Below are 57,671 nucleotides of genomic sequence, written 5' to 3'. Positions count from 1 at the left end.
AGCGCTCCGCCGAGAACGGGGGCCTGATCATGATGCACGCCGAGAACGGCATCGCCATCGACGTCCTCGTGGAACAGGCCCTGGCCCGCGGCGAGACCGACCCCCGCCACCACGGCGAGGTCCGCAAGGCGCTCCTGGAGGCCGAGGCCACCCACCGCGCCATCAAGCTCGCGCAGGTCGCAGGCGCGCCCCTGTACGTCGTGCACGTCTCGGCGGCGGAGGCGGTCGCCGAACTCGCCAGGGCCCGCGACGACGGACTCAACGTCTTCGGCGAGACCTGCCCCCAGTACCTGTTCCTGTCCACCGACAACCTCGCCGAACCCGGCTTCGAGGGCGCCAAGTACGTGTGCAGCACCCCGCTGCGGCCCAAGGAGCACCAGGCCAAGCTCTGGCAGGGCCTGCGCACCAACGACCTCCAGGTGGTCTCCACCGACCACTGCCCCTTCTGCTTCGTCGGCCAGAAGGAGCTGGGCCGCGGCGACTTCTCCAAGATCCCCAACGGGCTGCCGGGCGTCGAGAACCGGATGGACCTGCTCCACCAGGCCGTCGTCGACGGGCACATCTCCCGCCGCCGCTGGATCGAGATCGCCTGCGCCACCCCGGCCCGGATGTTCGGCATGTACCCGAAGAAGGGCACGATCGCCCCCGGCGCCGACGCCGACGTGGTGATCTACGACCCGCACGCCGAGCAGACCGTCTCCGCCGAGACCCACCACATGAACGTCGACTACTCGGCGTACGAGGGCAAGCGCCTCACCGGCCGCGTCGAGACGGTCCTCTCGCGGGGCGAACCGGTCATCACCGAGCGGGAGTACACCGGACACGCCGGTCACGGCGTCTACACCCCGCGCTCCACCTGTCAGTACCTCAACTAGGAGTGGCGCTCATGGACTTCGGACTCGTCCTACAGACCGACCCGCCGGCCTCGAAGGTCGTCGAGCTGATGCGGCGTGCCGAGCGGAACGGCTTCACCTACGGCTGGACCTTCGACTCCGCCGTGCTCTGGCAGGAACCGTTCGTGATCTACAGTCAGATCCTGGCCAACACCGACACGTTGACCGTCGGCCCGATGGTCACCAACCCGGGCACCCGCACCTGGGAGGTCACCGCCTCCACCTTCGCCACCCTCAACGACATGTTCGGCAACCGCACCGTGTGCGGCATCGGCCGCGGCGACTCCGCGATGCGCGTCGCGGGCCGCACCCCCAACACCCTCGCCCGGATCAGCGCCGCCATGAAGGTCATCCGGGCGCTCGGCTCCGGCCAGGAGGCCGACCTCGGCGGCACCGTCGTCCGCTTCCCCTGGATCAAGGAAGACGCGCGACTCCCCGTCTGGATGGCCGCCTACGGCCCCAAGGCGCTGAAGATGACCGGCGAGGAGGCCGACGGCTTCATCCTCCAGCTCGCCGACCTCTACCTCACCGAATACATGGTCAAGGCCGTCAAGGACGCGGCCGTCGCCGCCGGCCGCGACCCCTCCGAGGTGAAGATCTGCGTCGCCGCCCCGGCGTACGTCACCGACGACGACTCGCCCGAGGCGCTCGCCCACGCCCGCGAGCAGTGCCGGTGGTTCGGCGGGATGGTCGGCAACCATGTCGCCGACCTGGTGTCCAAGTACGGCGCCCACTCCGCCGCCGTCCCCGAGGAACTCACCGACTACATCAAGGCACGCGAGGGCTACGACTACTCCCACCACGGGCGCGCCGACAACCCCGACACCGCGTTCGTGCCCGACGAGATCGTCGACCGGTTCTGCCTCATCGGCCCCGTGGAACGGCACATCGAGAAGCTGAACGCCCTGCGCGAGCTGGGCGTCGACCAGTTCGCCGTCTACGACATGCACGACGCGCGCGAGAAGGTCATCGACGCGTACGGCACGACGGTCATCCCCGCCGTCAACGGCTGACCCGCCAGGTCGGCCGCCGACCCGCCCGTTCTACGGCTCACCCGCCCGGGTTCGTCGATTTCCCAGCCCCCCACTCCTGTTCCCCCCTCCCCGCGGACCGCGCGGGGAGGGGACCGCCGGAGACCCGCACGGCCTTTCCGGATCCACCTCTCGCTCGATTGGCCTGCCCATGACCGACACCGCTCCCACGGCGATACCGCCGACCTCCCAAGTCACCCTCGCCGACGGCAGGGTGGAGATCGCCCCTGGTTCGCCGCAGCCCAGCGGCCCCTACGCCAACGAGGACCTGCTGCCGGTCCCGGTGGAGAAGCGCACCTGGACCACGTACAACTTCTCCGCGCTGTGGGTCGGCATGGCCCACAACACGGCGTCCTGGACGCTCGCTTCCGGTCTCATCGCCGTCGGCATGGACTGGAAGCAGGCGGTGTTCACCATCGCGCTGGCCAATGTGATCGTGCTGGTCCCGATGCTCCTCACCGGGCACGCCGGACCCAAGTACGGCATCCCGTTCCCGGTGTTCGCCCGCGCCTCCTTCGGCATCCGCGGCGCCAACCTCCCCGCCGTCGTACGGGCGTTGGTGGCCTGCGGCTGGTTCGGCATCCAGACCTGGATCGGCGGCGAGGCGATCTACTTCCTCGCCGGGAAGCTGATCGGCAACGGCTGGAGCGACGCCGGGAAGATCGGCGGCTACCCCTGGACCATGTGGCTGTCGTTCGCCATCTTCTGGGCGATCCAGGTGGCCATCATCTACCGGGGCATGGAGACGATCCGCCGCTTCGAGAACTGGGCCGCGCCCTTCGTGCTCGTCGGCGCGTTCGTGATGCTGATCTGGATGAGCAACAAGGCCGGCGGCTTCGGCCCGCTGCTCGACCAGCCCTCCCAGCTCGGCTGGGGCGCCGACTTCTGGAAGCTGTTCTGGCCCTCCCTGATGGGCATGATCGGCTTCTGGTCGACCCTGTCGCTGAACATCCCGGACTTCACCCGCTACGGCAAGTCCCAGAGAGCCCAGACCTGGGGACAGGCGCTCGGACTTCCCACCACCATGACGCTCTTCGCGCTGCTGTCCGTCATGGTCACCTCGGGAAGCCAGGCCGTGTACGGCGAGACGATCTGGGACCCGGTCCAGCTCGCCGCAAAGACGGACAACGTCGTCGGTCTGCTCTTCGCCCTGGTCACCGTGCTGGTGGCGACCCTGTCGGTGAACATCGCCGCCAACCTGGTCTCCCCGGCCTTCGACTTCTCCAACATCGCGCCCAGGAAGCTGAGTTTCCGCACCGGCGCGCTCGCCACCTGTGTCCTCGGCGTGCTGATCTTCCCCTGGAAGCTGTACTCCGACCCGCAGGGCTACATCTTCACCTGGCTCGGCCTGGTCGGCGGGCTGCTCGGCACCGTCGCCGGCATCCTGATCGCCGACTACTGGATCCTGCGCCGCGGCAAGCTCGACCTGACCGACCTGTACCGGGTCGGCGGCCGCTACTGGTACGAGGGCGGCTGGAACTGGCGGGCCGTGGTGGCCTTCGTGACCGGCGGTGTCCTCGCCATCGGCGGCGCCACCTTCAAACCGCTCATCGACGGCCGGCCCATCCCGGCCCTGGAACCCCTCGCCGACTACGGCTGGGCGGTCGGCCTCGGCACCTCGATGGCCGTCTATCTGGCCCTGATGCTGCTGCGCGGACGGCAGCGGGAAGGCGCCGACGCCTGACACGCGCGGCGACCGGGCGGCCGGGGGAGTGTGCGCTGCTCCTCCGGTCAGCCGCCCTGCTTCTGGAGCGCGGCGACGGCGTCCTTCGCCGCCTTGATGGCCCCCTTGTTGATCACGTCCGTGGCGGGAGCCTTCTTCGACTCGAAGTCGCTGCCGTTGTACGTCACGATGACCAGCGCGTTGCCCACCCGGGCGAGCACGACACCCTCGCGGGTCTGCTGCTTGTCCTCGGTGGTGAGGTTCACGACCGAGTAGCCCGCGTCGCCGAGCCCCGGCACGGCCCCGCCACCGCTCTTGTCCGACACCCGCGAGGTGTACGACTTCTCGGCCGCGTCGTCCGACTCGGTGATCTCGAAGGAGACGTCGAGCCAGCGGTAGTCGTACTCCTTGAGCGCGTTCCAGGAGCAGGTGCGGCGCACGTCGGTGTCCGTGGACGGGATCTCCTTGCCGGCCTTCTTGGCACCCGGCACCAGCGCGGTGATCGTCTTCGTCGTGACACTGGTGCAGGGGGCGGGCGCGGCCGCGTACGTCTTCTTCGGCGCGGACGCCTCGGACTCGCCCGACGCCGACTGCTCGGACTGGGTCTGCGTCGTGGTGTCCTTGGCCGCCGGGTCTTGCGTGTCGGAGGCCGCGGGGGTGGTCAGCGCCCAGCCCGCGCAGGCCAGCACGGCCACCGGGGACAGACGCGCGGTGAGGGCGAGCGGCAGAGGCAGTGAACGCACGGCGCACTTTCGTGGGGGTCGGTGCGGACGGAAGTCCGCGATGCGGACAAGGACGCCAGTGTCACACGACTCCCTGTGGGGTGGATAGGGAAAACTCGCTCCGTGGTGGCGCGGTGACGAAGGGGTGCGAAGCCGCCCGAGACATCGTCGGGCGATTACTAACAAAAGGGACAAATGGTGCTCGCCGTGGCCCGTGTCGGCGTCGCACGGTGTTCATCCCTTTTCCACCCGGAGTGCACCGGCGAAGAAGGGATTGTCAGTGGGGCGTGCTCTCATGGAGGCATGATCGAAGACATGGAAACCATCGACGAGTTTCTCGCCCGGCACGCCGACGACGTGGAGGAGGCCCTCCGCAAGGCCGCCGCCACCGAGATCCTGCCCCGCTTCCGGCAGCTCGCCGCGCACGAGATCGACCAGAAGAGCGGCCCCCACGACCTGGTGACCGACGCAGACCGCAAGGCCGAGCTGTTCCTCACCGAGGCGCTCGGCGCGTTGCTGCCGGGCTCGGTCGTCGTCGGCGAGGAGGCGGTGCACGCCGACCCGCTGACGTACGAGGCGATACGGGGCGACGCACCCGTGTGGATCATCGACCCGGTCGACGGCACACGGCAGTTCGTGCACGGCGAGGACGGCTTCTGCACGCTGGTCGCGCTGGCCCACCGCGGTGTCCTGCTCGCCTCCTGGACCTACGCCCCGGTGCGCGACCAACTGGCCACGGCCGTCAGGGGCGGCGGCGCCTTCCTCGACGGGGAGCGGCTGTTCGCGGGCCCGCCCGAGGCCGGCCGCGATCTGCGGGTGGCGACCTCCCACCCCGACTACACCGCCGACGAGCAGAAGCGCGCCCTGCTGGCCCTGCGGACGGACGGCGTCGCGCCGCGCCCCTGCGGATCGGCGGGGCTGGAGTATCTGGCCGTCGCCCGCGGCGAGTCGGACGCCACGGCCTTCTCCTGGGAGGCGGCCTGGGACCACGCGGCCGGGCTGCTGCTGGTCGAGGAGGCGGGCGGCGCGCATCTGACGCTCACCGGTGAACCGTTCCGGATCACCGGCGGCAACACCCTGCCGTTCACGGCCGCCCGGGACGCGGCGACCGCCCGGCGGATCGCAAGCCTGCTGTCCGGGGCGTGAGCCGTGGACGCGCGGGCAGGTGACGGTGGACGACCCCGCGCCCGTGGCGCTGTCGTACCCCCGGCATATCCTGGCCCCGGAGGCCACCGGTCTACGGCGGCTTCCGGCTGACGAAGGGGTCGGATGTGCCGTCGATGCTCGATGCGGTCGTGGTGGGAGCGGGGCCCAACGGGCTGACCGCCGCGGTGGAACTGGCCCGGCGCGGTTTCTCGGTGGCGCTCTTCGAGGCCAAGGGGACCGTGGGCGGCGGATCCCGCACCGAGGAGCTGACCCTCCCCGGCTTCCGGCACGACCCCTGCGCCGCCGCGCACCCGCTCGGCATCAACTCGCCCGCGTTCCGCGCCCTGCCCCTGGAGCGGTACGGCCTGGAGTGGCTGCACGCCGAACTCCCCATGGCCCACCCGTTCCTCGACGGCAGCGCGGCCGTGCTCTCCCGGTCGGTCGCCGAGACCGCCGCCTCCTTCGGACCGCGGGACGCGGGCGCGTACCGGCGGCTCGTCGAGCCGTTCCTGCCCAAGTGGGACACGCTGGTACGGGACTTCATGTCCCTGCCGCGCACCGCCCTGCCGCGCGATCCGGTCACCCTCGCCCGGTTCGGGCTCGCCGGACTGCCCCCCTCCACCTGGCTGACCCGCCGGTTCCGCGACGAACCCGCCAAGACACTCTTCGCGGGGCTCGTCGGCCATGTCATGGCCCCCTTGAACGGCCTCGGCACCGGTGCCGTCGGCCTGGTCTTCGCACTCGCCGCCCACGCCCGCGGCTGGCCCGTCGCCCGCGGCGGCTCCCAGGCCGTCTCCGACGCGCTCGCCGCCTACCTCAAGGATCTCGGCGGCGCCGTCCACACCGACTACGAGGTCAAGCGCCTCGACGACCTGCCGCCCGCCCGCGCCTACGTCTTCGACACCTCGCCCACCGCCCTCGCCCGCATCGCGGGACTCGGCAACTACTACGAGGGGTTCCGGTACGGCGCGGCCGCCTTCAAGATCGACTACGCCCTGGACGGGCCCGTCCCGTGGACGGCACCGGAGGCGCGGGTCGCCGGCACCGTGCAGATCGGCGCCGACAGCGCGGAGATCGGGGCCGCGCTGCGCGCCGCGTCCCGCGAGGGCAGGGCGCCCGAGCGGCCCTTCCTGATCACCGTGCAGCCCGGTGTCGTCGACCCCGGCCGCGCCCCGGCCGGACAGCAGGTCTTCTGGGCGTACGGCCATGTGCCCAACGGCTGGACGGGCGACCTCACGGACGTCATCGAACGCCAACTGGAGCGCTTCGCGCCCGGCTTCCGCGACCGCGTCCTGGCCCGCGCGATCGCCGGCCCCGCCGAACTCGCCGCCCGCAACGCCAACTACGTCGGCGGCGACATCGCCACCGGCGCGGCTTCCGGACTCCAGCTCCTGCTGCGCCCCCGGTTGTCCCTCTCCCCGTACTCCACCCCGCACCCGGCGGTCTACCTCTGCTCCTCCGCCACCCCGCCGGGCCCCGGCGTCCACGGCATGTCCGGCCACAACGCGGCGAAGGCCGTCTGGCGGAACCTGCGCGGACGCGACTGACCGCCCTGCTATACACACGCCCATGACCACGATCACGATCAAGCTCGTCCAGGGAGACATCACCGACCAGTCCGTGGACGCCATCGTCAACGCGGCCAACTCCTCGCTGCTCGGCGGCGGCGGTGTCGACGGCGCCATCCACCGCCGGGGCGGCCCCGCGATCCTCGACGACTGCCGCCGTCTGCGCGCCTCCCACTACGGCAAGGGCCTCCCCACCGGCCGCGCGGTCGCGACGACGGCCGGCGCGCTGGACGCCCACTGGGTCATCCACACCGTCGGCCCGGTCTACAGCCCGACGGAGGACCGCTCCGCCCTCCTCGCCTCCTGCTACCGCGAGTCCCTCCGCGTCGCCGACGAACTCGGCGCCCGCACGATCGCCTTCCCCGCCGTCTCGGCCGGCATCTACGGCTGGCCCGTCGCCGACGCGGCCCGCATCGCCCTCCACACGGTCCGCACGACACCGACGAACGTCGAGGAGGCCAGATTCGTCCTCTTCGACCAGCACACGTACGACACCTTCGAAACCCAGCTCCGCTGACCGAACAGCGCCCGGGCGCGCTCAGGCCGCGTGGGGTTGCCAGGCTTCCTGGAAGCGGCGGCGGGCTCGGTAGAGGCGGGAGCGGACGGTGCCCACGGGGAGGGAGAGGGTGGCGGCCATCTCGTCCTCGTTGAGGCCGTAGAAGCGCAGGGTGAGGACCTGGCGGTGAGGGGCGGAGAGGCGGTCCAGGACGTCGTTGATGTGGACCGCGTCCAAGGGGTTCGCCGGGTGGCCGGAGTCCAGTTCCGTGCCCGTGGCCTCCGCCTTCAGGCGTTTGGCCGTGCGGATCGCCTCCCGGACGGTCACGGAGCGGACCCAGCCGTAGAAGGCGGCGGGTTCCCGTAGCGTGCCGAGTCCCCGGTAGATGGCCAGCAGGGCTTCCTGGACGGCGTCCGAGGCGTTGTCGCGGGCGATCGGGAAGCAGACGTGGGCGACGTACGGGGTGATCTCGGTGAGCAGGTCGTTCATGGCCTGGGCGTCGCCGGCCCGCGCCCGGGACAGCAGGTCGGCGACGGGGGTGGGGGGTTCGTGCTCGGTCTTCATCTCGGAGGGTCGCTCCTTGGGAAGGGGAAGCCGGGAGGGAGGGAAGGCCGGGAGGGAGGGAAGGCCGGGAGGGAGGGAAGGCCGGCCCCGTCAGGCCGTGACCGTCTGTTCGGGGTCTCGGGGTGAGCCGGCCTCAGCGGTCAGGTTCAGCAGCGTCGCGCCGACCTCGTCCCGCAGCGCGGCCATGAAGTCCGTGCTGAAGCACGCCGTGTGGTGCGGGAACTCGATGGCGAGGCGGCCGTCGAAGGTGGTCACGCAGGCCATCAGGGGGCTGCGGCCGGCCTGCGGGAAGTAGTGCTCGCGGGCCGGGACGAGCCGTACGTCCGTCACCCGCAGGCCGTCCGGGAGGCGGGGGCCGGACACCGCGCCCATGTTGGTGTTGATCACGGTGCCCATCTGGAGGGCCGGATGGCGCGGGACGTCCGGCATGATCCGCATCTCCCGGAAGTGGTCGCCGCGTTCGATGTGGTCGCCCAACGCGGTGCCCAACTCCCGGGCCAGGTCGTGCGGTGAGCTGTCCGGGCGCACCTCCAGCGTGTGCAGATGCGCGGTGACGGCGGCCACCATGACCTCGGCCGACAGCGGCGGGGTGAGGCGGGAGCGGACGTCCACGGGGGACATGCAGGCCAGGACACGCGGGCCCGTGCCGTCCATGCGCCGGCGCACCGCGAGCAGCAGGGCGGCGCCGATCACGCCGTGCACGGAGAGGCCGGCCGTGCGGGCGGCGGTGCGCAGCCGGAGAGTCTCGTCGGGGTTCAGCCGTAGCCGTGCCACCTCGATGCGGTGGTCCGGTCCGCCTCCGGAAGGGACGTCATAGGGGAGGAGCTGTACCGGGCGGAGCTGCGTGTCCTCGACGCGGCGCTTCAAGTACGCGGCCGTGTCTGCCTCGTCGGCCGGAGGGAGCAGCGTGCTGACCGGGGCCGGCCAGGCCGGCGGGCGGGGCTCGGCATCGTTGTCGGAGCCGGCGGCGAGCCGCTCCCCGTACCGGTCCCAGAGGCGGTTCAGCAGGGTGATGGCGCTGTGTCCGTCGGTGATCACATGGTCCACGGTCAGCACGAACGTGTGCGTGTGCCCGCCCGGTTCGCCGATCAGGACGGCCCGTGCCAGTGGACCGCCCACGGTCAGCGGGGTGTTCAGCTCCTCGGCGTAGGCGTCCTCGCCCGGCGGCCGCGTGGTCAGCCGGGGGCGTTCGGGCTCCGGCAGTGGTTCGAGGGCGTGGCCGCCGCCCTCCACCGGGACGATCCGGGTGCGCAGGGTGGGCTGTTCGGCGGTCACGGCGTCGAACGCCGCCGCCAGCGCCGCCGTGTCGACGGGGCCGTCCAGGGTGCAGGACAGGACCGCCCGGCTCCGCTGGGGGACGTACAGGGTCTCCACCGGACACAGTTCGCGTCGCATGCGTTCAGCCTTTCTTCCCGTCGGATTCACGTCCGACGGATGTGCTTTCCATCCAATGGAAACCAGGGGAAAGGGGAAGGGTGTCCACGCTTTCCACTCAGTGGAAAGGGCATGCTGTCGAATCCCTCGTGAGTGCGGACACTCGACCAAGGTATCCGCCGACAACCTCAAGAACAGCTCAAGTTGACTGATTCACAACCTGGATCAAGCCTTCCTTCGGGGTGTGGAAGCGGTGCCGGGCGGAGCGATTTCGGTCCGACAGCTCAGTCGTTGCAGGTCAGAGGTTTGATTCAGGGGGTGTTCACCGAGAGGCTCGGAAGGATGTCCTAAATCAATTCCCGGGGCCGGGAAACACCGGCGGCGCGTCCGAAAAAACCTCGCGCACGATATCCCGTGCGTCATTCCGCACGTATCGAGGCGCCTTGACGGTCCGACGGCCGGTCGTGCAGAGTGATGCGTCGGCAGATGATCGTTCCCCGACCAGACGATTCCCGCGCCGTCGGGCGCATCCGTTTCCTTACGCCATTCACGGCCACCGTGCCGCTATTTCGGCCACCGTGCCGCCTTTCCGCCACCGAGTTCACCGCGCGCCGCCCCGGCGCGTCGGTCCGGTGCGCGGGCGGCCGGTGGTGCCGCGTACGCCTGTTCCGGCTTCACCCGCCCCCGGCCGCCCGCCGGACGGGCGGGCGGGGCGCGTGAACACCCGCTCGCCAGTTGAGGGTTGGTGCCATGTCAGTCCACGAGCACGAACGTCGACCGCTGTCGGGAGCCCAGGAGGGACTGTGGTTCGCCGGGCGGCTCGCGCAGCACGCCGCCGCGTACAACACCGGTGAGTACGTGGAGATCCACGGGCCGGTCGACCCGGAGCTGTTCGAGACCGCGCTGCGGCGGACCGTGGCGGAGGCCGACACCTTCGCGCTGCGCTTCGCCGACACCCCGGACGGGCCGCGCGCCGAACGGGCCGAGGATCCCGGTGACTGGCCGCTGCACCGTGTCGACGTCAGCGCCGAACCCGACCCCGGGGCCGCCGCCGAGGACTGGATCCGGCGCGATCTCGCCATCCCCTGCGACCTGGTGACCGGGCCGCTGTTCTCGCACGCGCTGATCACCGTCGCCCCCGACCGCCATCTGTGGTTCCTGAGAGCCCATCACATCCTGCTCGACGGCTACAGCTACAAGCTCGTCGCCCGCCGGCTCGCCGACACCTACAGCGCCCTGGCCGCCGGGGAGGAACCGCCGCCGTCCCGCTTCGAGTCGGTCACCCGGCTGCGGGACGAGGAGGAGTCCTACCTCGCCTCCCCGCGCCACACCCGCGACCGCGACCACTGGGCCGCCCGGCTCGCCGGACTGCCCGCCCCCGTACGGCTCACCGAGCACACCGCGCCCCCCACCGCCCCCTTCCTGCGCGCCACATGCGACCTCACCCCCGCCGAGGCCGCCCAACTGGCGCTCACCGCAGGCGCGTCGGAGGTCTCCCGCACGGACCTCGTCGTCGCGGCCGTCGCCGCCTATCTGCACCGCATGACCGGCGCCGACGACCTGGTGCTGGGCCTCGCCACCATGAGCCGGCCGGGCTCGGCCGCGCTGCGCACCCCCGGCACCGCCTCCGACATCCTGCCGCTGCGGATCCGCACCGAACCCCTCGCCCCGGTCGGCGACCTGCTCCGGCACGTGGCCGCCGAACTGCGCGCGTTACGCGCCCACCAGCAGTACCGGGGCGAGTCCGTCCGCCGCGACCTCGGCCTGCTGGGCGCCGGAAACCGGGTGCACGGCCCGGTCGTGAACATCGTGCCCTTCTCCGAGGACCTGGTCTTCGCCGGGCACCCCTCGACCTCCCACCACCTGTCCGGCGGCGCCGTCGAGGACCTCCAGATCTCCGTCCGTCCCGGCGCCGAACCCGGCGGCCTGTGGATCGCCTTCGACGCCAACCCGGCCGTCTACGAACAGGCCGAACTCGACCTGCACCTACGGCGGTTCCTGCACCTCCTGCGCCAACTCACCGCCGCCGACGCCCAGTCGCCGGTGGCCGACCTCACGCTGCTGCTGCCGGGGGAGGAGCCCGCCACCCGGCCCGCACGCTCCTACCCGGTCACCACCACCCTCACCGCCCGCTTCGAGGAACAGGCCGCCCGGACACCCGACGCGCCCGCCCTCACCTACGACGGCGAGACCCTCGGCTACGCCGCGCTCAACGCCGAGGCCAACCGCCTCGCCCGGCTGCTCACCGGCCACGGCGCCGGACCCGGCCGCGTCGTGGCGCTCGCGCTGCCCCGCTCCACCCGTCTGGTCGTCGCCCTGCTCGCCGTCCTGAAGACCGGCGCCGCCTATCTGCCCCTGGACACCGGGCACCCCGCCGAACGGCTGCGCCTGGTCACCGAGGACGTCCCGCCCGCCGTCCTCGTCACCGACACCGGCACCGCCCCCACGCTCCCGCCGGTCCCCGCGCCCACCGTCGTGCTCGGCACCCCGGAGACGGACGACGACCTCGCCGGCCGCCCGGCCGGGAACCTCACCGACGCCGAACGCACCGGCGCCACCGGCCCCGACGACATCGCCTACATCATCCACACCTCGGGCTCCACCGGCCGCCCCAAGGGCGTACCGATCCCGCACGCGCACGTCCTGCGGCTCTTCGCGGCCGCCGCCGAGCACTTCGACTTCGGCGCCGACGACGTGTGGACGCTGTTCCACTCGTACGCCTTCGACTTCTCCGTCTGGGAGATCTGGGGGCCGCTGCTGCACGGCGGACGGCTCGTCGTGGTGCCGTACGACGTCAGCCGCTCGCCGCGCGACTTCCTGCGGCTGCTGCGCGCCGAGCGCGTCACCGTCCTCAACCAGACGCCGTCCGCCTTCGAGCAGTTGATCCGCGCCGACCTCGACGAACCCGGCGACCCCTGCGCCGGTCTGCGGTACGTCGTCTTCGGCGGCGAGGCGCTGCGCCCCGAGCGGCTGCGGCCCTGGACCGAGCGGTACGGGCTCGACGGGCCCGCGCTGGTCAACATGTACGGCATCACGGAGACGACCGTCCATGTCACCCACCACCGGCTCACCCCCGCCGACCTGGACGACCGGCAGCGGAACGGCGTGATCGGCGTGCCGCTCGCCGACCTCTGCGTCCACCTCCTCGACACGGCCGGGAAGCCCGTCCCGCCGGGTGTCACCGGGGAGATGTACGTGTCCGGGGCCGGCGTCGCCCCCGGCTACCTCGACCGGCCCGAGCTGACCGCCGAACGCTTCCTGCCCGACCCGTACGGGCCGCCCGGCGCGCTGATGTACCGCACCGGCGACCTCGCCCGCCGCACCGCCGACGGCCTGCTCCGCTACGCCGGGCGCGCCGACCAGCAGGTGAAGATCCGCGGGTTCCGCGTCGAGCCCGGCGAGATCGAGGCCGTCCTCACCGCCCACCCCGCCGTCGCCGCCGCGGCCGTCGTACCCCGGCCCGCCGAGGACGGGGAGACCCGGCTCGTCGCCTACGCCGTCCCGGACACGGGGGACGGCGCCGAACCGCCCGAACCGGCCGTCCTGCGCGCCCACTTGGTCGAACGGCTGCCCGCCCACATGGTCCCGGCCGCGACCGTCCTGCTCGACGCGCTGCCGCTGACCGCGAACGGCAAGCTCGACGTCCGCGCCCTGCCCGACCCGCAGTTCACCCCGGCACCCGCCGCGCAGCGGCCCAGCACCCCCGAACAGGCCCTCGTCGGCGCCCTGTTCGCCGAGGTGCTGCGGCTGCCCGCCGACTCCGTCGGGGTGGACGACAGCTTCTTCGAACTCGGCGGCCACTCCCTGCTCGCCGTACGCCTGCTGGCCCGGCTGCGGGTCGAGGCGGGCCGCGAGATCCCGCTGGCCGTCCTCTTCGACACCCCCACCCCGGCCGCGCTCGCCGCCCGCCTCGCCGCGGACGCCACGACCGCGCCCCCGCTGCCCGCACTGGAACCGGGCCCGCGCCCCGAGCGCGTACCGCTCTCCTACGCCCAGGAACGCATGTGGGTCCTCGACCGCCTCGACGGCGCCGCCGCGACCTACAACATCCCGCTGGTCGTGCCCCTGCACGACACGCTGGACGACAACGCGCTGCGCGCGGCCCTGGCCGACGTCGTGGACCGGCACGAGAGTCTGCGGACGGTCATCGCCGACGGCGACCGTCCCGACGGGCAGCCGTACCAGCGGATCCTGCCGCCCGGTGCGCTGCGGCCCGAGGTGCGGGTCGTGGACTGTCCGGGCGAGGAGGTCGGGGCGCATGTCGCCGCCGCCGCGCGGCGCCGGTTCGACCTCACCCGTGAAAGCGCCCTGTGGGCAGGGGTGTTCGGCAGCGGTGACACCCGCACCCTGCTGATCGTGCTCCACCACAGCGCCGCCGACGGCTGGTCGCTGCGTCCCTTCGCCGACGATCTGAGCGCCGCCTACGAGGCCCGCCGCGAGGGCCGCGCACCGCACGGCAAACCGCTGCCCGTGCAGTACGCCGACCACGCCCTGTGGCAACGCCGGGTGCTGGACCCCGGCCCCGGGGGACCGGGCCGCGCCGCGCACCTCACCGCGTTCTGGCGGGAAGCCCTGGCCGGGCTGCCCGAGGAGAGCACCCTGCCCGCCGGCCGGCCCCGCCCCGCCACCGCCCGGGGGCACGGCGCGAGCGTCTCCGCCACCGTGGACCCCGCCCTGCACCGGGCGCTGCTGCGGCTGGCCGAGACCGAGGACACCAGCCTCTTCATGGTGCTGCACACCGTCCTCGGCGCCCTGCTCTCCCGCTGGGGCGCCGGCCCCGACGTGGCGATCGGCACCCCGGTCGCCGGACGCTCGGAACCCGCCCTGGACGATGTGATCGGCCTGCTCACCAACACCCTCGTGCTGCGCACCGACACCGCGGGCGACCCGGCCTTCCGGGACCTCCTCGCCCGTACGACCCGCGCCGACCTCGCCGCCCTCGACCACCAGGACCTGCCGTTCGACCTGCTGGTGGACGCGCTCAACCCGCGCCGCCACCCGGCCCGTCACCCCCTCTTCCAGGTGATGCTGGCCCTCCAGAACAACGAACCGGCCGTGCTCCGGCTCGGCGACCGGCGCACCCCGCTGCGGCCCACGGCGACCGGCACCGCCAAGTTCGACCTGTTCGTGGACGTCCTCGAACGGCACGACGCGCACGGCACGCCCGACGGCCTGGACCTGCACGTCGAGTACGCCACCGACCTGTACGCCGCCGACACGGTCACCCGCTTCACCGAGGCGCTGACGGCCGCGCTCACGGCGGTCTGCGCCGACCCCGGCCTGCCCGTCGGCGCCCTCCCGGCCCCGCCGGCCGCCACCGGCAGCAGCCCCGCCCCCATGGACTCGGCGGCCGAACTCGCCGCGGCCGCACGGACCGTGGCGGGCGTCCGGGACGCCGTCGCCCTGCCGCCCGAGGACGCGCCGGGCCCGCCTTCGCTGTACGTCGTGCCCGGCCGGGCGGGCGCCGCTGCCCAGGTCGAGCAACTCCTCGACGACAACTCCGGTGCCACGCCCCGGATCACCGCCGTCAACATCCTGCCGCGCACCCCCGACGGCGGCCTCGACACCGCCGCCCTGCGCGCGCTGCCCGCCGTCGACCGCACCGCCGCCACCGCGTGGGCGGACCTCCTCGCCCGCGTCCCCGGCGTCCACACCGCCGAAGCCGAGGTGGAGGACCTCGCCGAGGACCTGGGCCGCGTCCACACCGGACCGCCCCGCACCGCGACGGCCGCGCCGGGCAACGCCCCCGACACGGACGCCGTACGGCGGGAGCGGGTACCGGCGCTCAGCGAGGGCGGGCCGCTGCCCGAACCGTCCGTGTCCGGCTGGTCCGAGGCGCTCACCCGGGCCGCCGAACGGGCGCACGGCGAGATCGTGCACGTCCGCGCCGACGGCTCCGAGACCCGCCGCGACTACGCCTCCCTCGTCACGGAAGCCTCCCGCGTCCTCGCCGGACTGCGCGCGCACGGCCTGCGCCCCGGCGACAAGGTCGTCCTCCAGTGCTCCGACACCGAGGACTTCGTCGCCGTGCTCTGGGGGTGCGTCCTCGGCGGGTTCGTCGCCGTCCCGCTGACCGTGCCCGCCTCCTACGAGACCTCCTCGGCCGCCCTGACCAAACTGGAGGGCATCTGGCGGATGCTGGACCGGCCGTGGATCGTCGCCTCGCCCGCCGAGGAGCCCGGACTGCGGCAACTCGCCGACCGGGGACCGCTGTCCGGCGTCCGGCTGACCACGGCCGACGCGCTGCGCCGGGCGCCCGAGGACCGCGACTGGCACCCCGCCGCCCCCGACGACCTCCTGCTGATGCTGATGACCTCCGGCAGCACCGGCCTGCCCAAGGCCGTCCGCGTCACCCACCGCGGTGTGCTCACCCGCTCCGCCGCCACCGAGGCGACGAACGGCCTCGGCGCGCACGACGTCAGCCTCAACTGGATCCCGATGGACCATGTGACCGGCGTCGTCATGTTCCATCTGCGGGACGTCTACCTCGGCTGCCGTCAGATCCACGCGCCCACCTCCTGGATCCTGGAGGACCCGACGCGCTGGATGGACCTCGCCGACCGGCACCGGGTCAGCGTCACCTGGGCGCCCAACTTCGCGTTCGGACTGCTCGCCGCGCAGGCGGACCGGTTCGCGGACCGCGCCTGGGACCTGTCGCCGATGCGGCTGGTGATGAACGCCGGTGAGGTCGTCGTCGCCTCCGCCGCCCGCGCCTTCCTGCACACCCTGCGCCCGTTCGGCCTGCCGCAGGACGTCATGCACCCCGGCTGGGGCATGTCCGAGACCTGCTCCGTCGTCACCGACGCCGTCCTGCCCGCCGAACCCCCGGACCACGACGAGGCGTTCGTGAGCTGCGGACTGCCCTACCCCGGGTTCGCCATGCGGGTCGTCGACGACCACGACACCGTGCTCGCCGAGGGCGAGGCCGGGCGCTTCCAGGTCTGCGGCACCTCCGTCACCCCCGGCTACCACGACAACGCCCGTGCCAACGCGGAGGCGTTCACCGACGACGGCTGGTTCGACACCGGCGACCTGGCGTTCCTGCGCGACGGCGAGCTGTACATCACCGGCCGGGTGAAGGACGTCATCATCGTCAACGGCGTCAACCACTACAGCCACGAGATCGAGTCCTGCGTCGAGCAACTCCCGCACGTGGTGCGGAGCTTCACCGCGGCCGTCGCCGTGCGCAGCGACCCCGACGCCACCACCGACGAACTCGCCCTGTTCTTCCACCTCGCCCCCGGCCAGGACGAGGCCGCCGCACTGCGCGAGATCGCCGGCACCGTGACCCGGGAGATCGGCGTCAGCCCCGCCCACCTCCTGCCGGTCGCCCCGGAGGACATCCCCAAGACGGAGATCGGCAAGATCCAGCGCACCAAGCTCCGCAAGGGCTTCGAGGCGGGCGACTTCGACGAGCGGGCCCGCGCCTCCCAGATACTGCTCGGCACCGCCGCCACCCTGCCCGACTGGTTCCTGCGGCCGGTGTGGCAGCGCGCCGGACTGCTGCACCCGCCTGTGCCTTTGGCCGGACGCCACACGCTGGTCCTCGCCGGGAACGGCACCCGGGCCGCCGCGCTGGCCGCGTCCGTCGCCGCCCGGCTGCGCGCCGAGGGCGGACTGTGCACCGTCGTGGCGGACGGTCCCGCGTACGAGCGTCTGGACGCCGCCCGTTACCGGGTGCGCGCCGCCGACGTGGACGACCACGGCAGGCTCCTGGACGCCCTCGCGGCCGACGGGCGAGGCGTGGACGCCGTACTGCACCTGGGCGCGCTGGACACCACCACCACCGTCCTTCCCGAACCGGACGACGATCCCGCACTGTCCCTGTTGGCGCTCACCCGCGCGCTGACGGACCGTCACGATCAGGGCCGGGACACACCGTTGCCCCTGCTCCTCGTGACGAGTGGCGCGCAGGCCGTGCTGCCCGACGACCCGGCACCGGCCTGCGCCCACGCCCCGGCGGTGGGCCTGCTCAAGTCGCTGCGGGAGGAACACCCCTGGCTGCGGGGCGTGCATGTCGACCTTCCGGACGGAGACGCCGGTGATGCGACCGCCTTCCTGCTCGCCGAGGCGGCGGCCCCGCCCGTCGACTCCGAGATCGCCTACCGTGACGGCCATCGCCATGTGCGCCGACTGGCCCCGCTCGCCGACCCCGTGCCACGCACCGCGCCCCCGTCCACCGAGGGGTTCCACCTGGTCAGCGGCGGGCTGGGGGGCGTCGGTGCCGAGGTCGCCGCGCATCTGCTCGGCACCACGCCCGGCACTCGGGTGCTGCTCATCGGCCGCGGGGAGGCGGGCGGCGCTCCGGAAGGGCAGGCCAGGGCCGATCTCCTGAACCGTCTGGGCCGGCTCGGCGAGGTGCGTCACGCCCGCGCCGACGTCACCGACCCCGGCCAGGTCCGGGCCGTCGTACGCGAGGCCGCCGAGGCGTGGGGCGTACCGCTCACCTCGATCCTGCATCTCGCCGGAGCCTTCGCCGAGCGGCCCGCCCGCGACCTGGACGCCGGTACTTGGCGGGCCGCGCTGGACGCCAAGGTGCGCGGCGCCCTGACCCTGCACCGGATCGCCGCCGAACACCCCGTCGAGTCCTTCGTCACCTTCTCCTCCGTCAACGGATGGTTCGGCGGCTCGATGAACTCCGCCTACGCGGCGGCCAACGCCTTCCTCGACGCCCTCGCCGTGCACCGCCGCCGTTCCGGGCTGCCCGCGCAGAGCCTCGCGTGGAGCATGTGGCGCGAGACCGGCATGAGCCGCGGCTACGGCCTCACCTCGCTCACCGAGGCCCGCGGCTACCGGGTGCTCGACACCGCCGCCGCGCTGCGCTCGTTCGACTTCGCCCGCTCCCTGGACGAACCCCATCTGCTGATCGGCGCCGACCGCACCGCCCCCTGGGTCCGCAGCCATGTCGTGGGCCCGGTACGGCAGGTGCGGCGGGCCGTCGCCCGCGTCGGACTGGACGACGGAACCGACCTCGGCGCGCTGTACACCGCCGCGGCCCGGGGCGCCGAACACCTCGCGGGGGCATGGGCGTTGCGCTCGACCGGCACCGCGCGGCCGGCCTCCGACCCGGGCGCCGAGGAGGAACTGCGGCGGCTGGAGGCGCGCTTGGCGGAGATCTGGTGCCGGGTGCTGGACCGCGACCGGGTGGGCCGCGACGACAACTTCTTCGACCTGGGCGGCAATTCGCTGCTCCTGGTCGGAGCCCGGTCGGCGGTCAACGAGGCGTTCGGCTGCGAACTGGGGGTGGTCGACCTCTTCGCCCGCCCGACGGTACGGGACCTGGCGCGGCACTTGTCCGGCATGACGGGCGGGACGGCAGCCCCGGCACCGCAAGAGACCCCGAACCCGAACCCGGCATCCGCCACCCCGTCGACCCCGCTCGACCAGGCCCGTGCCCAGGCGCAACGGCAACGCGCGGCCCGTGGCGCCCGCCGCGCGGACCGCACCGCACGCGAACGAAAGGACCGGCGCGATGGCTGACCCCGTGTCTGACCCCGTGTCTGACTCCATGGCGGACCACTTCACCGGGCAGGACGACGACGCCCCGCCCGCCGTGGCCGTGATCGGCATGGCGGCCCGCTTCCCGGGCGCCGACGACATCGACACGTTCTGGGAGAACCTCGCCGCCGGACGGGACGCCGTACGGCCCGTCACCGACGAGGAGTTCCTCGCGGCGGGCGGCGACCCCCGCGACCTGGACGACCCGAACCTCGTCCGGATGGCGTCCGTCATCGACGGCATCGACCGCTTCGACGCGGAGTTCTTCGGCTACAGCCCCGCCGAGGCGGCGGTGGTCGATCCGCAGCAGCGGCTCCTGCTGGAGACCGCCTACCACGCTCTGGAGGACGCGGGCTGTCTGCGCGCGGCGCGGGACGGCACGACCGGGGTCTACGCGGGCGCGGGCGACAGCCGTTACTACCCCAGCCATCTGCACCCCCGCTACGCCGGGCAGCCCGGCTCGGTGGCGCTGGTCCACGCGGCCACGGCCAACTCCCTGGGCACACTGGCCACTCGGATCTCCTACGAACTGGGCCTGACCGGGCCCAGCCTGTCGCTCCAGACGGCCTGCTCGACCGCGCTGGTCGCCCTGCACACCGCCTGTCAGGACCTGCTCGACCACCGCTGCGACACCGCGCTCGCCGCCGCCGTCTCCCTCAACCCCTCGGCCCTGCTGGGCTATCGGCATGTACCCGGCGGGCCGTTCTCGCCGGACGGGCGCTGCCGTGCCTTCGCGGCGGACGCGGCCGGCACCTCCTCGGGCGACGGCGTCGGCGCGGTCGTCCTCAAGCGGCTTGAGGACGCCCTCGCCGACGGCGACCGCATCCGCGCGGTCGTCCGGGGCTCGGCGGTGAACAACGACGGCCGCCGCAAGGTCGGTTTCACCGCGCCGAGCGCCCCCGGCCAGACGGAGGTGGTCCTCGCCGCCCAGGCCGAGGCCGACGTCGACGCCGGCACCATCGGCCTGGTCGAGGCGCACGGCACCGCCACCCACATCGGCGACCCCATCGAAGTGGCGGCGCTGACCGAGGCGTTCCGGCAGAGTACCGACCGGCGCGGATTCTGCGCCCTGGGGTCGGTGAAGACGAACATCGGACACCTCGGCGCCGCCGCCGGGATCGCCGGATTCGTCAAGGCCGTCCTCGCCCTGGAGCACCGGCGGATCCCGCCCAGCCTCCACTTCGACCGGCCCAACCCGCTCATCGACTTCGCCTCCGGACCGTTCCGGGTGCCGACCACGCTGGAGGAGTGGCCGGCCGCCGATCACCCCCGGCGCGCGGCCATCAGTGCCTTCGGAGTCGGCGGCACCAACGCCCACGTGATCCTGGAGGAGGCCCCGGCCACCACCGAGACGCCGGCCCCGGCCCCGGCCGCGCCCGACGCACGCCGCCACGTCCTCCCCCTCTCCGCCCGCACCGCCGGAGCCCTCCCCGGGCAGGCCGAGGCCCTCGCCCGGCACCTGGAGCGGCATCCGGCGACCCGCCTGGACGACCTCGCCCGCGCCCTGCGCACCGACCGCCCGGCCCTGCGCCACCGTACGGCCGTCACCGCCACCACCGTCGCCGAGGCCGTGACCGCGTTGCGCACGCCCGCGCCGCCCCTGCCGCCGGTGCCGGACGATCCGCCGCGGGTGGCGTTCCTGCTGCCGGGCGGCGGCACCCAGTACGTGGGCATGGGCGCCGGCCTGTACCGCGACCACGCCGTCTACCGGGACACGGTGGACGACTGCGCGCGCATCCTGCGGCCGGTGACCGGCGACGACCTGCGCACCGCGCTGTTCGAGCGGGTCGAGCCGGGCAGCACCGACGCGTTCCTGGCCCTGGTCGTCACCGAGTACGCCGTCGCCCGCACGCTGATCGAGCAGGGGGTGCGCCCCGACGCGTTCATCGGTCACTCCCTCGGCGAGTACACCGCGGCCTGCCTGGCCGGTGTCATGGACCTCGAAGAGATGCTGCCCGTGGTCGCCGAACGCATCCGGCTCATCGCCGCCTGCGGCGGAGCCACCGTCGGTGTCGCGGCCCCGGCCGAGGACCTCGCCCCGCTGCTCGGCCCGGATCTGTCGCTGGCCGCCGTCAACGGCCCCGAAGCCTGTACGGTCGCGGGCCGCACCGAGGCCGTGGAGCGGCTGGAGGCCGAACTCGCCCGCAGGGGCGTGCCGTTCCGGCGGCTGCGGATGCCGGCCGCCGCCCACTCGCACGTCCTCGATCCCGTCCTCGGCACCTTCGCCGACCGACTGCGCACCCTGCGGCTCCGGCCGCCCGCCGTGCCCTACGTCACCAATGTCACCGGCACGTGGATCACCGACGCCCAGGCCACCGACGTCGGCCACTGGGTCGCCCACACCCGGCGCACGGTCCGGTTCGCGGACGGGATCACCGCTCTCTGGGAGCGCGACCGGCCCGTCCTGGTGGAGATCGGGCCCGGCGACGGCATGGTCAAACTGGCCCGCGCCCGTCTCGCGGACGAGGCACCGGTGACCGTGACGACCATGCGGCACGCCAAGGCCGAGGGCCCCGACGGCTTCGTCCTGGCACAGGCGCTGGGCCGGCTGTGGGCGGCGGGGGTGGACGCCGCGCTGCCCGATGTCACGGACGGCGCGCACCGCCGCCGCGTCCGGCTCCCCGGGTACGCCTTCGAGCGGCGCCGGCACTGGATCGACGCCCCCGGCGCCACCGCCCCCGCCCACGACGACGACCCCGCGCCCGCCCCCGAGGCGACCGGCGCCCGTGTCCCCCGCCCCCGGCTGACCACCGAGCACCTGGCGCCGCGCACGGCCGAGGAGCGCGCGGTCACCGACCTGTGGGAGGAGGCGCTCGGCGTCCACGGGATCGGCGTGCACGACAACTTCTTCGACCTCGGCGGCGACTCGATGCGGGCCGTGCTGCTGTCCGGACGGCTCCGCCAGACCGGGGTCCTCGACGTGCCCGCGGCCGCGCTGCTGGCCACCCCGACCGTCGCGGGACTGCTGACCGCCGCCCGGCGGGCACCCGGCCCCGACGCCCTGCGCCCGCTGCTCCCGCTGCGCGCCGAGGGCACCGGGACGCCCCTGTTCTGCCTCCACCCCGGTGCGGGCGTCTCCTGGCGGTACGCCGGACTCCTGCCCCATCTCGGCGCGGACCAGCGCGTGTTCGGCGTCCAGGCGTTCGGCCTCGACGGCACCCGGCCGCCCGCCCCGGACGCCACCGCCATGGTCGCCGGGTACGTGGACCTGGTCCGCGAGGTCCAACCGCAGGGACCGTACCGCCTGTTGGGCTGGTCCTACGGCGGGTTCGTGGCCCATGCGATGGCCTGTGCGCTCCAGGAGCAGGGCCAGGAGGTCGAGTTGCTCGCCCTGCTGGACGCGCCCCAGCCGCACGGCACCGCCCACGACCCCGCGCAGGCCGAGCGGCAGGTGGCGGCACTCCTGGCCCGCGTGGCGGGACTGGACCTCCAGGGCCCCGAGACCCTGGCCGCCGATGTCGACGCCGTGCTGAGCCGGATCCCCGAGGACCCGGCCGACGACCCGACGACGGCCGCCCCCGTGACCCGCGCCGAGGCCGCCGCCATCGCCGCCGTGATGCGCAACAACCTGCGGATCGCACCGCAGTTCACGCCCAAGGTGTTCCACGGCGACGTGCTGTTCTTCAGCGCGACCCAGGACGCCCCCGGCACCGGCGACGACCTCTCGCTCGCGCCCGGCAAGGCCGACAGGTGGCGCCCCTATGTCGACGGCTCGCTGGACGACCACGCCGTTCCCTGCGGCCACTACGAGATGACCGAGCCCGCCCCGATGGCCCTGATCGGCGCGGCGGTCGCCAAGGCGCTCCGCCGCACCGCCGGTTGACCGCCGCCCGCCCCGAACCTCCCACCGCAGCACCGGACCGACGCTCAGGAGACTGCCCGTGACCAAGGACCTGTACGAACTCGGCGACGCCCCCGAACTCGGTACGGCACCCCGGCGGATGTACGCCTCGCTCATCCGCCAGGAGCGCTACGGCGAGCCGATCGGCGCCTTCCGCACCGAGGTGGTGGACGTGCCGCCGCTGCTGCCCGGTCAGGTCCTGATCAAGGTGATGGCGGCCGGCGTCAACTACAACAACGTGTGGGCGGCGCTGGGTTCACCGCTCGACGTGATCGGCGCGCGGCAGAAGCAGGGCGCCACGGAGGACTTCCACATCGGCGGCTCCGACCTGTCCGGCATCGTCTGGGCCGTCGGGGAGGGCGCGCGCGGTGTGCGTCTCGGGGACGAGGTGACCGTCCTCGCCTGTCGCTGGGACGAGTCGGCCGAGGACATCCGGCTCGGCGCCGACCCGGTGACCTCCTCCTCGCTGCGGGTGTGGGGCTACGAGGAGAACTACGGCTCCTTCGCCCAGTTCGCGGTCGTGGACGACTACATGGTGCATCCCAAGCCCGCCCGGCTGAACTGGGCGGAGGCCGCCTGCTTCATGGCGACGGCGGCCACCGCGCACCGGCAGTTGTTCGGCTGGCAGCCGCACACCGTACGGCCCGGCGACCCCGTGCTCATCTGGGGCGGCGCCGGCGGTCTGGGCAGCATCGCCATCCAGCTCGTGAAGCACGCGGGCGGCATCCCCGTCGCGGTCGTCTCCAGCGAGGAGCGCGGCGAGTTCTGCATGCGGCTCGGCGCCAAGGGGTGGATCGACCGGCGGGAGTTCGACCACTGGGGCCGGCTGCCGCACACCGACGACGAGGCCGCGATGAGCGCCTGGCTGTCCGGCGCCCGCGCCTTCGGCCGCCGCTACTGGGAGGTGCTCGGCGAGCGGCGGGCGCCGCGCATCGTGCTGGAGCACTCCGGCGCCGACACCATCCCCACCTCGATCTACATGGCCGACAACGCGGGCATGGTCGTCATCTGCGGCGGCACCACCGGCTACAACGGCGATGTCGACCTGCGGTTCCTGTGGATGCGGCAGAAGCGGCTCCAGGGTTCGCACGTCGCCAGCCGGCGCGAGGCACGTGAGGTGACCCGGCTGATCGACCAGGGCGCGATCGACCCGTGCCTGTCACGGACGTTCGCCTTCGAGGAGATCGGCCTCGCCCACCAGCTCCTGCACGAGAACCGGCACCCGGCGGGCAACATGGCCGTCCTGGTCAACGCGGAGGCGTGAACGACGTCGGCGTGGCCGTGTGAACGACGGGAGGGGCCGGCGACACCCGGTCGCCGGCCCCTCCCGATCTCCATCCGATCCCGTTCGCGGGACTCAGTTCCCGTCCCGCAGCAGCTTCTTGATGATCTTCCCGGCGGGATTGCGCGGCACCTGCTCGATGAACTCCACGCTCCGGGGCCGCTTGTAGGGCGCGAGGTTCTCCCCGAGATGGGCGAGCAGCGTACGCGCCTCGGTGCCCTCCTCGGCCACCACGTACGCGAGCGGCACCTCCCCGAAGTCCTCGTCCGGGATGCCGACGACCGCCGCGTCCCGGACCGCCGGATGGGTCAGCAGGGCCCGTTCGATCTCCGACGGGTAGACGTTCTGCCCGGCCCGGATGATCAGGTCCTTGCTGCGGTCGACCAGATGGATCCGCCCCGCCTCGTCCACGAACCCGAGGTCCCCGGTGCGCACCCAGCCGTCGACGGTCACCTCCTCGGTGGCCGCCGGGTCGTTCCAGTACCCGCGCATCAGCCCCGGGCCGCGCACCACGATCTCGCCGACCTCGCCCCGGCCGACCTCCCGGCCGTCCTTGCCGAGGGAGCGCGCGGACATGCCCGGGATCACCCGGCCGCACGGGATCCGGGCGCCCGCGTCCCCGGGCGCCGGATGCTCCTCCGGGCCCAGGGTGACGAACGGGCCGCCGACCTCCGTCATGCCGTAGACCTGCCGGAAGCCGCAGCCGAGCCGGTCCACGGCGTCGGCGTACACGTCGAGCGGCATCGGCGCCGCGCCGTAGAGGACCTCGCGCAGCGAGGACAGGTCCGTGTTGTGCGACGCCTTGGCCTGGAGCAGGAAGCGCAGCATCTGCGGCACCAGCCAGATGTGCGTGGCCCGGTGCCGTTCGACGGCGGCCAGCGCCCGCTGCGGGGTGAAGCCGGGCATCAGCACCACCGTGGCCCCGGCCGCGAGATAGGTCAGGGAGACGACCATGCTGCCGTGGTACAGCGGGCAGCAGTTGACGAGCACCATGTCGTCGGAGGGCCGGGCGACGGCCAGCCAGCCGAGCGCGATGGCCCGGAACGACGCCTCGTCCACGGTGACGCCCTTGGCCTGACCGGTGGTCGCCGAGGTGTGCAGCACGGCGACCGGATCCGTGTCCGGGATCACCGGCAGCGCGGTGTCCGCCGCGACCGTGCCGAGCGCGGCGAAGACCGGCTTGTCGAGCGCCACCCGGATCCTTACGCAGGCGGGCAGTTCGGTGTGCCGGTCGAGGAGCGCCGACTCGCCGAGCACCGCGACCGCGCCGACCCGCTCGATGATCCCGGCCACCTCCGGCACCGCGAGGCTGTGGTTGAGCGGCACGAACACCGCGCCGAGCCGCGCCAGCGCGAAGTAGCTCTCCAGCACCTCGATCCGGTCCAGGGAGAGCACCGCGACCCGGTCACCGCGTTCGATGCCCAGCTCGCCGAAACCCCGGGCGAGTTCGGCGGTACGGGCGTCGAACTCGGCCCAGGTGAGCGAGCGGTGTTCGTCCACGAGGGCCAACCGGTCCGGAAAGCACTGCCGGTTGCGCTCCAGGAGCTGGGTCAGCCACATCACGCGCCGCCCGACACACCGCCGGCGGCGCGCTCGGAGACGAACCGCTCGTAGTCGCCGATCGTCCGGAGCTTCTCCATGTCCTCGGCGGTGATCTCCACCCCCGTGCGCTGTTCGACCAGCAGCACCAGCCGCACCAGGTCACCGGAGTCGATCCCGCTGCCCGCCAGGTCGACGTCGTCGCCGATGGTCTCCGCGTACTCGACCGTGCCGGTGAGTTCGACCAGCAACTCCCTGATGGAGCTCATGACTTCCCCTTCGATTCGGCTTGTTCCGCGCGTCCTGCTCGGCCGTGCGTGTCATCAGGGGAAGAGGAGCCGCCCGCGCCCCGCACTCCCCGGCACCCCGGGTGACATGTGTCACGCGGACTTGCCAGGGGCGGCCGGGATAGCGGGACCGGTCCACCGCCTCTTCTATCGGTGAGAGCCCCCGGGGGAGGTCCGCAGGAGCACGGACCGTCCGCCCCGGGGACGGCCCGAGGCGAAGGAGTGACGGTGGACACGGCCGAGACGATCATGGACTCCGAAGCGGCGCTCACCGCGCGCTTCGAGGCGCTCCTGGAGGCCGGCGAGACCGTCGAGCCGCGCGACTGGATGCCCGACGGCTACCGCCGCATGCTGCTGCGGCAGATCGCCCAGCACGCCCACTCCGAGATCATCGGCATGCAGCCGGAGGGCTCCTGGCTCACCCGGGCCCCCTCCCTGCACCGCAAGTCCGTACTCCTCGCCAAGGTCCAGGACGAGGCCGGCCACGGCCTCTACCTCTACGCCGCCGCCGAGACCCTCGGCGCCGACCGCGCCGACCTGCTCGACGCCCTGCACCAGGGCCGCCAGCGCTACGCCGCCACCTTCAACCACCCGGCGCTGACCTGGGCCGACACCGGCGCCATCGCCTGGCTCACGGACGGCGCCGCCGTCGTCAACCAGGCGCCGCTGACCCGGACGTCGTACGGCCCCTACGCGCGGGCGATGCGCCGGGTCTGCCAGGAGGAGGCGTTCCACGTCCGGCAGGGCTACGACCTGATGAAGGCCCTGTGCGAGGGCACCCCCGCCCAGCGGGAGATGGCCCAGGACGCCGTGGACCGCTGGTGGCTGCCCGCCGTGGCGCTGATGTTCGGGCCGCCCGACACGCTCGCCGGCGGCGCCGACGCCCGCACGGCCGCGCTCGGCGCCCAGGTGTCCCGGCAGGCCATCGCCTGGGGCATCAAACGGCACACCAACGACGAACTCCGCCAGCGTTTCGTCGACCACTGCGTGCCCCAGGCGCATGGCCTCGGACTGACCCTCCCCGACCCCGGCATCCGCTGGAACGAGGAGCGCGGCCACTACGACTTCGGGCCCGTCGACTGGGACACCTACCGCGGCGCCCTCGCCGACGACTCCCACACCGCCCGCCGGCGCGTCGCGCACCGGGTCGCCGCGCACGAGGACGGCGCCTGGGTGCGCGAGGCCGCCGCCGCGTACGCGGCCCGCGCCGGGGAGACGGCGGAGGCCGCGCTGTGAGCGGCGGCAGGGAGCGGGAGACGGAGAGGGAAGGCGTGGCACCGTCCTGGGAGGTGTTCCTGCGGCCCCGCCGCGGCCTCTCCCACCAGCACGTGGGCGCGGTCCGGGCGGGCGACGCCGACATGGCCCTGGAACACGCCCGCGACCTGTACACCCGGCGCGGCGACCCGCTGTCCCTGTGGGTGGTGCGCTCCGCCGACGTGCACGCCGCGTCCCCCGCCGAACGCGACCCCTTCTTCAGCAACGCCCGCCACAAGCCGTACCGCTACCCAGAGCACTTCGCGCCGATGACCGGGGGAGACGACAAGGACGATGACGGTCACGATGCCGACGACTGAGACCCGCGAGGACCACGACCTCGCCCTCCTCGCCCTCCGCCTCGGCGACGACGCCCTCGTCCTCGGCCAGCGCCTGTGCGGGTGGATCACCCGGGCGCCGACGATCGAGGAAGACCTCGCCCTGTCCAACATCGCCCTCGACCTGATCGGCCACGCCCGCGCCCTGCTCACCCTGAGCGGCACCCTGGACGGCACCGGCCGCACCGAGGACGACCTCGCCTACGACCGCCCCGACCGGGAGTTCCGCAACACGCTCCTCACCGCGCTCCCCAACGGCGACTTCGCGATGACCGTCGCCCGCCAACTCGCCTACAGCCACTACGCCGTGCTCTTCTACGAGGCGCTCTCCGACAGCACCGAACCGGGGCTCGCGGCCTGTGCCGCCCGGGCCGCCAAGGAGGTCGGCTACCACCGGCGGCACGCCGACGGCTGGACCGTACGCCTGGGCCTCGGCACCGCCGAGAGCGCCCGGCGGATGCGGGCCGGACTGGACGCCGTGTGGCCGTACACCGCCGAGCTGTTCGACGAGGACGACCTGACGCTACGGCTGTCCGCCGCCGGGTCCGCCGTGTCGCCCCGGACGCTGCACCCGGTGTGGCGCGAGCGGGTGGGCGCGGTGATCGAGCGCGCCGGACTGACCGTGCCCGCCCCGCGCTGGGAGGCGCGCGGCGGCCGACAGGGGTTGCACGGGGAGGAGTTCGGACCACTGATAACGGAACTCCAGTCGGTGCGAAGGCAGTTCCCGGGAGGCACCTGGTGACCGGCCGACGACCGCTCGCCGTGGACGAGGTGCGTGCCCGGATCGACGCCGTCCCCGATCCCGAGCTGCCCTTCGTCACCCTCGGCCAACTCGGTGTCGTCCACGCCGTGTCCATGGCGCCGGACGGCCGGATGGAGGTCGAGTTCACGCCCACCTTCCTCGGCTGTCCCGCCCTGTCCGAGATCGCCGCCGCCCTCGCGGAGACGCTCGCGGAGTGCGGGCACCCGGACGGCAGGGTCCGCCAGGTGCTGACCCCGGCGTGGAGCACGGACCGCATCACCTCCGACGGGCGGCGCGCGCTCGCCCAGCACGGCATCGCCCCGCCCGGCCCGACCTCCGCCCCGGCATCCGTCCGCATTGGTCTCGGCGCGCCCTGCCCGAACTGCGGCAGCCGGGCCACCCGCCCGCACTCGCCGTTCGGGCCGACCCGCTGTCAGTCGGTCCTGGTGTGCGCGTCCTGCCGCGAGACGTTCCCGTACCTGGCCACGGTGTGAGGCGCCCCTCCATGAACACGACCACCACCCTGGACACCGAGCCGCGCCGCACCGGCTGGTACCCGCTCACCGTCATCCGCAAGGAGCCGCTGACCGAGGACGCCGTGGCCGTCACCCTGGACGTGCCCCCGGACCTCGCCGCCACCTTCGCGGCCGTCCCGGGCCGGCATGTCGTCGTACGGCACCGTCGGCCCGGCCGGGAACTGCGCCGCGCCTACTCGGTGTGCCCGCCGCCCGGCGCACCCGGTGCCCTGCGCCTGGTGATCCAGCGCGCCACCCCCGACGGCTTCGGCACCCACGCCCGCACCGCCCTCGCCGTCGGCGACACCCTCGAACTCACGCCGCCCACCGGGACGTTCGGGCTCCCGCGGATCCCCGGCGCCCACCATGTGCTGATCGCCGGCGGCAGCGGCATCACCCCGCTGGCCGCCATGGCCGCGGGCGCCCTGCGCGACGACCCCGGGTGCCGGGTCTCCCTGGTGCACGCCGCCCGTACGGCGGGCACGGCCCTGCTGGCGGACGAACTCGCCGAGCTGAAGGACGCGTTCGTCGACCGCTTCACCGCGCTGTACGTCCTCTCGCGCGAGCGCCGGGAGAGCGATCTGTTCTCCGGGCGGATCGACGCGGACCGGCTGCGCCGGCTGCTCACCCTGCTCGACGCCCGACCCGGCCGCACCACCACGTTCAGCCTGTGCGGGCCGTGGGGCCTGGTCGAGACCGCGCGCACCACCCTCACCGACTGGGGCGCACCCGCGGGGACCGTCCGCCGGGAACTCTTCTCCGCCGACGGCGCGCCCGGCGACCTCCCCGGCCCCGCCGACGACCACGGCCCCGCCGCGCCCACCCCCGGAACCTCCCGGATCCGCGCGGTGATCGGCGGACGGACCACCGCCGTGACGATGGCCCCCGGCGACCGTGTGGTGCTGGACCCCGTGCTCCGGGCCCGCCCCGAGGTGCCGTACGCCTGCCGGGACGGCGTCTGCGGAGGCTGCCGTGCCCTCGTCGTCTCCGGCGAGGTGACGCTCGGCCGTCAGCACGCCCTCGACCCGCGGGACCTCGCGGCCGGCTACACCCTGGCCTGCCGCGCCCGCCCCGCCACCGCCGACCTCACGCTCGACTTCGACGCCTGACACCCGACAGCTAAGGACACGCACTTGACCACCACCACGGGACGACACCAGGACAGGACCGCCCTGGTCACCGGAGGCAGCCGCGGGATCGGCCGGGCCGTGGCCGGGCGCCTGGCCCGCGAGGGCGCGCTCGTCGCCGTGCACTACGGGCACGACCACGGCGCCGCCGAGCGCACGGTGAAGGAGATCGAGGCGGCCGGCGGCCGCGCCTTCCCGGTCCACACCGAACTGGGCGTCCCCGGCGACGCCGCCGCCCTGTGGGACGCCTTCGACCGCGCCCTGGCCGCGCGCGGCGAGGAGCCCGGGGTGGACATCGTCGTCAACAACGCGGGCATCACCCTGCCCAAGCCCATCGAGCACGTCACCGAGGAGGAGTACGACCGCGTCTTCGCCGTCAACACCAAGGCGCCGTACTTCATCCTCCAGCGGGCCCTGGGCCGGCTCCGGGACGGCGGCCGGATCATCACCGTCTCCTCCGGCGCCACCCGGATCGCCTACCCGGCGATCGCCACCTACTCGATGACCAAGGCCGCCCTCGACAGCCTCACCCTCTCCCTCGCCCTCCAGCTCGGCCCCCGGGGGATCACGGTGAACACGGTCGCGCCCGGCTTCACCGACACCGAGATCAACCCCACCCTCCAGAACCCGCAGATCCGTCAGGCGCTGGCGTCGGCCTCCGTCTTCGGCCGGCTCGGCACGCCCGCGGACATCGCCGACGTGGTGTCCTTCGTCGCGAGCGACGAGGCCCGCTGGGTGACCGGCCAGTGGATCGACGCCACCGGAGGCGTCCACCTCGGCCTCTGACCCGCCGGCCGGTCACCCCCCGCCCTCACCCTCTTCCGAGCGGAAGCCCCAAGGAGCCATCGATGAACGACGGCACGTCCGCGCTCGCGGACCTGTCACCGGACGACCCGCTGGTCCAGCCGTTCTCCGGCGCGAGCCCCTACGACGACTATGTGCACGCCTCGGTCCTCAACTCCCTCCAGCAGCCGCTGACCGAGGCCGCCGACGAGATGGGCTTCCTGGTCACCACCCAGGTGATGGAACTCTGGTTCACCCTGATCGTCCACGAATGGCGCACCGCCCGGGACGCGTTCGCCAAGGACGACCTGGACGCCGCCACCGACGCCCTGGTGCGCAGCCGCCGCGCGGTCGGCGCCCTGGTGGACTCCTGGCAGCCCATCGCCGCCCTGACGCCCGCTCAGTTCAACGGCTTCCGGGCCGCGTTCGGCCAGGCGTCCGGCTTCCAGTCCGCGATGTACCGGCACATGGAGTTCCTGCTCGGCGAGAAGTCCGCCGCCCTGGTCCGCGCCCACCGCGGCGACCCGACGGTCCACGAGGCACTGCGCGAGGCCCACCGCGAACCCTCCCTCTACGACGAGGTGTTGGGCTATCTGCACCGCCAGGGCCTGCCCGTGCCCGAGCACGTCCGGGAGCGGGACGTCGCACAGCCCTACGCCTCCGACCCCGGCGTCGTCGCCGTCTGGCGGCAGGTGTACACCGGCCCGCAGCACCACCCGCTGCTCGCCCTCGGCGAACTCCTCACCGACATCGCCGAACGCGTCACCCGCTGGCGCTTCGACCACGTCATGGTGGTGCGCCGCGCGATGGGCACCAAGACCGGCAGCGCGGGCTCCTCCGGCGTCGACTTCCTGCGGGCACGCGCCGACCGCCTCGTCTTCCCCGAACTGTGGGCGGTGCGCGGTGACATCTAGGGAGATCTCGGCGTTCGCCGCCGAGGAGGAGACCCGGGTCCTGTCGCTGCGGCCGGTCCTGGCCCCCGTCCACGGCCGCTACGGCGACCATCCGCACCAGACCTACGACGCCTGGCCCGCCGAGGACCCCGCCGCGCCGCTGGTGATCCTGCTGCACGGCGGCTACTGGCGCTACGACCGGATGCACCTCACCCCGTTCGCCGCCTACCTGGGCCGGCAGGGCTTCTCCGTGCTGCTCCCCGGCTTCCGCAGATCGGGCGGCGCGGGCGGCTACCCCGAGACCTTCGACGACATCGCCCGGATCGTCGACACCCTCCCCGAGGGACGGCCGTACGTGCTGGCCGGGCACTGCTCGGGCGGTCATCTCGCGCTGTGGTGCGCCGCCCGCGCCCTGCTGCCGGCCGGGTCGCCCTGGCACAGCACACGCCTGCCCCCGGCGGTCCTCGCCCTGGCCCCGCTGACCGACCTGGACGCCACCCGCCGGGACCGGCTCAGCAACGACGCCGCGCTGCAACTCCTCGGCGGAGCTGAGGAGTTCGAGGCGCGGATGGCGTCCGTCGACCCGCTGACCCTGCTCAAGGGCGCCGGTACGACCGGCGTCCGTACGGTGCTGCTGCACGGCGAGGTGGACGAGGAGGTCCCGCTCACCCAGTTCACCGACTACGCGGCCGTGCACCGGGACCTGGAGACCGTCGTCCTGCCCGGCACCGGGCACTACACGCTGATCGAGCCGGGCGCCCCGGCCGCGCTCGCCGTCGCCGACACCCTGCGCCGGCTGTCCGCGCCCTGGACCGAGAGCGCCGCACCCCGGCCCGCACCGGAGGAGTCCCCGCACCCATGACCAGCGCGCCGCCGACACATCACCACGAACTCGCCCTCATGGCAAAGGAGTTGGACGCCAGCGCCCCGCTCGCCGGCATGCGGGACCGGTTCCTGCTCCCCGAGAACGTCGTCTACCTGGACGGCAATTCGCTCGGCCCGCTGCCCGCCGCCGTCCCGCCCGTCCTCGACGACGTCCTGCGCCGCCAGTGGGGCACCGACCTCATCGCCTCCTGGAACACCCACGGCTGGTGGGACGCGCCGCTGCGGGTCGGCGACACGGTGGGCCGGATCGTCGGCGCCGCCCCCGGGCAGACCCTCGTCGGCGACTCGACGAGCGTGCAGCTCTACAACGCCCTGGGCGCGGCAGCCGCGTTGCGCCCCGGACGGCCCCTGCTGGTCACCGACCCCGGTCACTTTCCCACCGACCGGTACATCACCGACTCGGTGGCCGCCCGGCAGGGCCTTCAGGCGCGCCGGGTGCGGCCCGCCGACCTGGGGGAGCTGCTCGCCGCCGAGGGCGACCGGGTCGCCGTGGTCGGCTACTCGCCCGTCGACTACCGCACCGGCGAACTGCACGACATGGCCGCCCTCACCCGGGCCGCGCACGACGCCGGGGCGCTCGTCCTGTGGGACCTGTGCCACGCGGCCGGCGCGATGCCGGTGCAACTCGACGCGCTGGGCGTGGACTTCGCCGTCGGCTGCGGCTACAAGTTCCTCAACGGCGGCCCCGGCGCCCCCGCCTTCCTCTACGTCGCCGCACGCCACCACGAGCACTGGAGTCCCGCCCTGACCGGCTGGACCGGGCACGCCGACCCGTTCGGACTGCACGACACCTACACCCCGGCCCCCGGGATCGCGCGGGGCCGCGTCGGCACGCCCCCGATGCTCTCCCTGCTCTGCCTGGAGGCCGCGCTCACCGTCTTCGACGGACTCGACCTGGACCAGGTGCGCGCCAGGAGCCTGTCCCTGACCGGCTTCCTGCTGCACTGCGCCGGCACCCTGCTGGACGGTCTCGGCTTCGAGCCGGTCACCCCGGCCGAGCCCGAACGCCGGGGCAGCCAGGTGTCGTTGCGTCATCCGCACGCCTACGGTCTGGTGCGGGCGCTCGCCGCCCGGGGGATCGTCGGCGACATGCGCGCCCCCGATCTGCTGCGCTTCGGCGTCAACGCGCTCCATCTCTCGCACACGGACCTGCTGCACGCGTTGACCTCCCTGCGGGAGATCGTGACGACGGGCGCCTACGACCCGGCGCCCGAGCGGAACGCCGTGACCTGAGCCGGGCCGGTCGGACCGGGTGGACCGGGTGGACCGGGTGGACCGGGTGGACCGGGTGGACCGGGCGGCACGGCGCCAACCGTGCCGCCCGGCAGACCCGTTCAGCCCTCGATACGGTGCGTCGTCCAGAACGACGTCAGGTCAGTCGTCGTGGCGGCCTGCGCGGCCGCCTTGAACTCGGCCGTGGTCGAGACGCCGTACCAGTGCGAAGTGGCGTAGTCCTTCAGCAGCTTGGCCATCGCGGTGTCGCCGATCAGCCGCCGCAGATCGTGCAGCGCGCACTTGCCGTAGCCGTAGACGACGGTGGAGTAGCGGGAGGAGTGCGTGTCCCAGTAGGCCATCGAGTTGGTGATCTTCTCGGCGGAGGACGCCCAGGACACGCTGTTCCAGCAGTTGGCGCCGGTCTTGCCGAGCGCCAGGTCGGTGGCGTAGTCGGTGAACGACTCGTCCAGCCAGGGGCTCGTGTACTCGTCGTCGCCGACGATGCCGTACCACCACTGGTGGCCGATCTCATGGGTGAGCGCGGTGGTGCTGACCAGGTCGAGGACGAACCCGGGGTACTCCATGCCGCCGAACCAGAAGTTGTTGTCGATGACGGCGTCCAGCTCGCCGTACGGGTAGGCGCCGAAGCGGGAGGCGTGGGCGTCGACGGCGGTGCGGGCGGTGGTCAGCATCGACTGGGCGCTGGCCGCGCTGATCCCGGTGACGGAGTAGACGTTGACCGGGGTTCCGGCGGCCGAGGTGCCGGAGATCCTGCTGAACGGCCCGGCCGCCCAGGCGAAGTCGCGCACCTGCGTGGCGGTCGCGGTGGTGACCGTGCGGCCGCTCGACCCCGGTGTGTCGACGGAGGTGCCGGTGGCCGGGACCAGCAGGGTGCTCGGATGGTCGAGGGTGACCCGGTAGTCGGCGGCCAGCGAGTAGAAGGACTCGCCGTTGTTGGTGTACGGGTCCAGATGCCAGCCCGCGCCGTCCTTCACCGCCAGCACGGGCAGCGCGTTGCCGATGAAGCTGAAGGCCCCGTCGTGGCCGAACCGGTCGGCGCCGCTGGGCACGGAGATGCCGAGGTCGAAGCCGATCGTGGCGCTCTGCCCCTGCGCGAGGGGCGTGGCCAGGGTGATCGGCAGCGCCGTGCAGGAGACCGAGAGCGCGCCCGCCGTGCCGCCGGTGACGCCCGTGACCGTGATCGGGGGCGCGGAGCAGGTGCCGTGGTAGTTGTCCCACAGCCGCAGATAGACCTCGCCGAGCGGGGTCGCGGAGGCGTTGGTGAAGGTCGCGCTCTGATGCCCGGTCCACACCGTGCCGGTGCTGTCGCTGCTCAGGGAGACGGTGTACGACGGTGCGATCGGCGTCCGGGTGCCGTCCGCGGGCGGGGTCGTGGTGTCCTCGGTGTCCAGGGCGATGTCGTCCAGGACGAAGTTGGTGCGGAGGCTGGAGTCCTCGGTGCCGGTGAGGGCGAGCGTGACGGTCTGACCGGCGAACGCCGACACGTCGAAGGACTTCCGCGTGTACCCGGTGTTCTTGTCGAGGTTGGAGTACGTCGCGAGGGTCGTCGAGCCGATCTTCGCCGTCAGCTTGTCGTACGCCGTGGAACTCGTCGTCTCGGCGGTGTCGACGTGCAGCCAGAAGGAGAGGGTGGCGCGGGCGCATCCCGAGGGCACGGTCACGCTCTGGGTGAGCGTGTCGGTGTGGGTGGAGCCGGTGCCGCCCAGCCAGGCGTATCCGGTGCCGCCGTGGGCGCTCTGCCCGGCGCGGGTGGTGATCAGGGACGACGAGGACGCGGTCCAGGAGGCGGCGCCGCTCTCGAAGCCGCCGTTGGCGACGGACTGGGTGGGCGTGCAGACGGCCTGCGGAGCGGCGGCCGCCTCGGACGGCGGGGCGGGGAGGGACAGGGCGGCCGTGGCGGCGAGCGTGAGCAGGGTCGCGGCGAGGGCCCTGCGGGGCGTGGGTCTCACGTGGCTCCTTTCCGGCGGCCGGGATGCCGGCCGCGCGGTGACTGTCCTGACGGTGGAGCGACGGCTGTCGGAAGCCTGACAGCTTTGACGAGGTCATGCCATCCAGGGATGGCAAAGGACTCACACCCGCCCACCTGCCGCTGTGCGGGGCGCTTAACCCCCGACGGCCGGTCCGGGAGACACCTGCGTAATGCACACTTCGTACGGTCACAGTGGCTCTCATCAGGCCGATCACCGAAACGAAGTCACACGAACGAAGTCGGACGAACGAAGTCGGACGAACGACGTCAGAACGAAGGGGAGTCGCCCGTGGCCCAGGTGCGCACGGTCTGCTCGTACTGCGGTGTCGGCTGCGGCATGCTCCTCGACATCGGCAGCGGACCCGACGGACGCCGTACGGTCCTGAAGGCGTCCGGGGACAAGGCGCACCCCGCGAACCGCGGCCGGCTCTGCACCAAGGGCGCCACCACCGCCGACATGCTCGCCGCGCCCGGCCGCCTCACCACCGCCCTCGTGCGCGCGGACCGGGGCGAGGAACCGGAGCCCGCCCCGCTGGACGCGGCCGTCGCCGAGACGGCCCGGCGGCTGCGGGCGATCGTGGACGAGCACGGCCCCGACGCCGTCGCCCTCTACGTCTCGGGCCAGATGAGCCTGGAGGCGCAGTACCTGGCGAACAAGCTGACCAAGGGCTATCTGCGCACCAACCAGATCGAGTCGAACTCCCGGCTGTGCATGGCCAGCGCGGGCACCGGCTACAAGCTGTCGCTCGGCGCCGACGGACCGCCCGGCTCGTACGAGGACCTCGACCGGGCCGACGTCTTCCTCGTCATCGGCTCCAACATGGCCGACTGCCACCCGATCCTCTTCCTGCGGATGATGGACCGGGTCAAGGCGGGCGCGAAGCTCATCGTCGTCGACCCGCGCCGCACCGCCACCGCCGCCAAGGCCGATCTGTTCCTCCAGCTCGCGCCCGGCACCGACCTCGCCCTCCTGAACGGCCTGCTGCACCTGCTGCACGAGAACGGCCACACCGGCCCCGGCTTCATCGCCGCGTACACCGAGGGCTGGGAGGCGATGCCCGACCTGCTCGCCGACCACCCGCCCGCCACCGTCGCCGCGATCACCGGCGTCCCCGAGGCCGACCTGCGCGAGGCCGCCCGGCTGATCGGCGAGGCGGGGGAGTGGACGAGCTGCTGGACCATGGGCCTCAACCAGTCCACCCACGGCACCTGGAACACCAACGCCCTGATCAACCTGCACCTCGCCACGGGCAAGATCTGCCGCCCCGGCAGCGGCCCCTTCTCCCTCACCGGCCAGCCCAACGCCATGGGCGGCCGCGAGATGGGCTATATGGGCCCCGGCCTGCCCGGCCAGCGCTCGGTGCTGGCCGACGCCGACCGCGCCCTCACCGAGGAGATCTGGGGACTCGAACCCGGCACCATCCGCGCCGACGGTGTCGGCAAGGGCACCGTCGAGATGTTCCGGAAGATGGCCGACGGCGAGATCAGGGCGTGCTGGATCATCTGCACCAACCCGGTCGCCTCCGTCGCCAACCGCAGGACCGTCATCGAGGGACTGGAGGCCGCCGAGTTCGTCGTCGCCCAGGACGTCTTCGCCGACACCGAGACCAACGCCTACGCCGACGTCGTCCTGCCCGCCGCCCTGTGGACCGAGACCGAGGGCGTCCTGATCAACAGCGAGCGCAACCTCACCCTGGCCCGCCCCGCCGTCGACCCGCCCGGCGAGGCCACCGCCGACTGGCGTCTGATCGCCGCCGTCGCCCGCGCGATGGGCTTCGAGGACGGCTTCTCCTACGACAGCGCGGAGCAGATCTTCGAGGAGATCAAGCGGTTCCACAATCCGCAGACCGGCTACGACCTGCGCGGAGTCAGCTACGAACGGCTCCGTGAGACCCCCGTCCAGTGGCCCGCCGCCACCGCCGAGGGACCCGACCGCAACCCGATCCGGTATGTGAACCCGGACGGCACGCTCACCTTCGCCACCCCGTCCGGCCGGGCCGTCTTCCACGCCCGCCCGCATCTGGACCCCGCCGAGATGCCGGACGACGACTACCCGTTCGTCCTGAACACCGGCCGGCTCCAGCACCAGTGGCACACCCTGACCAAGACCGGCCGGGTCGCCAAGCTCAACAAGCTCGACCCCGGCCCGTTCGTCGAGATCCACCCCGGGGACGCGGCCGCGCTCGGCGTCACCGACGGCGACTCGGTCGAGGTCGCCTCACGGCGCGGGCGCGCGGTGCTGCCCGCCGTGGTCACCGACCGGGTGCTGCCCGGCTGCTGCTTCGCGCCGTTCCACTGGAACGACCTGTTCGGCGAGTACCTCAGCGTCAACGCCGTGACCAGCGACGCCGTCGACCCGCTCTCCTTCCAGCCCGAGCTGAAGGTGTGCGCGGTGTCGCTGACGAAGGTGTCCACGCCGGTCGCCGTGCAGCCGACGGTGCCCGTCACGGCGGTCACCCCGACCGCCCTGGAGACCGCCGCCGTCCAGCCCGCCGCCGCGTCAGCCGCCGCCTCCGTCTTCGGGCTGGCCCCCGCCCCGCCGCCGGTGCTCACCGAACCCGAGCGCCAGTACCTCGTCGGCTTCCTCGCGGGCATCCCGGCCGGCGCCCCCGGCGTCCCCGTCCTGCCCCCGGACGCGCCCTTCAGCCCCGAGCACGCCCTGTGGGTCAACGGCACCCTCGCCGGCATGTACTCCCGCACCGGCCCGGCCCCCGTACCGGCGGCGTCCGAACGGGCCCCCGGCCGCAGCGTGGTGATCCTGTGGGCCTCGCAGACCGGCAACGCCGAGGAGTTCGCCGCCACCACCGCCGCCCGGCTCACCGCGGGCGGCCACGCGGCCTCCCTGGTCGCCATGGACGAGGCCGACCCCGCCGCCCTGCCCGCCGGCGCCGACCTGCTGCTGATCACCAGCACCTTCGGCGACGGCGACGCCCCCGACAACGGCAGCGGCTTCTGGGACGGCCTCGCCGCCCTCGACACCGGCCGCCTGACCGGCCGTCGGTACGCCGTCCTGGCCTTCGGCGACTCCTCCTACGACGACTTCTGCGGGCACGGACGGCGTCTGGACGACCGTATGGACGCCCTCGGCGCGGTCCGGCTGGCGCCCCGCACCGACTGCGAACCGGACTACGAGCCGCAGGCCGAGGCATGGCTCGACCAGGTGCTCACCGCCCTCAAGGACGGCACGGACCACCAGGCCCCGGCACCGGCCCCGGCACTGGCCTCGGCACCGGCCCCGGTCACGACCCCGACCCTTGCCCCTTCCCGCCCCAAGCGCCCCGCCCCCGTCACCGCCCGTCTCACCGGCAACCGGCTGCTGAGCCTCCCCGGTTCCGGCAAGGAGGTCCGGCGCTTCACCTTCGACACCCGCGACAGCGACACCCCGCTGGAGTACGAGGCGGGCGACGCCCTCGGCGTACGGCCGCTCAACTCCCCGGACCTGGTGGCGGAGTGGCTGGCCGTCACCGGACTCGACGCGCGCACCCCGGTGCCGGCCGGCGCCGCCGGCGAGGTGCCCTTCGGCGAGGCACTGCTGCGGCACCTCGACATCACCCGGGTCACCCCGGCCCTGCTGCGCTTCACCGCCGACCGCACCCGCGACCCGCGCGAGCTGCGCAAACTGCTGCGCCCCGACAACAAGGGGGAGCTGGCGAAATGGTCCTGGGGGCGGCAGGCGGTCGACGTGGCCGCCGAGTTCGGGATCCGGGCCGCCGCCGAGGAGTGGGCCGAGGTGCTCGGCCGGCTCCAGCCCCGGCTGTACTCCATATCCTCCAGCCCGCTGACCGACCCCCACCTCGTCTCCCTCACCGTCTCCGTGGTGCGCTACGAGAACCTGGCCGGCCGGCCCCGTCAGGGCGTCTGCTCGCCGTTCCTCGCGGACGCCGCCCCGGACACCGAGGTGCCCGTGCACGTCCAGCGCGCCCCGCACTTCCGGCCGCCCGCCGACCCCGCCACCCCGATGGTGATGGTCGGCCCCGGCACCGGAGTGGCGCCCTTCGTCGGCTTCCTGGAGGAGCGCCGGGCCCGCGGCCACCGGGCGCCCAACTGGCTGTTCTTCGGCGAACAGCGCCGGGCCACCGACCACTACTACGAGCGGGAACTCGCCGAACTGGGCGCCGACGGCACCCTGACCCGGCTCGACACCGCGTTCTCCCGCGACCAGCGCGCCAAGGTCTACGTCCAGGACCGGATGCGCGAGCACGGCTCCCAGCTCTGGTCCTGGCTCCGGGACGGCGCCCACTTCTACGTCTGCGGCGACGCCTCCCGCATGGCCAAGGACGTCGACCGGGCGCTGCGGGAGGTCGCCGTCGTGCACGGCGGCCTCGCCGAGCCGGAGGCGGCGGCCTACGTCAAACAGCTCGCGGCCGACAAGCGGTACGTGCGGGACGTGTACTGAGCACAGGGGCAGGCGGGGGGCCGCCAAGTCGCGTTCCGCCGAAGTGAGTTGAATTTTGGCCATCGCGGCGCGCCACTGTTCGGTTTATCAACACTATCCGACAAGATCTGACGCACCCTCCGTCCGTGCAGCCGCACGGTTCCCCCCGAGGAAGGTCGTGGTCATGTCGCACCCGCACGTGTCGCCCATGGACCGGCCGGACCGCCCCCAGCGGGTGGTCGTCAGCCGCCGTCGTCTCCTCGAAGGATCCACCGCCGTCCTCGGCGCGCTCGCCCTGTCCGGCGCCGCCGGCACCCGGCCGGCCGCCGCGGCCGACGGCACCCCCGAGTGGAACGGCCGGCTCGACGTCTTCCGCCTCGGCACCGAGCCCGCGCACACCACCCTGATGCCGTACGGCACCCTCGGCCAGGCCCTCGCCGCCGACCGCACCCGCTCCCCGTACCGGCTCGACCTCGACGGCACCTGGAAGTTCGCGTACGCCGACCGCCCCGACGACCGGGACGCCGACTTCCACCGCACCGACCTCGACGACAGCGGCTGGGACACCATCCCGGTGCCGTCCGTCTGGCAGCTCCACGGACACGACCGGCCGATCTACATCAACATCACCTACCCCTGGTGGGGCGCCAACGGCCTCGGCGAGGAGGCCCGCCCGCCGGCCGCCCCGACCCGCTACAACCCCGTCGGCCAGTACCGGCGCACCTTCACCGTCCCGCGCGACTGGGCCGGCCGGCGGACCTTCCTGCACTTCGAAGGCGTCAAATCGGCCCACTACGTGTGGATCAACGGCCGGTTGGCCGGCTACCACGAGGATTCGTACGACCCGGCCGAGTACGACATCACCCCGCACCTCAGGGAGGGCACCAACCAGATCGCGGTGGAGGTCTACCGCTACTCGGACGGCGACTGGCTGGAGGACCAGGACATGATCCGGCTGAGCGGCATCTTCCGCTCGGTCTATCTGTTCTCCACCCCCGCCGTCCACCTGCGGGACTTCCGGCTGGAGACCCCGCTCAGCGACGACCACACGGAGGCCGAGCTGGCGGTCACCGCGAGCGTGCGGGACTACGGCGGCCGGGGCGCCGGCCGGTACACCGTGGAGACCCAGCTCCACGACGCCGACGGGCATCCGGTGTGGCCCAGACCCCTCGTCCAGACGGTCACGCTCGGCGCCGGCGAGGAGAAGACCGTACGGGCCGCGAAGGCCGTGCCCCGGCCCCGGCTGTGGTCGGCCGAACACCCGAACCTCTACACCGCCGTCCTCCGGCTGCGCGACCCGGCGGGGAAGGTGACCGAGACCCTCTCCCACCGGGTCGGCCTGCGCTCCTTCGCACTGCGCGACGGCCTCATGCGCGTCAACGGCCGGCCCGTCTCGCTGCGCGGCACCAACCGGCACGAGATGCACCCGGTGCGCGGCACCGCGCTCACGCACGCCGACATGGTCGAGGACATCACGCTCATCAAGCGGCTGAACATCAACACCGTCCGCACCTCGCACTACCCCAACAACCCGCGGTGGCTCGAACTCGCCGACGAGTACGGCCTGTACCTCGTCGACGAGACCAACCTCGAGACCCACGGCATCCGCTCCGAGTACCCCGGCGACCACCCCGAGTGGACCGCCGCCTGCGTGGCCCGCGCCCAGAACATGGTCCACCGCGACAAGAACCACGCCTCGGTCGTCATCTGGTCCCTCGGCAACGAGGCGGGCGGCGGCAGCACCTTCACCGCCATGCACGACTGGATCCGCTCCTACGACACCACCCGCGTCATCCAGTACGAGGGCGACGACCGCCCCGGGATCAGCGACATCCGCTCCGAGATGTACGACACCCCGGCCCGGGTCGAGGCCCGGGCGAAGGACACCGCCGACACCCGGCCGTACGTGATGATCGAGTACTCGCACGGCATGGGCAACTCCAACGGCAACTTCAAGAAGTACTGGGACCTGGTCCGCCGGTACGACGTCCTCCAGGGCGGCTGGATCTGGGACTTCGCCGACCAGGCCCTGCGCTGGCCGGCCCCGCCCCGCCGGCTGTTCACCGAGACCGGGCCCGCCGCGCTGACCGGCGAGACCGTCGCGCCCGCCGGCACCTTCAGCCGCTCCGAGGGCCTGCACGGCGGCACCGTCTTCGCCCGCGACCCCCGCCTCGACCTCACCGGCTCGCTCACCCTGGAGGCGTGGGTCACCCCGGGCCCGGCCGGCTACCACCAGCCGATCGTCGCCAAGGGCGACACCCAGTACGCCCTCAAGCAGTCCGGCCGCACCCTGGAGTTCTTCGTCCACGGCGGCGGCCAGTGGTACAGCGCCGGCTGGCCGCTCCCGGACGACTGGACCGGCCGCGAACACCAGGTCGCCGGCGTCTTCGACGCGGACACGGGCACCGTCACCCTGTACGTCGACGGCACGGTCCGGGCCACCAGGACCGGCGCCCGGCGCCCCGACCACACCACCGCAGCGCTCTCCCTCGCCACCGACGCCGACCACCCGACCCGCGAGTTCAGCGGCACGATCCGCCGCGCCCGGGTCTACGCCCGCGCCCTGACCGCCGCCGAACTGGCCTCCGAGCGCAGGGGCCCCGACGACGACGGCGTCCGCTTCTGGTTCGACGCCGCCACCGTCGCCGTCACCGAGAAGCGGCCCCGGGACGAGACGTTCCTCGCCTACGGCGGCGACTGGGACGACAACCCCAACGACGGCGCCTTCTCCGGCGACGGCATCGTCACCGCCGACCGCACCCCCACCGGCAAATCCGCCGAGGTCAAACGGATCTACCAGGCCGTCGACGCCACCCCCGCCGACGGGGAGCGGGTGGCGCGGGGCGGCGCCGTCACGCTCACCAACGAGTACCTCTTCACCGACCTGCGCGAGTTCGACGGCCACTGGGCGCTCGTCGCCGACGGAAGGACCGTCCAGCGCGGCCGGCTCAGCCGCGCCCAGCTCGACGTGGCCCCGCTGTCGAGCAAGGACATCACCGTGCCCTTCCGGCTGCCGGACACCCCCGCACCGGGCGCCGAGTACTTCCTCGAACTCACCTTCACCACCCGCGAGAGCACGCGGTGGGCGAAGGCAGGCTTCGAGATCGCCAGGACACAGCTCCCGGTCGCCTCCGGCAGCCCCGCCGTCACCCCCCGCCCGCTGGACGGCGTCCCCGCGCTCACCCACACCGACACCGGCACCACGATCACCGTCACCGGCCGCGACTTCACGCTCACCGTCGACCGGAGGACCGGCCTCATCACCTCCTACCGGTCCCGCGGCGCCGACCTGATCTCCTCCGGACCGGTCCCCAACTTCTGGCGCGCCCCCACCGACAACGACCTCGGCAACGGCCAGCACACCCGCAACCAGACCTGGCGTGACGCCGGCGCCCGCCGCGAGGTGCGCTCCGTGACCGTGCGCGCGCTGCGCGACCGCGCCGTCGAGATCGAGGTCACCGGCACCCTGCCCACGACCACGGCATCGGCGTACACCACCACCTACACCGTGTTCGGCAACGGCGAGATCAAGGTCGACAACACCCTGCGCCCGGGCGCCCCCTCCCTGCCGTACATCCCCGAGGTCGGCACCCTGCTGACCCTGCCCGGACGGCTGGAGAACCTGCGCTACTACGGCCGCGGCCCCGAGGAGAACCACTGGGACCGCAACAACGCCACCGATGTCGGCCTGTACTCCGGCACCGTCACCGGACAGGGCACGCCCTATCTGCGCCCGCAGGAGAACGGCAACAGGACCGACATCCGCTGGATCGCGCTCACCGGCCCCGACGGCAGCGGACTGCTCGTCTCGGGCGAACCGCTCCTGGAGGTCAACGCCTCGCACCACACCCCCGAGGACCTCTCCGTGGGCGCCCGCCACGCCTACCAGCTCACCCCCCGCCCCGAGGTCGTGCTGCGCGTCAACCACCGGCAGATGGGCGTCGGCGGCGACAACAGTTGGGGCGCGCACACCCACGACGAGTACAAGCTGTTCGCCGACCGCGACTACGCGTACACCTACCGGCTGCGCCCGCTCACGGACGCCGGCGAGGCCATGCGGCTCTCCCGGCGGCCCACGGCCACCGACTAGGAAAGAATCGGCAGGGAACGAAGCACCACCGACAGCGCACTCCACGGACACAGCGCACTCCACGGAAAAGGAACCCTCCATGGTCGAGCAGGACGAACGCTTCGACGTCGTGGTCCTCGGCGCCGGACCCGGCGGCTACGTCGCCGCGGTCCGCGCCGCCCAGCTTGGCAAGAGCGTCGCGGTCGTCGAGGAGAAGTACTGGGGCGGGGTCTGTCTCAACGTGGGCTGCATCCCCACCAAGGCCCTGCTCCGCAACGCCGAGCTGGCGCACATCTTCACCCGCGAGGCGAAGACCTTCGGCATCAGGGCCGACGGCCAGGTCACCTTCGACTACGGCGAGGCGTACCGCCGCAGCCGCAAGGTCGCCGACGGACGCGTCAAGGGCGTCCACTACCTGATGAAGAAGAACAAGATCACCGAGCTGGACGGGCGCGGCACCTTCCTCGACGCGCACACCCTCCAGGTGCGCGACTACGACGGCAACACCCGCACCATCGGCTTCGACCACTGCGTCATCGCCACCGGCGCCACCCCCAAGCTGCTCCCCGGCACCAAGCGCAGCGCGCGCGTGGTCACCTACGAGGAGCAGATCCTCGCCGAGGACCTCCCGCAGTCCATCGTCATCGCGGGCGCCGGCGCCATCGGCATCGAGTTCGCCTACGTCCTGCACAACTACGGCGTCAAGGTCACCGTCGTCGAGTTCCTGGACCGGATGGCCCCGCTGGAGGACGCCGAGGTCTCCGCCGAACTCGCCCGCCAGTACCGCAAGCTGGGCATCGACGTGCTCACCTCCACCCGCGTCGACGCCATCGACGAGTCCGGCCCGCAGGTCCGCGTCACCGTCACCGGCAAGGACGGCGCCCAGCGGGTCCTGGAGGCCGACAAGGTCCTCCAGGCCATCGGCTTCGCCCCGAACGTCACCGGCTACGGCCTGGAGAACACCGGCGTCGAGGTCACCGACCGGGGCGCGATCGACGTCGACGGCCACTGCCGTACGTCCGTCCCGCACCTCTACGCCATCGGCGACGTCACCGCCAAGCTGATGCTCGCGCACACCGCCGAGGCCATGGGGGTGATCGCCGCCGAGACCCTCGCCGACGCCGAGACGATGGAACTCGACTACGCGATGATCCCGCGCGCCACCTACTGCCAGCCGCAGATCGCCAGCTTCGGCTACACCGAGGCCCAGGCCCGCGACCTCGGACACGACGTCAAGGTGGCGAAGTTCCCCTTCACCGCCAACGGCAAGGCGCACGGCCTCGGCGACACCACCGGCTTCGTCAAGCTCATCAGCGACGCCAAGTACGGCGAGTTGCTCGGCGGCCATCTCATCGGCCCCGACGTCACCGAACTCCTCCCGGAGCTGACCCTGGCCCAGCAGTGGGACCTCACCGTCCACGAGGTCGCCCGCAACGTCCACGCCCACCCGACCCTGGGCGAGGCCGTCAAGGAGGCGGTGCACGGACTGGCCGGCCACATGATCAACATGTGAGCCGACGGCGGGGCCGCTCACCCGGACGGCCCCGCCGCGCTCGCCGTCCCAAGGCGCCCGCGATGTCCTGGCAGCAGCCACAGGACGCGAGCGACGGACGAGGGAGCGCGCCATGCCGGACAGCGGTGCGCCCTCCGGCCCCGGGGACGCCGTCGACCCGGAGGAACTGCGGCTGCTGCGCGCCCGGGTCTCGGCGCTGGAGACGGACCTGGACACGGTCCGCGCCGCACTCCCCACCGCCGCCCCCACTGAGGGGCCCGCCCGGCACCGGGCGCGCTCCGTGCTCGCGGTGGTCCTCATCGTCCTCGGCTGTCTGCTGGCCCCGCTGAGCGTCGTCGCCGCCTGGAGCGCCGAACTGGTCGGGGACACCGGCCGCTATGTCGACACCGTCCGCCCCCTGGCCTCCGACCCGGACGTCCAGAACGCCGTCGCGGACGCCGTCTCCGACGCCGTCGTGGCCCGGCTCGACCTGCCGGTCCTGCTCCAGAGCGCGGCCCCGGACCGGCGGCCGCTGCTGGAACAGGCGCTCGGCGTGCTGGGGGAACCCCTTCAGGACGCGGTCCGCAGCTTCGTCCACGACAAGGCGCGGGCGGTCGTCGCCTCGGCCGCCTTCGAACGGATCTGGGCCGACGCCAACCGCCGCGTCCACGACACCCTGGACAAGGCGCTCACCGGCAGCGGGGACGGCGCCGTCAGACTGGAGAAGGACAGCGTCACGCTCGACCTCGCCCCGGTCGTCGAGGACGTCAAGGAGCGCCTCGCCGACGACGGCCTGACGGTCGCCCGCCGCATCCCCACCCTGCACACCGACTTCACCCTCGTCCGCTCCGACGACATCGGCCGGATCCGCACCTATGTGCGCCTTCTGAAGCTGGCCGGGCTCTGGCTGCCCGTCGTGGCGGTCCTGCTGGTCGCGGCGGGCGTCCTGCTCGCCGGCCGGCGCCGCCGCGCCCTGATCGTCTCCGCGCTCGCCTTCGCCGTCACCACCCTGCTGCTCGGCGTCGCGCTCAGCGTGTTCCGGGTCGTCTACCTCGACGCCCTCCCGGCCGGTGTCTCCCAGCCCGCCGCCGGGGCCGTCTACGACACGCTGACCCGCTTCCTGCGCACCAGCGTGCGGGTCGTGGTCGCGCTCGGGGTGACGGTGGCCGTGGCCGCCTGGCTCACCGGGCCCGGCCGGGCGGCCGGTCTGGTCCGGCATCTGTGGCACTCCGGCATCGCCGCGGTCCGCGCCGCTGCGGGACACGCGGGGCTGCGCACCGGTCCGGTCGGCCCGTTCGTCCGCCGCTTCCGGCCGTGGATCACCTGGACCCTGGTCGGGGCGACCGTCCTGACCTACCTCCTGTGGCCGTACCCGACCGGCTGGGTCGTCATCGGGCTGGCGCTCACCCTGCTGTTCGCGCTGAGCGCGGCCGACTTCCTGGCGGCGGACGACACGGTGACCGCCGGTCCGCCGGGCCACGCGTCCACGAAGGAGACCCCCGTATGACCCCACCCGGCGCCTCGCCGTCCGGCGACCCGCACCGCGCCCCGCAGGGCGACATCGGCAGCGCCTGGTCCGCCCCGCCCGGCGGCCCGCGCCGCGCCGCACCGGCCCCGCAGGACACCCGTCGGGCCCGGGACGCCCGGGTCGCCGGTGGTGTCGCCTTCGCCGGGACGCTGATGCTGTGCGGCGGCGTCCTCGCCGTCCTCCAGGGCATCCCCGCCCTGATGGCGAACGGCGGCGGCTACCCCCGGACCGGCTCCTCCGCCTACGACGTCGACCTGACCGCCTGGGGCTGGATCCACGTGGTCCTCGGCGTCCTCGCCGCCGGTGCCGGGGCGGGCCTCCTCAGGGACGCGGCCTGGGCCCGCTACCCGGCCCTCTTCGTGGCCGCCCTCAGCCTGGTCACCCAGTTCCTGTTCCTCCCGCACCGGCCTCTGTGGTCGGTCACCGTCATGGCGATCGACGCCTTCGTGATCTGCGCGCTGGTGGCCCGCCAGGAACCCCCGTGACCTGACGGGGGAGCGGTGCAGGCCGGCGGAGGTCGATGTCGGATTCCTGCCAGCGCCCACCCGGTCCGGTCCCCGATGCTGGACGCATGCAGAACGGGATGCACACCGACCGGGACCGCTGTGTGCGCGCCGTCCGCTCCAAGGACGCGCGGTTCGACGGCTGGTTCTTCACCGCGGTCACGACCACCGGCATCTACTGCCGGCCGAGCTGCCCGGTGGTACCGCCCAAGCCGGAGAACATGACCTTCCTGCCCAGCGCGGCCGCCTGCCAGCAGGCCGGGTTCCGCGCCTGCAAGCGCTGCCGCCCCGACACCAGCCCCGGGTCCCCCGAGTGGAACCTGCGCGCCGACCTCGTGGCCCGCGCGATGCGGCTGATCGCCGACGGGGTCGTGGACCGGGACGGCGTCACGGGCCTCGCCGTCCGCCTCGGCTACAGCACCCGCCAGATCGAACGCCAGCTCCTCGCCGAACTCGGCGCCGGACCCCTCGCGCTCGCCCGCGCCCAGCGCGCGCGGACGGCCCGGCTCCTCATCGAGACCACCGGACTGCCCATGGCGGACGTGGCGTTCGCCGCCGGCTTCGCCTCCGTCCGCGCCTTCAACGACACCGTGCGGGAGGTCTTCGCGCTCTCCCCGACCGACCTGCGCACCCGCGCCGGCGCGGGCCGGGCCACCCCCACCACCCCGGGCACCCTCGCCCTCCGGCTCCCCTTCCGCGCCCCGCTCAACCCCGACAACCTCTTCGGACATCTCGCGGCGACCGGCGTACCGGGCGTGGAGGAGTGGCGCGACGGCGCCTTCCGGCGCACCCTGCGCCTGCCCCACGGGCACGGTGTCGTGGCCCTCACCCCGCACCCCGACCACATCGGCTGCCGTCTCACCCTCACCGACCCGCGCGATCTCACCGTCGCCATCAGCCGCTGCCGGCGGATGCTCGACCTGGACGCCGATCCGGTCGCCGTGGACGACCAGTTGCGCACCGACCCGCTGCTCGCGCCGCTGGTCGACAAGGCCCCGGGACGCCGGGTGCCGCGCACGGTCGACGAGGCCGAGTTCGCCGTCCGCGCCGTCCTCGGCCAACAGGTCTCCACAGCGGCGGCCCGCACCCACGCGGCCCGCCTGGTCACGGCGTACGGCGACCCGGTGGACGACCCGGAGGGCGGCCTCACCCACCTCTTCCCCACCCCCGAGGCGCTGGCGGCGGTGGACCCGGAGTCCCTGCCGATGCCCCGCACCCGCCGCACGACCTTCACCACACTCGCCACACAACTCGCCTCGGGCGCCCTGCACTTGGACGTCGACAGCGACTGGGCGGAGACCCGCGCCCGGCTCCTCGCCCTCCCCGGCTTCGGCCCCTGGACCGTCGACGTCATCGCGATGCGCGCCCTCGGCGACCCCGACGCCTTCCTCCCCACCGACCTCGGAGTCCGGCGCGCCGCACGCGAGTTGGGCCTCCCCGCCACCCCGGCGGCCCTCACCGCCCGCGCGGCCGCCTGGCGCCCCTGGCGCGCCTACGCGGTCCAGTACCTGTGGGCCACCGACAGTCACCCCATCAACTTCCTTCCCGCGTAAGGAAATCGACGTGAGACACCACACCGTCATCGACAGCCCGTACGGCCCGCTCACCCTCGTCGCCGACGACGACGGCGTCCTGTGCGGCCTCTACATGACCGACCAGCGCCACCGCCCGCCCGAGGAGACCTTCGGCCCCCGCGACGACACCCTCTTCACCGAGACCGAGGACCAGCTCGCCGCCTACTTCGCCGCCGACCTCAAGGAGTTCACCGTCCCGCTGCGCCTGCACGGCACCCCCTTCCAGCAAAGGGTCTGGGCCGAACTCCGCAGGATCCCCTACGGCGAGACCCGCACCTACGGCGCCCTCGCCGCCACCCTCGGCACCCCGGGCGCCGCCCGCGCGGTGGGCCTCGCCAACGGCCGCAACCCCATCGGCATCATCGTCCCCTGCCACCGCGTCGTCGGCGCCGACGGCAACCTCACCGGCTACGGCGGCGGCCTCCCCCGCAAACGCCGCCTCCTGACCCACGAAACGGGCACGGCACTCTTCTAGTCCAGGACCCGGCGCCTAGAACACGAGCCCCCACCGCACGCCCGAGACCACGCCCAGCACGAGCGCCGGTGACACCCACCACCACGGCACGGCCCGGCGCACGGACGGCGCCGCCCATGCCACCACCACGGCACCGGCGGCCGCGATCGAGAGGGAACACGCCAGCACGATCCCCGCGTACGCGTTGTCGTCCCAGGCACCGGACGGCCGGACGGTCAGCGACACCCAGCAGAAGAAGCCGGCGACGAGCGTGAGCAGGCCGGCCGGCACGGCGAACACCCAGCGCGTTCCGGCCCGTTCGTCGTCCGCCCCGGGCTCCTCGCCGCGCACTACGCGCCCTCGCCGGCCAGCGCGCCCAGCACCCGGGGCAGGGCGACGCCGATCGGCTCGCGTACGACCTCGTCGGCGATGTCGTCGTACGGGGTCGGTTCGGCGTTCACGATGATCAGGCGGGCGCCGTGGTCGGCGGCGACCTGGGTGAGGCCCGCCGCCGGATGGACCTGGAGGCTGGTGCCGACGGCGAGGAAGACCGTGCACGCCTTGGCGATGGCGGCGGCCTCGCCGAGCACGACGGGGTCGAGGTGCTGGCCGAACATGATCGTCGCGGGCTTGAGGACACCGCCGCACTCCAGGCACGGCGGATCCTCCTCGCCCGCGTCGAGCCGGGCGAGCGCGTCGGCCATGGGACCCCGGGCATGACACTTGACGCACACGAACTCCCGCGCCGTGCCGTGCAGTTCGAGCACCTTGCGGGCGGGCAGCCCGGCGAGCTGGTGAAGCCCGTCCACGTTCTGCGTGAGCACCCGCACCGGCACCCCGGACCGCTCCAGCTCCACGACGGCCCGGTGCGCGACGTTAGGCTCGGCCCCCAGCGCCCCGGTGTCACGCCGCATCCGCCAGGCCCGGCGCCGGATCTCGGGGTCCTTGACGTAGTACTCGTAGGTGACGAGCTTCTCGGCCTCCGGGTCCCTGCGCCACAGCCCGTCCGGGCCGCGGTAGTCGGGGATGCCGGAGTCGGTGGAGACACCGGCGCCGGTCAGGACGGCGACGAGGGGCTTGCTCATGGGGGCGAGGGTAGGTCGGCGGGGCCGTGGAGCGCGAACGGATATCCGGGGGCCCGCACCGGTGCTACCGTCCCGGCATGGCCAAGGTCACCGTCTCCCTCGATGCCGAACTCGTCGTCGAGGTCATGGTTCTCTCCGGTGTGGGCAGTCCGCAGGACGCCGTCGAGCTGGTCGTGCGCGACTACATCGAGCGCGGGCACCGCACCGAGTCCCGGACCGCCGTACGCGACGAGGCGCTGCGCGAGGTGGACGCCAAGCCCAGTGACACCCAGGGCTGAACGGCACGGGGAGACGGGGCGCTCAGAGCACCCGGCGGCCGTTCTCCAGCTCGGCCGTGTCCGCGCCCTCCGCCAGCACGTCGAGCGCGGCCAGCACCCGCAGGCCCAGCGAGCCCAGCAGATATTCGGTGATCTCCTCACGGGCGACCAGGCGCCAGGACAGCAGCTCCTCCTCCTGGAGCTTGATCTCCTTGAGGGCCAACTCGTCGAGCACGCCGCCGTCGTAGAGGTACGCCACCAGCGGCGGGCGGCCGGGCCCGGTCGACCAGTCCACCGCGAGCAGCCGGCCCAGCGGACGGTCGAGGCCGATCTCCTCCAGGGTCTCGCGGCGCGCGCCCTGACGCGGCGACTCGCCCTCGTCGGACTCGATCGTGCCGCCGGGCAGCGCCCAGCCGTCACGGTAGTTGGGCTCGACGAGCAGGACCCGGCCCTCGGCGTCCCGGAAGAGCGCCGCGGCACCGGCCAGGACACGGGGCAGGGAAGCGATGTACGCCGCGAAATCGGACGTGCTGGAAGTGGTCATTCACTAAGGGTAACCACCGAGCGGAGCCGCTCATCGGACTAGTCACGACCCCCGGCCCCGGGAACACCCTCCGTGTCCGCCACCCCCACGGCGTGAACAGCGGTCGTACGCTCATCAGTTCGCGGAGTGATCTTGTGGGTGCGGGTTGCCGCCAGCCGCACCGTCCGCTCCGCCAGCTCGCTGATCCGCACCCCGTCGAACCCGAACACCGCACTGCGCACGGTGTCCTCCAACGGTTCCGTCCAGCGCCCGGGAATCGCCGCCGCCCCGGTCAGGACACCGGCCACGGACCCGGCCGTCGCCCCGTTGGAGTCCGTGTCCAGACCGCCGCGGACGGTCAGCGCGACCGTGCGCGTGAAGTCCCCTTCCCCGTACAGCAGTCCGGCGGTCAGCACGGCCGCGTTGGGGACCGTGTGGATCCAGCCCAGCCCGGCCGTCTCCCGCTCCGCCGTCGCGAGCGTCTCCTCCCAGGCCAGCCCCGCGTCCCGCAGGGCGGCGACCCGGCGCACGGTCCGCGCGAGCCGGCTGCCCGCCGGAACGACGGTCAGCCCCTCCTCGACGGCGTGCCGGACGGTCGGCGCGGTGAACGCCGCCGAGACCGTCGCCGCCGCCCACATCGCGCCGTACACGCCGTTGCCGGTGTGCGACAGCACGGCGTCCCGGCGGGCCAGGGCGGCGGCCTCGCGCGGGGCGCCGGGACAGGTCCAGCCATAGATGTCGGCCCGGATCAGCGCGCCGATCCACTCCTGGTACGGGTTGTCGTACGTCGCGGTGAGCGGCGGCCGCAGCCCGGCGGCGAGATTGCGGTAGGCGGCCCGCTCCGCCGTGAACGTCTGCCGGTACGGCAGCCGCAGCAGCCACAGGTCGCCGACCTGCTCGGTGCTGAACCCGAAGCCGTGCGTCTCCAGCAGGTCGAGCCCGAGGACGGCGTAGTCCACGTCGTCGTCACGGCAGCTTCCGCGCACCCGCCCGCGGACACAGGCCCGCCACTCGGGCCGCAGCAGCGCCGCGTCGTCCGCGGTCGGCGGCTCCGGCAGATAGTCGGTGAGCGGCAGCGCGTCCGCGCGCCGCAGATAGCCGTCGATCCGCTCGCGGGTCCACACCTCGCCCTGCTCGACGGGTTTGCCGAGCATGTTGCCCGCGATGCGGCCCAGCCAGCCGCCGAGCACCCGGTCGGCGAACTCCGGGTCGCCGCCCACAGAGGTCATGGCTCCGGTGTACCCGATTTCCAGGGTTCGGGCACCGCATGACGGCGGCGGTGTCCGCCGGTTAAGGTCGCAGCGGCGCGACTGGCCCCGCCGTGCGCGGGGCCCGGAGAGCAAGGGGATGGATCGTGGCGGACGCCGGAGCGCACGGCACCCGACGGGTGCTCGTGGCCGCGGACAAGTTCAAGGGGTCGCTGACGGCCGTGGAGGTCGCCGAGCGGGTGACGGCCGGGCTGCGCCGGGTCGTACCGGAGGCCGAGGTGGAGGCCCTGCCGGTCGCCGACGGCGGCGACGGCACGGTGGACGCGGCGGTCGCCGCCGGGTTCGCCCGCCGGGAGGTCCCGGTCGCCGGGCCCCTCGGCCACGAGGTCACCGCCGCGTTCGCGCTGCGCGGGGACACCGCCGTCGTGGAGATGGCGGAGGCGAGCGGCCTCCAGCGGCTGCCGGCCGGGGTCTTCGCCCCGCTCACCGCGTCGACGTACGGCTCCGGCGAACTGCTGCGGGCCGCGCTGGACGCGGGCGCGCGGACGATCGTGTTCGGGGTCGGCGGCAGCGCCACCACCGACGGCGGCGCGGGCATGCTCTCCGCCCTGGGCGCCCGGTTCCTCGACGACGACGGCGAACCCGTGGCTCCGGGCGGCGGCGGACTCGCCCGGCTGGCCCGCGCGGACCTGTCGGGGCTCGACCCCCGGCTGTCCGCCGTCGACCTGGTCCTGGCGAGCGACGTCGACAACCCGCTGACCGGCCCGAAGGGCGCACCGGCGGTGTACGGGCCGCAGAAGGGCGCCTCCCCGGACGACGTCGATGCGCTGGACGCGGCGCTGACGCACTTCGCGAAGGTGCTGGAGGACGCCGTCGGCCCCGGGGCGGCGGAGCACGCGGCCGCGCCGGGCGCGGGCGCCGCGGGCGGCATCGGCTACGGCGCGCTGCTCCTCGGCGCCCGGTTCCGCCCCGGCATCGAGGTGATGCTCGACGTGCTGGGCTTCGCCCCGGCCCTGGAGCGGGCCGAGCTGGTGATCACCGGGGAGGGCTCGCTGGACGAGCAGACCCTGCACGGCAAGGCCCCGGCAGGGGTCGCCGCGGCGGCCCGCGCGGCCGGCAAGGAGGTCGTCGCCGTCTGCGGCCGCCTCGCCCTGCCCCCACAGGCCCTCGGCCGGGCCGGCATCCGCCGCGCCTACCCCCTGACGGAGATCGAACCGGACATCACCACATGCATCTCCGAAGCGGGCCCGATCCTGGAACGGGTGGCGGAACAGATCGCCCGAGACTTCCTGACCTGACAGCCGCCTGGGCACCGACTCCCCAGGGGCGCGGGGAACTGCGCGACCAGCCACAACGCGGCCGCACCCGAAAAGCACACGAGAAGGGCCCCGGGTCAACACCCGGGGCCCTTCTCACAACCTACGACCTGCTACGGCAACTGCGCGGCCCGCGCCTCCCGCCGATTGTCACGGAAGTTGTTCACCCGGCGAGCCGTGGCGAACAGCGGAATGACCGCACCCATGACGAGCTGGAGCGCGCAGCCCGTCTGGAGGAGGAGCTGTCCGCTCGGCGCGTCGAACGCCCACGCGGCCAGCAGACCCATCGACAGCACGATCCAGGACAGCATCGCGCCGGCGAGACGGCCCCGCGGCTTGGGGTACTCGACCCGGCTCACCATCAGCCAGGCGGTGCCCAGGATGGCGAGGAGCGTCGCCACGAAGGGCAGCTCCAGGAGCACGATCGAGACGACCGTCAGCGCGCCGAACGGCGAGGGCATGCCCTGGAAGGTGCCGTTGCGCGGAGTGACGCAGGAGAATCTCGCCAGCCGCAGCACGACCGCCAGCAGGACGACGATCGCGCCGACCGCCGCCACCCGCTGGTGGGCGTCGTCGGCGACCATGCCGTAGACCAGGACGAAGTACGCCGGGGCCAGGCCGAAGCTGATCAGGTCCGAGAGGTTGTCCAGCTCGGCGCCCATGGGGGAGGAGCGCAGCTTGCGCGCCACCAGCCCGTCGAAGAGGTCGAAGACCGCCGCGCAGAGCATGAGGATGACCGCCGTGGCCGCGCTGTGGCGGGCCATGCCGGATTCCTGGCTGCCGGTGAGGTGCGGGATCAGGATGCCGGTGGTGGTGAAGTACACCGCCATGAACCCGCACGTGGCGTTGCCGAGGGTGAGGGTGTCCGCTATCGACAGGCGGAGAGAGAGGGGCATCTCCTCCTCTTCGTCCACCTCGTCGGCGTCCGGCACCCAGCCGGCCTGGGTCTGTGGGTCAATCACGGTCAATGCGAGTCACCCCTGCCACGGTCTTCTGCCCGACCTCGACCGCGACCTCCACGCCCTCGGGCAGGTAGATGTCCACGCGGGAGCCGAAGCGGATCAGACCGATCCGGTCGCCCTGCTCCACCTTCGTGCCCTCGGGGATGTAGGGGACGATACGGCGGGCCACGGCACCGGCGATCTGGATCATCTCGATGTCACCGAGCTCGGTGTCGAAGTGCCAGACGACGCGCTCGTTGTTCTCGCTCTCCTTGTTGAAAGCCGGAACGAACCCGCCGGGGATGTGCTCGACCGACGTGACCGTGCCGGAGAGCGGCGCGCGGTTGACGTGGACGTTGAGCGGGCTCATGAAGATCGCGACCCGGGTGCGCCCGTCCTTCCACGGCATGATGCTCTGCACCACACCGTCGGCGGGGGAGATGACCCGCCCGGAGGCGATCTCGCGCTCGGGGTCACGGAAGAACCACAGCATGCCCGCCGCGAGAGCGGTGGCGGGCACGGCGACGGCCTTGGCGACGCCCGAGCGGCGGGCGCGGACCAGGCTGACGGCTGCGGTGGCGACGGTCGGCAGGAGCCACGGCGATGCTCCGCGCGCGAGGCGTGCGCCCACCAGGCTGTCGCGGTGTGCAGAGGTTTGGCTGTGGGGCATGGATGACCTTCGTAGCGGATGATGCCGCGCTTCGACGGGGGGACGGCGGCTTTCCGGCGATCGTAGCGGTTCGGGGCCACAACTGGGTAAGTCAGGAAGCCGAGTCGGTTGCCGGTGTGGGTCAAGGGGGTGTGATCTTCTTCTCGAAGAAAACACCCCCAACCCTGACAACTAGCCCTGGAACCGGTACTCCTCCAGCAGGCGGCGCCCGATGATCATTTTCTGGATCTCGGCGGTGCCTTCACCGATCAGCAACATCGGGGCCTCCCGGTAGAGGCGCTCGATCTCGTACTCCTTGGAGAAGCCGTATCCCCCGTGGATACGGAAGGCGTCCTCCACGACCTCCTTGCAGTACTCGGAGGCGAGGTACTTCGCCATCCCGGCCTCGAGGTCGTTTCGTTCGCCGGAGTCCTTTTTGCGTGCGGCGTTCACCATCATGGCATGGGCCGCCTCGACCTTGGTAGCCATCTCGGCCAGCTTGAACTGGATGGCCTGGTGCTGGGCGATCGGCTTGCCGAAAGTGTGACGCTGCTGGGCGTACTGGACACCGAGTTCGAACGCACGCTGAGCGACGCCGCAGCCACGCGCCGCCACGTTCACGCGGCCCACCTCGACGCCGTCCATCATTTGGTAAAAACCTCGGCCGGTGACGCCGCCGAGCACCCGGTCGGCGGGAATCCGCAGGCCATCCATGATGAGCTCGGTCGTGTCGACGCCCTTGTAGCCCATCTTGTCGATCTTGCCCGGGATGGTGAGGCCGGGGCGGACCTCTCCGAAGCCGGGCTCCTTCTCGATCAGGAAGGTCGTCATCGACTTGTGGGGCGCGGTGCCCTCGGGGTGTCCTTCGTCACTTCGCACCAGAACGGCCACGAGCGACGACGTTCCGCCGTTCGTCAGCCACATCTTCTGGCCGTTGAGGACGTACTCCTCGCCGTCCTTGACGGCTTTGGAGGTGATGGCCGACACGTCCGAGCCGAGGCCCGGCTCCGACATGGAGAACGCGCCCCGGATGTCGCCGGCCGCCATCCGCGGCAGGAAGTGGTCCTTCTGCTCCTGCGTGCCGTGCTGCTTGAGCATGTACGCCACGATGAAGTGCGTGTTGATGATGCCGGACACCGACATCCAGCCGCGGGCGATCTCCTCGACGCACAGCGCGTACGTCAGGAGCGACTCGCCCAGGCCGCCGTACTCCTCCGGGATCATCAGGCCGAACAGGCCGAGTTCCTTGAGGCCGTCGACGATCTGCTGCGGGTACTCGTCACGGTGCTCCAGCTCGGTCGCGACCGGGATGATCTCCTTGTCCACGAAGTCGCGGACGGTGGAGAGGATCTCCTGCTGGATGTCGGTCAGACCGGCGGTCTGGGCGAGTCGCGCCATGGCTACTTCTCCGTCTTTTCGGCGGGGGTGTTCAGCTCCGGGCGGCCGGGCTGCTCACCGCCGCGCTCCTTGATGTACGTCTCGGTCGGCACCATCACCTTGCGGCGGAACACGCAGACGAGCGTGCCGTCCTGCTTGTAGCCCTTGGTCTCGACGTACACGATGCCGCGGTCGTTCTTCGACTTCGACGGCCACTTGTCGAGCACGGTCGTCTCGCCGTAGACCGTGTCGCCGTGGAAGGTCGGCGCCACGTGCCGGAGCGACTCGATCTCCAGGTTGGCGATCGCCTTGCCGGAGACGTCCGGGACGGACATGCCGAGCAGCAGGGAGTAGATGTAGTTGCCCACCACGACGTTCTTGCCGAAGTCGGTCGTCTTCTCGGCGTAGTTGACGTCCATGTGGAGCGGGTGGTGGTTCATGGTGAGGAGACAGAAGAGGTGGTCGTCGTACTCGGTGACCGTCTTGCCGGGCCAGTGCTTGTAGACCGCGCCGACCTCGAACTCCTCGTAGGTGCGTCCGAACTGCATGGTGCTCAGCCCTCCGGGATCTCGAACTTGGAGGTGCGCTGCATGCCGGCGGCGCGGCCCTTGCCGGAGACGACCAGGGCCATCTTGCGGCTGGCCTCGTCGATCATCTCGTCGCCGAGCATCGCG

The 57,671-nt window shown here is 72.9% G+C and carries 41 protein-coding genes and 1 pseudogene (1 of these 42 running past the window's edge); 27 read left to right on the top strand and 15 right to left on the bottom strand.

Annotation, left to right across the window (positions count from 1 at the left end):
* From hydA to G6W55_RS07465, 3 genes are all read left to right on the top strand, one after another.
* Window positions 1-875 carry the 3' portion of a dihydropyrimidinase gene (hydA, locus tag G6W55_RS07475; RefSeq protein ID WP_175520003.1) on the top strand. Its footprint begins 529 nt before the window's first position, so only the last 875 of its 1,404 coding nucleotides appear in the window; the start codon falls outside the window, past its left edge; the stop codon is at window positions 873-875.
* Between the two features lie 11 nt (window positions 876-886).
* Window positions 887-1,906 carry a TIGR03842 family LLM class F420-dependent oxidoreductase gene (locus G6W55_RS07470; protein WP_175520002.1) on the top strand — a complete coding sequence of 340 codons (1,020 nt, stop codon included), beginning with the start codon at window positions 887-889 and terminating at the stop codon, window positions 1,904-1,906.
* Between the two features lie 169 nt (window positions 1,907-2,075).
* Window positions 2,076-3,608 (top strand): NCS1 family nucleobase:cation symporter-1, encoded by a 1,533-nt coding sequence (locus tag G6W55_RS07465; RefSeq protein WP_175520001.1) that lies wholly within the window; start codon window positions 2,076-2,078, stop codon window positions 3,606-3,608.
* A 47-nt stretch (window positions 3,609-3,655) separates the two neighbouring features.
* Here G6W55_RS07465 and G6W55_RS07460 read toward each other — a convergent pair whose 3' ends face one another.
* Window positions 3,656-4,330 (bottom strand): hypothetical protein, encoded by a 675-nt coding sequence (locus G6W55_RS07460; protein ID WP_078635710.1) that lies wholly within the window; start codon window positions 4,328-4,330, stop codon window positions 3,656-3,658.
* A 282-nt stretch (window positions 4,331-4,612) separates the two neighbouring features.
* Here G6W55_RS07460 and G6W55_RS07455 point away from each other — a divergent pair, with 282 nt between their 5' ends.
* The 3 genes from G6W55_RS07455 to G6W55_RS07445 all read left to right on the top strand — a co-directional run bounded on the left by G6W55_RS07455 (window position 4,613) and on the right by G6W55_RS07445 (window position 7,540).
* Window positions 4,613-5,455: an inositol monophosphatase family protein gene (locus tag G6W55_RS07455; protein ID WP_175520000.1), complete on the top strand. Its 843-nt coding sequence runs from the start codon at window positions 4,613-4,615 to the stop codon at window positions 5,453-5,455.
* A gap of 134 nt (window positions 5,456-5,589) precedes the next feature.
* A complete protein-coding gene (locus G6W55_RS07450) occupies window positions 5,590-7,002 on the top strand; it encodes an NAD(P)/FAD-dependent oxidoreductase (RefSeq protein ID WP_078637145.1) in 1,413 nt (470 codons plus the stop codon).
* 22 nt (window positions 7,003-7,024) lie between these two features.
* Complete coding sequence (locus G6W55_RS07445; protein WP_078635714.1) at window positions 7,025-7,540, top strand: O-acetyl-ADP-ribose deacetylase; 516 nt, start codon at window positions 7,025-7,027, stop codon at window positions 7,538-7,540.
* 21 nt (window positions 7,541-7,561) lie between these two features.
* Here the strand turns inward: G6W55_RS07445 and G6W55_RS07440 are convergent, their stop codons facing one another.
* Window positions 7,562-8,083, bottom strand: a complete 522-nt coding sequence (locus G6W55_RS07440; protein ID WP_030789029.1) for an RNA polymerase sigma factor — start codon at window positions 8,081-8,083, stop codon at window positions 7,562-7,564.
* A gap of 90 nt (window positions 8,084-8,173) precedes the next feature.
* Window positions 8,174-9,478 (bottom strand): protein kinase, encoded by a 1,305-nt coding sequence (locus G6W55_RS07435; protein WP_175519999.1) that lies wholly within the window; start codon window positions 9,476-9,478, stop codon window positions 8,174-8,176.
* 729 nt (window positions 9,479-10,207) lie between these two features.
* On the opposite strand from G6W55_RS07435, the gene G6W55_RS07430 reads away from it, so the two are divergent.
* Genes G6W55_RS07430 through ccrA form a run of 3 tightly spaced genes read left to right on the top strand, consistent with a single transcriptional unit; the run spans window position 10,208 to window position 24,060 of the window.
* Window positions 10,208-18,937: a non-ribosomal peptide synthetase gene (locus tag G6W55_RS07430; RefSeq protein WP_175519998.1), complete on the top strand. Its 8,730-nt coding sequence runs from the start codon at window positions 10,208-10,210 to the stop codon at window positions 18,935-18,937.
* Complete coding sequence (locus G6W55_RS07425; RefSeq protein WP_175519997.1) at window positions 18,930-22,778, top strand: type I polyketide synthase; 3,849 nt, start codon at window positions 18,930-18,932, stop codon at window positions 22,776-22,778. Before G6W55_RS07430 ends, G6W55_RS07425 begins: the two co-directional genes overlap by 8 nt.
* Before the next feature lie 52 nt (window positions 22,779-22,830).
* Entirely contained in the window at window positions 22,831-24,060 is a 1,230-nt protein-coding gene (ccrA, locus tag G6W55_RS07420) for a crotonyl-CoA carboxylase/reductase (RefSeq protein ID WP_175520241.1), read from the top strand.
* A 93-nt stretch (window positions 24,061-24,153) separates the two neighbouring features.
* Here ccrA and G6W55_RS07415 read toward each other — a convergent pair whose 3' ends face one another.
* Both G6W55_RS07415 and G6W55_RS07410 read right to left on the bottom strand, forming a co-directional pair.
* Complete coding sequence (locus G6W55_RS07415; protein ID WP_175520240.1) at window positions 24,154-25,638, bottom strand: class I adenylate-forming enzyme family protein; 1,485 nt, start codon at window positions 25,636-25,638, stop codon at window positions 24,154-24,156.
* Window positions 25,638-25,886 (bottom strand): acyl carrier protein, encoded by a 249-nt coding sequence (locus tag G6W55_RS07410; protein WP_030789047.1) that lies wholly within the window; start codon window positions 25,884-25,886, stop codon window positions 25,638-25,640. The genes G6W55_RS07415 and G6W55_RS07410 overlap by 1 nt, the downstream gene beginning before the upstream one ends.
* A gap of 267 nt (window positions 25,887-26,153) precedes the next feature.
* Here G6W55_RS07410 and paaA point away from each other — a divergent pair, with 267 nt between their 5' ends.
* The 9 genes from paaA (at window position 26,154) to kynU (ending at window position 33,674) form a co-directional block, all read left to right on the top strand.
* Entirely contained in the window at window positions 26,154-27,140 is a 987-nt protein-coding gene (paaA, locus tag G6W55_RS07405; protein ID WP_175520239.1) for a 1,2-phenylacetyl-CoA epoxidase subunit PaaA, read from the top strand.
* Between the two features lie 35 nt (window positions 27,141-27,175).
* A complete protein-coding gene (gene paaB, locus G6W55_RS07400) occupies window positions 27,176-27,478 on the top strand; it encodes a 1,2-phenylacetyl-CoA epoxidase subunit PaaB (protein WP_175519996.1) in 303 nt (100 codons plus the stop codon).
* On the top strand, window positions 27,465-28,238 hold the full coding sequence (gene paaC / locus G6W55_RS07395) for a 1,2-phenylacetyl-CoA epoxidase subunit PaaC (protein ID WP_254876147.1): 774 nt from the start codon (window positions 27,465-27,467) through the stop codon (window positions 28,236-28,238). The genes paaB and paaC overlap by 14 nt, the downstream gene beginning before the upstream one ends.
* A complete protein-coding gene (gene paaD / locus G6W55_RS07390) occupies window positions 28,235-28,732 on the top strand; it encodes a 1,2-phenylacetyl-CoA epoxidase subunit PaaD (RefSeq protein ID WP_175519994.1) in 498 nt (165 codons plus the stop codon). Before paaC ends, paaD begins: the two co-directional genes overlap by 4 nt.
* Window positions 28,733-28,743: 11 nt before the next feature.
* Window positions 28,744-29,862: a 2Fe-2S iron-sulfur cluster-binding protein gene (locus G6W55_RS39200; protein ID WP_175519993.1), complete on the top strand. Its 1,119-nt coding sequence runs from the start codon at window positions 28,744-28,746 to the stop codon at window positions 29,860-29,862.
* 24 nt (window positions 29,863-29,886) lie between these two features.
* The gene (locus tag G6W55_RS07380; protein WP_175519992.1) at window positions 29,887-30,666 is read left to right on the top strand and encodes an SDR family oxidoreductase; all 780 of its coding nucleotides are present in this window, start codon (window positions 29,887-29,889) and stop codon (window positions 30,664-30,666) included.
* Window positions 30,667-30,728: 62 nt separating this feature from the next.
* The gene (locus tag G6W55_RS07375; protein WP_175519991.1) at window positions 30,729-31,577 is read left to right on the top strand and encodes a tryptophan 2,3-dioxygenase; all 849 of its coding nucleotides are present in this window, start codon (window positions 30,729-30,731) and stop codon (window positions 31,575-31,577) included.
* The gene (locus G6W55_RS07370) at window positions 31,567-32,418 is read left to right on the top strand and encodes a S9 family peptidase (RefSeq protein WP_175519990.1); all 852 of its coding nucleotides are present in this window, start codon (window positions 31,567-31,569) and stop codon (window positions 32,416-32,418) included. Before G6W55_RS07375 ends, G6W55_RS07370 begins: the two co-directional genes overlap by 11 nt.
* Entirely contained in the window at window positions 32,415-33,674 is a 1,260-nt protein-coding gene (kynU, locus tag G6W55_RS07365; protein WP_175519989.1) for a kynureninase, read from the top strand. The genes G6W55_RS07370 and kynU overlap by 4 nt, the downstream gene beginning before the upstream one ends.
* 101 nt (window positions 33,675-33,775) lie before the next feature.
* Here the strand turns inward: kynU and G6W55_RS07360 are convergent, their stop codons facing one another.
* Window positions 33,776-35,626 (bottom strand): M1 family aminopeptidase, encoded by a 1,851-nt coding sequence (locus G6W55_RS07360; RefSeq protein ID WP_175519988.1) that lies wholly within the window; start codon window positions 35,624-35,626, stop codon window positions 33,776-33,778.
* 357 nt (window positions 35,627-35,983) lie between these two features.
* Between G6W55_RS07360 and G6W55_RS07355 the strand changes: the two genes are divergently transcribed.
* The 7 genes from G6W55_RS07355 to G6W55_RS07325 all read left to right on the top strand — a co-directional run bounded on the left by G6W55_RS07355 (window position 35,984) and on the right by G6W55_RS07325 (window position 49,662).
* Window positions 35,984-40,042: a molybdopterin-dependent oxidoreductase gene (locus G6W55_RS07355; RefSeq protein ID WP_217686657.1), complete on the top strand. Its 4,059-nt coding sequence runs from the start codon at window positions 35,984-35,986 to the stop codon at window positions 40,040-40,042.
* 163 nt (window positions 40,043-40,205) lie between these two features.
* Window positions 40,206-44,111 (top strand): glycoside hydrolase family 2 TIM barrel-domain containing protein, encoded by a 3,906-nt coding sequence (locus G6W55_RS07350; protein WP_175519987.1) that lies wholly within the window; start codon window positions 40,206-40,208, stop codon window positions 44,109-44,111.
* A 79-nt stretch (window positions 44,112-44,190) separates the two neighbouring features.
* Window positions 44,191-45,603 carry a dihydrolipoyl dehydrogenase gene (gene lpdA, locus G6W55_RS07345; RefSeq protein WP_175519986.1) on the top strand — a complete coding sequence of 471 codons (1,413 nt, stop codon included), beginning with the start codon at window positions 44,191-44,193 and terminating at the stop codon, window positions 45,601-45,603.
* A 112-nt stretch (window positions 45,604-45,715) separates the two neighbouring features.
* Complete coding sequence (locus tag G6W55_RS07340; protein ID WP_175519985.1) at window positions 45,716-47,089, top strand: hypothetical protein; 1,374 nt, start codon at window positions 45,716-45,718, stop codon at window positions 47,087-47,089.
* Window positions 47,086-47,595, top strand: a complete 510-nt coding sequence (locus G6W55_RS07335; protein ID WP_175519984.1) for a hypothetical protein — start codon at window positions 47,086-47,088, stop codon at window positions 47,593-47,595. The genes G6W55_RS07340 and G6W55_RS07335 overlap by 4 nt, the downstream gene beginning before the upstream one ends.
* Before the next feature lie 86 nt (window positions 47,596-47,681).
* Complete coding sequence (locus tag G6W55_RS07330) at window positions 47,682-49,166, top strand: AlkA N-terminal domain-containing protein (protein ID WP_303049892.1); 1,485 nt, start codon at window positions 47,682-47,684, stop codon at window positions 49,164-49,166.
* Window positions 49,167-49,176: 10 nt separating this feature from the next.
* Entirely contained in the window at window positions 49,177-49,662 is a 486-nt protein-coding gene (locus tag G6W55_RS07325; RefSeq protein ID WP_175519983.1) for a methylated-DNA--[protein]-cysteine S-methyltransferase, read from the top strand.
* A gap of 15 nt (window positions 49,663-49,677) precedes the next feature.
* Here G6W55_RS07325 and G6W55_RS07320 read toward each other — a convergent pair whose 3' ends face one another.
* Both G6W55_RS07320 and G6W55_RS07315 read right to left on the bottom strand, forming a co-directional pair.
* Window positions 49,678-49,992, bottom strand: a complete 315-nt coding sequence (locus G6W55_RS07320; protein WP_175519982.1) for a hypothetical protein — start codon at window positions 49,990-49,992, stop codon at window positions 49,678-49,680.
* A complete protein-coding gene (locus G6W55_RS07315) occupies window positions 49,992-50,726 on the bottom strand; it encodes a Sir2 family NAD-dependent protein deacetylase (protein ID WP_175519981.1) in 735 nt (244 codons plus the stop codon). The genes G6W55_RS07320 and G6W55_RS07315 overlap by 1 nt, the downstream gene beginning before the upstream one ends.
* A 77-nt stretch (window positions 50,727-50,803) precedes the next feature.
* On the opposite strand from G6W55_RS07315, the gene G6W55_RS07310 reads away from it, so the two are divergent.
* A complete protein-coding gene (locus tag G6W55_RS07310; protein WP_175519980.1) occupies window positions 50,804-51,004 on the top strand; it encodes a type II toxin-antitoxin system VapB family antitoxin in 201 nt (66 codons plus the stop codon).
* A 22-nt stretch (window positions 51,005-51,026) separates the two neighbouring features.
* Here the strand turns inward: G6W55_RS07310 and G6W55_RS07305 are convergent, their stop codons facing one another.
* Entirely contained in the window at window positions 51,027-51,527 is a 501-nt protein-coding gene (locus G6W55_RS07305; RefSeq protein WP_175519979.1) for an NUDIX hydrolase, read from the bottom strand.
* Between the two features lie 38 nt (window positions 51,528-51,565).
* Window positions 51,566-52,735 (bottom strand): ADP-ribosylglycohydrolase family protein, encoded by a 1,170-nt coding sequence (locus G6W55_RS07300; protein WP_175519978.1) that lies wholly within the window; start codon window positions 52,733-52,735, stop codon window positions 51,566-51,568.
* A 125-nt stretch (window positions 52,736-52,860) separates the two neighbouring features.
* Between G6W55_RS07300 and G6W55_RS07295 the strand changes: the two genes are divergently transcribed.
* Window positions 52,861-54,012, top strand: coding sequence for a glycerate kinase (locus G6W55_RS07295; protein ID WP_309243653.1), 1,152 nt, complete (start codon window positions 52,861-52,863; stop codon window positions 54,010-54,012).
* Between the two features lie 131 nt (window positions 54,013-54,143).
* Here the strand turns inward: G6W55_RS07295 and pssA are convergent, their stop codons facing one another.
* From pssA to G6W55_RS07270, 5 genes and pseudogenes are all read right to left on the bottom strand, one after another.
* Window positions 54,144-54,962, bottom strand: coding sequence for a CDP-diacylglycerol--serine O-phosphatidyltransferase (pssA, locus tag G6W55_RS07290; protein ID WP_078635766.1), 819 nt, complete (start codon window positions 54,960-54,962; stop codon window positions 54,144-54,146).
* A 22-nt stretch (window positions 54,963-54,984) separates the two neighbouring features.
* Complete coding sequence (locus tag G6W55_RS07285; RefSeq protein ID WP_030789115.1) at window positions 54,985-55,641, bottom strand: phosphatidylserine decarboxylase; 657 nt, start codon at window positions 55,639-55,641, stop codon at window positions 54,985-54,987.
* 171 nt (window positions 55,642-55,812) lie between these two features.
* Entirely contained in the window at window positions 55,813-57,018 is a 1,206-nt protein-coding gene (locus tag G6W55_RS07280) for an acyl-CoA dehydrogenase family protein (RefSeq protein WP_030789118.1), read from the bottom strand.
* Window positions 57,019-57,020: 2 nt separating this feature from the next.
* Window positions 57,021-57,545 carry a MaoC family dehydratase gene (locus tag G6W55_RS07275; protein ID WP_175519977.1) on the bottom strand — a complete coding sequence of 175 codons (525 nt, stop codon included), beginning with the start codon at window positions 57,543-57,545 and terminating at the stop codon, window positions 57,021-57,023.
* Between the two features lie 5 nt (window positions 57,546-57,550).
* A pseudogene (locus G6W55_RS07270) lies at window positions 57,551-57,671 on the bottom strand (CoA ester lyase); the annotation flags it as partial.

The sequence above is a fragment of the Streptomyces sp. CAI-85 genome (assembly GCF_013363615.1).
GTDB classification, from domain to species: Bacteria; Actinomycetota; Actinomycetes; order Streptomycetales; family Streptomycetaceae; genus Streptomyces; species Streptomyces antibioticus_B.
The sequence above is the reverse complement of the archived record's forward strand: the minus strand, read 5'-3'. Positions and strand labels throughout refer to the sequence as shown.

What these genes read in the sequence shown, in the direction of transcription:
- G6W55_RS07470 (WP_175520002.1), top strand. Translation starts at nt 887, where the DNA reads ATGGACTTCGGACTCGTCCTACAGACCGACCCGCCGGCCTCGAAGGTC.
- G6W55_RS07465 (WP_175520001.1), top strand. Translation starts at nt 2,076, where the DNA reads ATGACCGACACCGCTCCCACGGCGATACCGCCGACCTCCCAAGTCACC.
- G6W55_RS07455 (WP_175520000.1), top strand. Translation starts at nt 4,613, where the DNA reads ATGATCGAAGACATGGAAACCATCGACGAGTTTCTCGCCCGGCACGCC.
- G6W55_RS07450 (WP_078637145.1), top strand. Translation starts at nt 5,590, where the DNA reads ATGCTCGATGCGGTCGTGGTGGGAGCGGGGCCCAACGGGCTGACCGCC.
- G6W55_RS07445 (WP_078635714.1), top strand. Translation starts at nt 7,025, where the DNA reads ATGACCACGATCACGATCAAGCTCGTCCAGGGAGACATCACCGACCAG.
- G6W55_RS07440 (WP_030789029.1), bottom strand. Translation starts at nt 8,083, where the DNA reads ATGAAGACCGAGCACGAACCCCCCACCCCCGTCGCCGACCTGCTGTCC.
- G6W55_RS07435 (WP_175519999.1), bottom strand. Translation starts at nt 9,478, where the DNA reads ATGCGACGCGAACTGTGTCCGGTGGAGACCCTGTACGTCCCCCAGCGG.
- G6W55_RS07430 (WP_175519998.1), top strand. Translation starts at nt 10,208, where the DNA reads ATGTCAGTCCACGAGCACGAACGTCGACCGCTGTCGGGAGCCCAGGAG.
- G6W55_RS07425 (WP_175519997.1), top strand. Translation starts at nt 18,930, where the DNA reads ATGGCTGACCCCGTGTCTGACCCCGTGTCTGACTCCATGGCGGACCAC.
- G6W55_RS07415 (WP_175520240.1), bottom strand. Translation starts at nt 25,638, where the DNA reads ATGTGGCTGACCCAGCTCCTGGAGCGCAACCGGCAGTGCTTTCCGGAC.
- G6W55_RS07410 (WP_030789047.1), bottom strand. Translation starts at nt 25,886, where the DNA reads ATGAGCTCCATCAGGGAGTTGCTGGTCGAACTCACCGGCACGGTCGAG.
- paaA (WP_175520239.1), top strand. Translation starts at nt 26,154, where the DNA reads ATGGACTCCGAAGCGGCGCTCACCGCGCGCTTCGAGGCGCTCCTGGAG.
- paaC (WP_254876147.1), top strand. Translation starts at nt 27,465, where the DNA reads ATGCCGACGACTGAGACCCGCGAGGACCACGACCTCGCCCTCCTCGCC.
- G6W55_RS39200 (WP_175519993.1), top strand. Translation starts at nt 28,744, where the DNA reads ATGAACACGACCACCACCCTGGACACCGAGCCGCGCCGCACCGGCTGG.
- G6W55_RS07375 (WP_175519991.1), top strand. Translation starts at nt 30,729, where the DNA reads ATGAACGACGGCACGTCCGCGCTCGCGGACCTGTCACCGGACGACCCG.
- kynU (WP_175519989.1), top strand. Translation starts at nt 32,415, where the DNA reads ATGACCAGCGCGCCGCCGACACATCACCACGAACTCGCCCTCATGGCA.
- G6W55_RS07355 (WP_217686657.1), top strand. Translation starts at nt 35,984, where the DNA reads ATGCTCCTCGACATCGGCAGCGGACCCGACGGACGCCGTACGGTCCTG.
- G6W55_RS07350 (WP_175519987.1), top strand. Translation starts at nt 40,206, where the DNA reads ATGTCGCACCCGCACGTGTCGCCCATGGACCGGCCGGACCGCCCCCAG.
- lpdA (WP_175519986.1), top strand. Translation starts at nt 44,191, where the DNA reads ATGGTCGAGCAGGACGAACGCTTCGACGTCGTGGTCCTCGGCGCCGGA.
- G6W55_RS07340 (WP_175519985.1), top strand. Translation starts at nt 45,716, where the DNA reads ATGCCGGACAGCGGTGCGCCCTCCGGCCCCGGGGACGCCGTCGACCCG.
- G6W55_RS07335 (WP_175519984.1), top strand. Translation starts at nt 47,086, where the DNA reads ATGACCCCACCCGGCGCCTCGCCGTCCGGCGACCCGCACCGCGCCCCG.
- G6W55_RS07330 (WP_303049892.1), top strand. Translation starts at nt 47,682, where the DNA reads ATGCAGAACGGGATGCACACCGACCGGGACCGCTGTGTGCGCGCCGTC.
- G6W55_RS07315 (WP_175519981.1), bottom strand. Translation starts at nt 50,726, where the DNA reads ATGAGCAAGCCCCTCGTCGCCGTCCTGACCGGCGCCGGTGTCTCCACC.
- G6W55_RS07310 (WP_175519980.1), top strand. Translation starts at nt 50,804, where the DNA reads ATGGCCAAGGTCACCGTCTCCCTCGATGCCGAACTCGTCGTCGAGGTC.
- G6W55_RS07305 (WP_175519979.1), bottom strand. Translation starts at nt 51,527, where the DNA reads ATGACCACTTCCAGCACGTCCGATTTCGCGGCGTACATCGCTTCCCTG.
- G6W55_RS07300 (WP_175519978.1), bottom strand. Translation starts at nt 52,735, where the DNA reads ATGACCTCTGTGGGCGGCGACCCGGAGTTCGCCGACCGGGTGCTCGGC.
- G6W55_RS07285 (WP_030789115.1), bottom strand. Translation starts at nt 55,641, where the DNA reads ATGCCCCACAGCCAAACCTCTGCACACCGCGACAGCCTGGTGGGCGCA.
- G6W55_RS07280 (WP_030789118.1), bottom strand. Translation starts at nt 57,018, where the DNA reads ATGGCGCGACTCGCCCAGACCGCCGGTCTGACCGACATCCAGCAGGAG.
- G6W55_RS07275 (WP_175519977.1), bottom strand. Translation starts at nt 57,545, where the DNA reads ATGCAGTTCGGACGCACCTACGAGGAGTTCGAGGTCGGCGCGGTCTAC.